Origin of the sequence: Hymenobacter psychrotolerans DSM 18569 (assembly GCF_900142395.1) — a bacterium.
Classification (GTDB): domain Bacteria; phylum Bacteroidota; class Bacteroidia; order Cytophagales; family Hymenobacteraceae; genus Hymenobacter; species Hymenobacter psychrotolerans.
This window is the reverse complement of sequence record NZ_FRAS01000015.1, coordinates 1-54,844: the sequence shown is the minus strand read 5'-3', so window position 1 is coordinate 54,844 and position 54,844 is coordinate 1. Positions and strand designations below refer to the sequence as shown.

The 54,844-nt window shown below is 61.5% G+C and carries 54 protein-coding genes (1 of these 54 cut by a window edge); 35 read left to right on the top strand and 19 right to left on the bottom strand.

The window, feature by feature from the left end; genetic code table 11:
- Positions 1–433 carry the 5' portion of a phosphatase PAP2 family protein gene (locus BUE15_RS13985; RefSeq protein WP_073286223.1) on the bottom strand. 281 nt of this gene lie to the left of the window's left edge, so only the first 433 of its 714 coding nucleotides appear in the window; its start codon is at positions 431–433; its stop codon lies beyond the left edge, outside the window.
- Positions 434–575: 142 nt separating this feature from the next.
- On the opposite strand from BUE15_RS13985, the gene BUE15_RS13980 reads away from it, so the two are divergent.
- The gene (locus BUE15_RS13980) at positions 576–1,259 is read left to right on the top strand and encodes a class I SAM-dependent methyltransferase (RefSeq protein ID WP_073286220.1); all 684 of its coding nucleotides are present in this window, start codon (positions 576–578) and stop codon (positions 1,257–1,259) included.
- Positions 1,260–1,318: 59 nt separating this feature from the next.
- Complete coding sequence (locus BUE15_RS13975; RefSeq protein ID WP_073286217.1) at positions 1,319–3,148, top strand: M61 family metallopeptidase; 1,830 nt, start codon at positions 1,319–1,321, stop codon at positions 3,146–3,148.
- A gap of 73 nt (positions 3,149–3,221) precedes the next feature.
- On the opposite strand, the gene BUE15_RS13970 is transcribed toward BUE15_RS13975, so the two are convergent.
- Entirely contained in the window at positions 3,222–3,953 is a 732-nt protein-coding gene (locus BUE15_RS13970; RefSeq protein WP_073286214.1) for a Bax inhibitor-1/YccA family protein, read from the bottom strand.
- A 107-nt stretch (positions 3,954–4,060) separates the two neighbouring features.
- On the opposite strand from BUE15_RS13970, the gene BUE15_RS13965 reads away from it, so the two are divergent.
- The gene (locus BUE15_RS13965) at positions 4,061–5,305 is read left to right on the top strand and encodes an MFS transporter (protein ID WP_073286212.1); all 1,245 of its coding nucleotides are present in this window, start codon (positions 4,061–4,063) and stop codon (positions 5,303–5,305) included.
- Here BUE15_RS13965 and BUE15_RS13960 read toward each other — a convergent pair.
- Entirely contained in the window at positions 5,302–5,955 is a 654-nt protein-coding gene (locus BUE15_RS13960) for a hypothetical protein (protein ID WP_073286209.1), read from the bottom strand. The two genes, BUE15_RS13965 and BUE15_RS13960, sit on opposite strands and share 4 nt — an antisense overlap.
- A gap of 142 nt (positions 5,956–6,097) precedes the next feature.
- Between BUE15_RS13960 and BUE15_RS13955 the strand changes: the two genes are divergently transcribed.
- The 8 genes from BUE15_RS13955 to BUE15_RS13920 all read left to right on the top strand — a co-directional run bounded on the left by BUE15_RS13955 (position 6,098) and on the right by BUE15_RS13920 (position 14,644).
- Entirely contained in the window at positions 6,098–6,688 is a 591-nt protein-coding gene (locus BUE15_RS13955; protein WP_073286206.1) for a hypothetical protein, read from the top strand.
- A gap of 90 nt (positions 6,689–6,778) precedes the next feature.
- Complete coding sequence (locus BUE15_RS13950) at positions 6,779–7,795, top strand: MBL fold metallo-hydrolase (RefSeq protein ID WP_073286203.1); 1,017 nt, start codon at positions 6,779–6,781, stop codon at positions 7,793–7,795.
- A 157-nt stretch (positions 7,796–7,952) separates the two neighbouring features.
- The gene (locus BUE15_RS13945; protein ID WP_073286200.1) at positions 7,953–9,434 is read left to right on the top strand and encodes a sodium:solute symporter; all 1,482 of its coding nucleotides are present in this window, start codon (positions 7,953–7,955) and stop codon (positions 9,432–9,434) included.
- Positions 9,435–9,517: 83 nt separating this feature from the next.
- Positions 9,518–9,997: an energy transducer TonB gene (locus tag BUE15_RS13940; RefSeq protein WP_073286197.1), complete on the top strand. Its 480-nt coding sequence runs from the start codon at positions 9,518–9,520 to the stop codon at positions 9,995–9,997.
- Positions 9,998–10,111: 114 nt separating this feature from the next.
- Complete coding sequence (locus BUE15_RS13935; protein ID WP_073286194.1) at positions 10,112–11,947, top strand: ABC transporter ATP-binding protein; 1,836 nt, start codon at positions 10,112–10,114, stop codon at positions 11,945–11,947.
- Between the two features lie 114 nt (positions 11,948–12,061).
- The gene (locus BUE15_RS13930) at positions 12,062–13,057 is read left to right on the top strand and encodes a cation diffusion facilitator family transporter (protein WP_073286191.1); all 996 of its coding nucleotides are present in this window, start codon (positions 12,062–12,064) and stop codon (positions 13,055–13,057) included.
- A gap of 48 nt (positions 13,058–13,105) precedes the next feature.
- The gene (locus tag BUE15_RS13925) at positions 13,106–13,636 is read left to right on the top strand and encodes a hypothetical protein (RefSeq protein ID WP_139252308.1); all 531 of its coding nucleotides are present in this window, start codon (positions 13,106–13,108) and stop codon (positions 13,634–13,636) included.
- 123 nt (positions 13,637–13,759) lie between these two features.
- Positions 13,760–14,644, top strand: coding sequence for a DUF2911 domain-containing protein (locus BUE15_RS13920; protein ID WP_073286186.1), 885 nt, complete (start codon positions 13,760–13,762; stop codon positions 14,642–14,644).
- Between the two features lie 94 nt (positions 14,645–14,738).
- Here the strand turns inward: BUE15_RS13920 and BUE15_RS13915 are convergent, their stop codons facing one another.
- The 3 genes from BUE15_RS13915 to BUE15_RS13910 form a co-directional block, all read right to left on the bottom strand.
- Entirely contained in the window at positions 14,739–16,469 is a 1,731-nt protein-coding gene (locus BUE15_RS13915) for a sodium:solute symporter family protein (RefSeq protein ID WP_073286183.1), read from the bottom strand.
- On the bottom strand, positions 16,466–16,597 hold the full coding sequence (locus tag BUE15_RS22505) for a hypothetical protein (protein WP_262987464.1): 132 nt from the start codon (positions 16,595–16,597) through the stop codon (positions 16,466–16,468). The genes BUE15_RS13915 and BUE15_RS22505 overlap by 4 nt, the downstream gene beginning before the upstream one ends.
- 186 nt (positions 16,598–16,783) lie before the next feature.
- Entirely contained in the window at positions 16,784–19,402 is a 2,619-nt protein-coding gene (locus tag BUE15_RS13910) for a PIG-L family deacetylase (protein WP_073286180.1), read from the bottom strand.
- A 428-nt stretch (positions 19,403–19,830) separates the two neighbouring features.
- Here BUE15_RS13910 and BUE15_RS13905 point away from each other — a divergent pair, with 428 nt between their 5' ends.
- Positions 19,831–20,235: a winged helix-turn-helix domain-containing protein gene (locus tag BUE15_RS13905; protein ID WP_073286177.1), complete on the top strand. Its 405-nt coding sequence runs from the start codon at positions 19,831–19,833 to the stop codon at positions 20,233–20,235.
- A gap of 109 nt (positions 20,236–20,344) precedes the next feature.
- Positions 20,345–21,979: a S8 family peptidase gene (locus BUE15_RS13900; RefSeq protein WP_084549057.1), complete on the top strand. Its 1,635-nt coding sequence runs from the start codon at positions 20,345–20,347 to the stop codon at positions 21,977–21,979.
- A 79-nt stretch (positions 21,980–22,058) separates the two neighbouring features.
- Here the strand turns inward: BUE15_RS13900 and BUE15_RS13895 are convergent, their stop codons facing one another.
- Entirely contained in the window at positions 22,059–22,415 is a 357-nt protein-coding gene (locus BUE15_RS13895) for a DUF805 domain-containing protein (RefSeq protein WP_073286174.1), read from the bottom strand.
- A 140-nt stretch (positions 22,416–22,555) separates the two neighbouring features.
- Between BUE15_RS13895 and BUE15_RS13890 the strand changes: the two genes are divergently transcribed.
- From BUE15_RS13890 to BUE15_RS13880, 3 genes are all read left to right on the top strand, one after another.
- Positions 22,556–23,488 carry a YitT family protein gene (locus BUE15_RS13890; RefSeq protein ID WP_084549055.1) on the top strand — a complete coding sequence of 311 codons (933 nt, stop codon included), beginning with the start codon at positions 22,556–22,558 and terminating at the stop codon, positions 23,486–23,488.
- 166 nt (positions 23,489–23,654) lie between these two features.
- A complete protein-coding gene (locus BUE15_RS13885; protein WP_073286171.1) occupies positions 23,655–24,479 on the top strand; it encodes an MOSC domain-containing protein in 825 nt (274 codons plus the stop codon).
- Between the two features lie 236 nt (positions 24,480–24,715).
- Positions 24,716–25,381, top strand: coding sequence for a DUF2461 domain-containing protein (locus BUE15_RS13880; protein WP_073286168.1), 666 nt, complete (start codon positions 24,716–24,718; stop codon positions 25,379–25,381).
- Between the two features lie 87 nt (positions 25,382–25,468).
- Here BUE15_RS13880 and BUE15_RS13875 read toward each other — a convergent pair whose 3' ends face one another.
- The gene (locus BUE15_RS13875; RefSeq protein WP_073286165.1) at positions 25,469–26,092 is read right to left on the bottom strand and encodes a deoxynucleoside kinase; all 624 of its coding nucleotides are present in this window, start codon (positions 26,090–26,092) and stop codon (positions 25,469–25,471) included.
- 157 nt (positions 26,093–26,249) lie between these two features.
- Here BUE15_RS13875 and BUE15_RS13870 point away from each other — a divergent pair, with 157 nt between their 5' ends.
- Complete coding sequence (locus tag BUE15_RS13870) at positions 26,250–26,726, top strand: hypothetical protein (RefSeq protein ID WP_139252307.1); 477 nt, start codon at positions 26,250–26,252, stop codon at positions 26,724–26,726.
- A gap of 74 nt (positions 26,727–26,800) precedes the next feature.
- On the opposite strand, the gene BUE15_RS13865 is transcribed toward BUE15_RS13870, so the two are convergent.
- Entirely contained in the window at positions 26,801–27,457 is a 657-nt protein-coding gene (locus BUE15_RS13865; RefSeq protein WP_139252306.1) for a hypothetical protein, read from the bottom strand.
- 142 nt (positions 27,458–27,599) lie between these two features.
- On the opposite strand from BUE15_RS13865, the gene BUE15_RS13860 reads away from it, so the two are divergent.
- Positions 27,600–28,127: a GNAT family N-acetyltransferase gene (locus BUE15_RS13860; protein WP_073286383.1), complete on the top strand. Its 528-nt coding sequence runs from the start codon at positions 27,600–27,602 to the stop codon at positions 28,125–28,127.
- 80 nt (positions 28,128–28,207) lie between these two features.
- Entirely contained in the window at positions 28,208–28,432 is a 225-nt protein-coding gene (locus BUE15_RS13855) for a CDGSH iron-sulfur domain-containing protein (RefSeq protein WP_073286158.1), read from the top strand.
- 122 nt (positions 28,433–28,554) lie between these two features.
- Here the strand turns inward: BUE15_RS13855 and BUE15_RS13850 are convergent, their stop codons facing one another.
- Complete coding sequence (locus BUE15_RS13850) at positions 28,555–28,806, bottom strand: acyl-CoA-binding protein (RefSeq protein WP_073286155.1); 252 nt, start codon at positions 28,804–28,806, stop codon at positions 28,555–28,557.
- 212 nt (positions 28,807–29,018) lie between these two features.
- Here BUE15_RS13850 and BUE15_RS13845 point away from each other — a divergent pair, with 212 nt between their 5' ends.
- Positions 29,019–29,546 (top strand): CinA family protein, encoded by a 528-nt coding sequence (locus BUE15_RS13845; RefSeq protein WP_073286152.1) that lies wholly within the window; start codon positions 29,019–29,021, stop codon positions 29,544–29,546.
- A gap of 15 nt (positions 29,547–29,561) precedes the next feature.
- On the opposite strand, the gene BUE15_RS13840 is transcribed toward BUE15_RS13845, so the two are convergent.
- Positions 29,562–30,596: a hypothetical protein gene (locus BUE15_RS13840; RefSeq protein WP_073286149.1), complete on the bottom strand. Its 1,035-nt coding sequence runs from the start codon at positions 30,594–30,596 to the stop codon at positions 29,562–29,564.
- 149 nt (positions 30,597–30,745) lie between these two features.
- Here BUE15_RS13840 and BUE15_RS13835 point away from each other — a divergent pair, with 149 nt between their 5' ends.
- The 3 genes from BUE15_RS13835 to BUE15_RS13825 all read left to right on the top strand — a co-directional run bounded on the left by BUE15_RS13835 (position 30,746) and on the right by BUE15_RS13825 (position 33,897).
- Positions 30,746–31,984, top strand: a complete 1,239-nt coding sequence (locus BUE15_RS13835; protein ID WP_073286146.1) for a zinc dependent phospholipase C family protein — start codon at positions 30,746–30,748, stop codon at positions 31,982–31,984.
- 114 nt (positions 31,985–32,098) lie between these two features.
- Positions 32,099–33,004: a manganese catalase family protein gene (locus BUE15_RS13830; RefSeq protein WP_073286143.1), complete on the top strand. Its 906-nt coding sequence runs from the start codon at positions 32,099–32,101 to the stop codon at positions 33,002–33,004.
- A gap of 116 nt (positions 33,005–33,120) precedes the next feature.
- On the top strand, positions 33,121–33,897 hold the full coding sequence (locus BUE15_RS13825) for a peptidylprolyl isomerase (RefSeq protein ID WP_084549053.1): 777 nt from the start codon (positions 33,121–33,123) through the stop codon (positions 33,895–33,897).
- A gap of 22 nt (positions 33,898–33,919) precedes the next feature.
- Here the strand turns inward: BUE15_RS13825 and BUE15_RS13820 are convergent, their stop codons facing one another.
- The 3 genes from BUE15_RS13820 to BUE15_RS13810 form a co-directional block, all read right to left on the bottom strand.
- Complete coding sequence (locus tag BUE15_RS13820) at positions 33,920–34,282, bottom strand: hypothetical protein (protein ID WP_073286140.1); 363 nt, start codon at positions 34,280–34,282, stop codon at positions 33,920–33,922.
- A 120-nt stretch (positions 34,283–34,402) separates the two neighbouring features.
- The gene (locus BUE15_RS13815) at positions 34,403–36,511 is read right to left on the bottom strand and encodes a M13 family metallopeptidase (protein ID WP_073286137.1); all 2,109 of its coding nucleotides are present in this window, start codon (positions 36,509–36,511) and stop codon (positions 34,403–34,405) included.
- Positions 36,512–36,665: 154 nt separating this feature from the next.
- Positions 36,666–38,342, bottom strand: a complete 1,677-nt coding sequence (locus BUE15_RS13810) for an ArnT family glycosyltransferase (protein WP_073286135.1) — start codon at positions 38,340–38,342, stop codon at positions 36,666–36,668.
- 165 nt (positions 38,343–38,507) lie between these two features.
- On the opposite strand from BUE15_RS13810, the gene BUE15_RS13805 reads away from it, so the two are divergent.
- A complete protein-coding gene (locus tag BUE15_RS13805) occupies positions 38,508–39,533 on the top strand; it encodes a GDP-mannose 4,6-dehydratase (protein ID WP_073286132.1) in 1,026 nt (341 codons plus the stop codon).
- Entirely contained in the window at positions 39,530–41,224 is a 1,695-nt protein-coding gene (locus tag BUE15_RS13800) for an ArnT family glycosyltransferase (protein ID WP_073286129.1), read from the top strand. Before BUE15_RS13805 ends, BUE15_RS13800 begins: the two co-directional genes overlap by 4 nt.
- Positions 41,225–41,258: 34 nt before the next feature.
- Here the strand turns inward: BUE15_RS13800 and BUE15_RS21625 are convergent, their stop codons facing one another.
- The 3 genes from BUE15_RS21625 to BUE15_RS13790 form a co-directional block, all read right to left on the bottom strand.
- On the bottom strand, positions 41,259–41,693 hold the full coding sequence (locus BUE15_RS21625) for a carboxypeptidase-like regulatory domain-containing protein (RefSeq protein WP_139252305.1): 435 nt from the start codon (positions 41,691–41,693) through the stop codon (positions 41,259–41,261).
- A 110-nt stretch (positions 41,694–41,803) separates the two neighbouring features.
- Positions 41,804–42,454: a lipid-A-disaccharide synthase N-terminal domain-containing protein gene (locus tag BUE15_RS13795; RefSeq protein WP_073286126.1), complete on the bottom strand. Its 651-nt coding sequence runs from the start codon at positions 42,452–42,454 to the stop codon at positions 41,804–41,806.
- Positions 42,447–43,208, bottom strand: a complete 762-nt coding sequence (locus BUE15_RS13790; RefSeq protein ID WP_073286123.1) for a glycosyltransferase — start codon at positions 43,206–43,208, stop codon at positions 42,447–42,449. Before BUE15_RS13790 ends, BUE15_RS13795 begins: the two co-directional genes overlap by 8 nt.
- A 170-nt stretch (positions 43,209–43,378) precedes the next feature.
- On the opposite strand from BUE15_RS13790, the gene xseA reads away from it, so the two are divergent.
- From xseA to BUE15_RS13750, 8 genes are all read left to right on the top strand, one after another.
- Positions 43,379–44,743 (top strand): exodeoxyribonuclease VII large subunit, encoded by a 1,365-nt coding sequence (gene xseA / locus BUE15_RS13785; RefSeq protein ID WP_170865269.1) that lies wholly within the window; start codon positions 43,379–43,381, stop codon positions 44,741–44,743.
- An 81-nt stretch (positions 44,744–44,824) separates the two neighbouring features.
- The gene (gene xseB / locus BUE15_RS13780; RefSeq protein WP_084549051.1) at positions 44,825–45,112 is read left to right on the top strand and encodes an exodeoxyribonuclease VII small subunit; all 288 of its coding nucleotides are present in this window, start codon (positions 44,825–44,827) and stop codon (positions 45,110–45,112) included.
- Between the two features lie 129 nt (positions 45,113–45,241).
- On the top strand, positions 45,242–45,580 hold the full coding sequence (locus tag BUE15_RS13775; RefSeq protein ID WP_073286118.1) for a hypothetical protein: 339 nt from the start codon (positions 45,242–45,244) through the stop codon (positions 45,578–45,580).
- Positions 45,581–45,739: 159 nt separating this feature from the next.
- Positions 45,740–46,318, top strand: coding sequence for a hypothetical protein (locus BUE15_RS13770; protein WP_139252304.1), 579 nt, complete (start codon positions 45,740–45,742; stop codon positions 46,316–46,318).
- A 241-nt stretch (positions 46,319–46,559) separates the two neighbouring features.
- A complete protein-coding gene (locus BUE15_RS13765) occupies positions 46,560–47,303 on the top strand; it encodes a hypothetical protein (RefSeq protein ID WP_139252303.1) in 744 nt (247 codons plus the stop codon).
- Between the two features lie 137 nt (positions 47,304–47,440).
- Complete coding sequence (locus tag BUE15_RS13760) at positions 47,441–48,160, top strand: hypothetical protein (RefSeq protein WP_139252302.1); 720 nt, start codon at positions 47,441–47,443, stop codon at positions 48,158–48,160.
- Positions 48,161–48,436: 276 nt separating this feature from the next.
- Positions 48,437–49,252, top strand: a complete 816-nt coding sequence (locus BUE15_RS13755) for a sensor histidine kinase (protein ID WP_073286108.1) — start codon at positions 48,437–48,439, stop codon at positions 49,250–49,252.
- Complete coding sequence (locus tag BUE15_RS13750) at positions 49,249–49,662, top strand: response regulator (protein ID WP_073286105.1); 414 nt, start codon at positions 49,249–49,251, stop codon at positions 49,660–49,662. Before BUE15_RS13755 ends, BUE15_RS13750 begins: the two co-directional genes overlap by 4 nt.
- Positions 49,663–49,754: 92 nt before the next feature.
- On the opposite strand, the gene BUE15_RS13745 is transcribed toward BUE15_RS13750, so the two are convergent.
- A complete protein-coding gene (locus tag BUE15_RS13745; RefSeq protein ID WP_073286102.1) occupies positions 49,755–52,484 on the bottom strand; it encodes a TonB-dependent receptor in 2,730 nt (909 codons plus the stop codon).
- Positions 52,485–52,649: 165 nt separating this feature from the next.
- On the opposite strand from BUE15_RS13745, the gene BUE15_RS13740 reads away from it, so the two are divergent.
- Positions 52,650–53,972, top strand: coding sequence for a hypothetical protein (locus BUE15_RS13740; protein WP_139252301.1), 1,323 nt, complete (start codon positions 52,650–52,652; stop codon positions 53,970–53,972).
- 39 nt (positions 53,973–54,011) lie between these two features.
- On the opposite strand, the gene BUE15_RS13735 is transcribed toward BUE15_RS13740, so the two are convergent.
- A complete protein-coding gene (locus BUE15_RS13735; protein WP_073286377.1) occupies positions 54,012–54,374 on the bottom strand; it encodes an MGMT family protein in 363 nt (120 codons plus the stop codon).
- A 229-nt stretch (positions 54,375–54,603) separates the two neighbouring features.
- On the opposite strand from BUE15_RS13735, the gene BUE15_RS13730 reads away from it, so the two are divergent.
- On the top strand, positions 54,604–54,844 hold a 241-nt coding region (locus BUE15_RS13730; protein ID WP_170865268.1), incomplete at its 3' end, for a transposase.

The following is a 54,844-nucleotide window of genomic DNA, read 5'->3' as shown; positions in this document are numbered from 1 at the left end:
TCATGGCGTGGCCGCTGGGAAAGCTCAGGCCCGAGGCCGACACCAGCGGCAGCAGCGGCCGGGGCCGGTTGTAGAAGCTTTTCAGCACCAGATTGAGCGTGATGCTGCCCAGCGCCACCACCGGAATCAGCAGAGAGTACCAGCGGTGCCGGCGCACCACCAGAAACCACCCAATGAGCAGCAGCCCCGCCACCGTGATGAAATTGCGGGAGGCAAAGAACGTGACGGCCTCTACCCACTGCTGCCTGGGCCCCAACAGCCGACGCGCCCACTGAAAAGCGGCGGCATCAAACGTGGCCGCGTCCTGGTCGAACACTTCACGACCCAGCGCCAGAAACCCTACCACCCCGGCAATTCCAAGAAACAAGGCCAGGGCAAACTCGGTCAGTAAGAGAGTGAAGCCGGCCAGCAGGCGGCGCAAATGGTTGGTCATACAATCAAACAAACGTAGGCAGTAGCTTGCGCCCGGCGACCTGGTGTGCGGCCAGTGCGGAGCAACTGCACGTACGGCCAAACCGCCTCGCCGGTCGGAACGCCCCGGTTGTCAGCTCTTCGGCCGATTCCTTTTTCTCCTGATGCCCCTTTTCTTGCCCGACTCCGGCTTCGACCGGGTAGCTGCTTTCTACGACCCGCTGGCCCGCCTGGTATTTGGCGGAGCTTTGCAGCAGGCCCAGCTGGCGGCGCTGGAGGCCGGGCTGCCGGAAGGTGCACCGGTCGTGCTTCTCATTGGCGGAGGCACGGGCTGGGTATTGCCGCAGGTGCTGCGCCGCCGCCCCCAGGCCCGGGTAGTGTATCTGGAGGCTTCCCCGGAAATGCTGGCCCGCTCGCAGGCGTTGCTGGCTCAGGTGCTGCCGGCAGCTATGGCTCAGGTGGAGTTCCGGCTAGGCACAGAAGCCGCACTTGCCCGCGGCGAAGCATTCGACGCAGTACTTACCTTCTTTTTTCTTGACCTGTTTGAGCCACAACGCCTGCGCCAGCTGATGGCCCGGCTGGATGCGGTCCGCCGCCCCGAAGCGCCCTGGCTGCTGGCCGATTTTGCGGCTCCCCGGCGCTGGTGGCACCGGGGGCTGCTGGCAGCCATGTACGGCTTCTTCCGGCTCACTACCGGCATCAGTGGCCGGCACCGCCCGCCGATTCAGGATGAGCTGGCACGCCTGCAGCTGCGCCGGAGCAACCACACGGCATTCTTCGGTGGTATGGTGGAGGCCGAAGTATGGCAGCCCGCGGTGCGGCAGCAGGCCACAGAAAACGCCGCCTGAAACGCCGCCGCCTCTTACATTTACGGCCAGTCCTTCCCTCCTACTTTGCTCCTGACTTTATGCGGAAATCAGCCGCTCTGCTTTTTCTGGCCCTTCCTCTGGCCCTCAGCCAGCCGGCAGCGGCGCAGGCTCCGACTCGTTATAATGTGGCTTTCCCCAACGCCGTGCACCACGAGGCGCGCATCAGCGTGACGTTTGCGGAGGTGCCGGCCGCGCCGCTGCAGGTGCGTATGGCCCGCTCTTCGCCCGGCCGCTACGCGCTTCACGAATTCGCCAAGAACGTGTATGATGTGCAGGCCACCGACTCGAAAGGCAAGCCGCTGACCGTAACCAAACCCGACCCCTACGGCTGGGACGTGGCCGGCCACGATGGCACGGTGGTATTCACCTACACCCTCTTCGGCGACCGGACCGACGGCACATATGCCGGTATCGACAGCCGCCACGCCCACCTGAACGCGCCGGCTGCCCTGGCTTTTGCGCGGGGGCTGGAGCAGCGGCCGGCTGAGGTGAAGTTTGACGTGCCACCGGGCTGGACAGTAGCCACGCAGCTGCGGCCCGATGCCGCGACGGGCACCTACTACGCCCCCAACACGCAGTACCTCATGGACTCGCCCACGTCGCTGGGGCCGCACAAGCTGCGTACGTGGCAGGAACGCGGCAAAACCATTGAGCTACAGGTGCTGCACGACGGCACCGATGCCGAGCTGGACACCTACACGGAGCAAACCAAGAAGATAGTGAAGGAGGCAGGAGCTGTTTTCGGGGGCCTACCCGACTACGACTTCGGGCGCTATACGTTCATTGCCAACTACATGCCGCAAACCAGCAGCGACGGAATGGAGCACCGCAACTCTACGTCGCTGACCAGCAGCCGGCCCCTACGCGGCCCCGGCGCGCTGGACAATCTGGGCACCGTGTCGCATGAGTTTTTCCACGGCTGGAACGTGGAGCGCATCCGGCCGCAGGACCTGGAGCCGTTTGACTTTTCTAAGGCCAACATGAGCAGCAACCTCTGGTTTGCGGAAGGCTTCACGCAGTACTACGGCGAGCTGCTGCTGCGCCGCGCCGGCATATACACCGATGCTGAGTACTGCCAGGAAGCCGTGGGGCCGCTGGTGAATGCTATGCTGAACTCGCCGGGCGCGGCCCGCTACTCGCCGGTGTATATGAGCCAGCAGGCTCCCTTCGTGGATGCCGCCGCCGCCATCGACCCGAACAACCGCGCCAATACCTACCTGAGCTACTACTACATCGGGGGCGCGAATGCGCTGGCCCTGGACCTGCTGCTGCGCCAGAACCACAAAACCGACCTCGATACTTACATGCGGGCCGTGTGGGAGCAGCACGGCAAAGCCCAGCGCGACTTTGCGCCCGTGCGGCCTTACACACTGCCGGACCTGCAGCGCATTCTGGGCGAAGTGTCGAAGGATACGGCTTTTGCCGGCACGTTCTTCCGCCGCCACATCTACGGCCACGAGCTGCCCAAATTCGACGAGTTGCTGGCCCCGGCCGGCCTGCAGGTGCGCCGCGCCCGCGCCGGACAAGCCAGCCTGGGCAGCCGCACCACGTTCAACCCCGCCGACAGCTCCGCCACGCTCGGCACCACGCTTCTGGGCAGCGCCCTCTACCAGGCCGGCCTCGACCGGGAAGATGTGCTGCTGAAAGTAGACGGCCAGCGCCTGCCCACCAGCCAGGCCCTCACCAAAATCATGGCCGCGCACAAGCCCGGCGACACGGTGCCGCTGGAAGTGCGCACCCGCGACGGAGTCCGCACGGTGCAGGTGACGCTGCAGGAAGACCCCGCGCTGGAGGTAGTACCGCTGCCCAACGCCACCCGCAAGCAGCTGGCTTTCCGCAAAGCCTGGCTGGCCGGCAAGGCTAAGTAAGCCGCACGAGCTACCACTAAAAAAGCCTCTTTTCCACGGAACAGAGGCTTTTTTAGTGGCGGAAACTAATCTGTTAGCGCCGACGCCCGAAGATGCGCAGCAGGAACAGGAAGAGGTTCACGAAATCCAGATACAGCGTGAGGGCACCCAGCACGGCGGCTTTGCGGTCGGTAGCGTCGTCTTGGTAGCCCAGGAAAGCCAGCATTTTCACTTTCTGGGTGTCGTAGGCCGTGAGGGCCGTGAACAGCAGCACGCCCACGAAGCTGGAAATCCAGTAGAGGGCCGGGCTGTTGAGGAAAATATTCACGACCGACGCAATGATGAGGCCGATAAGCCCCATGAACAGCAGATTTCCCCACCGGGAAAGGTCGGTGCGGGTGAAGTAGCCGTACAGGCTCATCACGCCGAACGTGCCGGCCGTAATGAAGAAGGTGGAGGAAATCGACTCCATAGTGTACACCATGAAGATGATGCCCAACGTAAGGCCATTGAGCACCGAATAGCCCATAAATGCGGCCGTAGTCGTGCCGGCCGACCACTCAAACGCCTTGCGCGACAGGAAGCCAACCACCACAATTTCGGCCAGCAGCAAGCCCAGGAATACGAACCGGTTGCCGAATACCAGCTCCTGCAATACCGGCATTGAGGCAACGGCCATTGCCACAGCCCCGCTGACGGCCAAGGCCCCGGCCATCCAGCCGTATACCTGCACCATAAAGCGCGACATCACCTGCGACGCTTCCTCCGGTGACAAGGTGATTTGTGCCTGCGGCTCCTGATAGTCTTCAGAAGTAAAGTCTTCCATGAAAATAGAAATGGGAGTGAGAGATAGAGACGAGGCAAATTAGGAGTTTGCCAGGCACAAACCTACCCCCACCCCGGCAGGCAACGTCCTACGGCTACCTTTGCATTATGCCCACTCCGGACCGCCGCCTGCCCCACATCTACCTCATCATCCTCATCGACGTGATTGTGGGGGCGGCTATCGGGCCGGTGATGCCGGAGTTTGTGCGCGGGCTGCCGGAGCCGCAGCTGTGGCTTTCCGTCGGGACGGGGCTGTTTCTGGGGGTGCAGCTGTTTTCGGCACCGGTGCTCGGGCGGCTCAGCGACGGGTACGGGCGGCGGCCCATCTTTATTCTGTCGGCGGTGGGCACGCTGCTGGCCAATGCGCTGCTGCTGCCGGTACGAGCGGGGCTGTTTTTCGTGAACCGCGCCTCCGACGGCCTCACCAACGGCATGTACGCCACCGTACGCTCGGCCATCACCGACATTTCCGACCCCGACAAGCTGTTCAAAAATCTGGGCGTGGAAGGCGCCATCATCTCGCTGGGCTTTGTGCTGGGCCCCATGGTGTCGGGGGCGCTGCTGACGGTGCTGGAGGTGCCAACCGGCCAGGAAGCTGCCTACGTGGTGCGGCTGGGACTGGTGCTGGCGGCCCTGAACGTGCTGCTGAGCGTGTTCCTGCGCGAAACGCACACCCGCCGCAACGGCGTGCGGGGCGCTGAGCTGCGCAGTGAGCTGGCCCTGGCCCTCAACCCGCTCACGCTCTGGGCGCGGCTGCGCGACAAAGAAGCGGCCACGCCCGGCCTTCGCCGCATTGTGCTCACGCAGGTGGCTCTCACGCTCAGCACGGGCTACTATTTCTATATGGTGCCGTTCATGAGCCTGGGCGAACTGCAGATGGACGCGCGCTCCATCTCCTACTTTTTCATGTGCTTCGGCGCGCTCAGCATCGTGCTCAACTACGTGTTTTACACTTACTTCGCCGACCGGATCAACCAGCGCCGGGCCATTGTGTGGCTGGCGGCCCTGGGTGCGCCCGTGCTGGCCGCCTACGGGCTGGTGGGCACGTCGGTGGTGGCGCTGTACGTGGTCGTCGTCATCGACTGCCTGACGCTGTCCTTGATTCAGGGGCTGCTGGAAGGCCTGCTCGCCCAGCGCACCACCGATGCTGACCGGGGCGAAATTTTCGGCTTGAACCAGGCGTTTCAGGGGCTGGCCAGCTTTGTCACTACGCTGGTGTTCGGGGGCCTTTCGGTGCTGGATCTGCGGCTGCCGTGGGCCTGGTTTACGCTGTGCCTGGTGGCAGTGGCGGTGCTGGCCGCGTGGCGCATGCCCAGCCGGCCGGTAGCTAGCCCCGCGCCCGAAGCCCGCTAATCACCTAAGTTGCGTGCTGCTATGCTGATGATGAGGCCCAGGGCACTCAGCCACAGAATCCGGCGGCCGTGGGCGCGGTCGGCTTCGGAGTAAGCAAGTAGCTGGCGGCCATCGGGCAGCGTTTTGCGGTGCGACGACAGGTGCCAGCCAATCAGAAGGCCCAACAAGCCGCCCAGCAGCGCAAACAGGTAGCCCGCCACAATCCAGGTTTTCTGGCTTTCCTCGGGCTGGGCCAGCGCCGCCAGCCGGTTTTGGCGCAGCAGCAGCACCGTATCTTCCGACACGTCGCGGCCGCGCTGCTGCAGAATCCGGCGGGCCAGCGTTACATCGAAGTTGCTCCACTCGTCGGGCTTGGCCAGGATGTCGAACAGCTCGTCGTCGGTGAAGCCAAACAGGTAGTGGTCGGCATCCACCTCGGTGGTGCGCTGCTCATTGATGGCCGCTTCCAGGCCGCGGGCCGTCAGGAAGTCCTGTTGCCGCAGTTTCACGGTAAACTGGGCGCGGGCGTTGTTGTAAGCGAAAGCGGGGTCGAAGCTGTGCTGGTCGGAGTTGGTTTCGAAGGGAATTTCCTGCTGGCTGAGCAGCATAAGCAGCGGCTGAGCGGCCTCGGCTGTCAGGAAGGTCTGGTACTGGATAAACTCAGCGGGCATAGTGCAACAGGAATAATTCGGCGCTAGATACCAACTTTTTAGCGGGCTGGCGGTACCTTTTCAGGAGCCGCGCCCGCCTCGTGCCACTTTCCGGGGTCGTTTCGCGTCTATTGAGTATCCGCCGTCCTATTTTTGCCGTGCTATGCTTCGTCTTTCCCCTTTCGCCGCCTGCCTGCTGCTTACCGGCAGCGCCTTCGCCCAAGCCGACTTCACGCCGGCCGCTACCGCCGGCCTGGGTGCGCCGCTGCTGCCGGGTTTGCGCGGGCCGCGCCAGAATGTGCAGTTCAGCGCAGGCATGATGACGGCGGGCCGGCTGGGCACGGCGGCTTATCTGAGCCCGATTGCCAGCTACCGCCTCACGCCGCGCCTCACGGTGTTCGGGGGCCTCACCTACCTGCGCGTAACGCCCGGCCCCGCCTTCTATCCCACGGCCGCCCCCGACCACCAGCTGCGCCCCTGGGCCGGCTACAACCAGTTTCTGCTGCAGGGCGGCGCGCAATATGCAGTGTCGCCGCGGCTGGCTCTCACGGGCACGGCCTGGAAGGAGATTCCGAACGGCCAGCCCCGCATCAATCCGTACGCCGGTTTTGGCAGCATGGGCTCGGGCATGAGCCTGCGCGCCGACTACCTGATTACCGAAAACTTCTCCATTTCGGGTGGGCTGCGCATGAGCAACGGGCAGGGCACGGCGTTTCCGGGCTACGTACCGGGCTTGTCGGGCGGCTTCTGGTAGCCCGTAGGTGAACTCTCTTCGGCTTCAAGGCCCCGGCAGGTTCCGGGGCTTTGCTGTTTCTTTGCTATTCCTACTGCATTCCTTCCCGTTATGGCCTCCGCCCCGCGCTACGTCAGCAATCCGCAGCTACGCACCATCAAACCTCACTACCCCGGCAACAAGATGATAGGCCGCGAGTACTGCAACGGCGAGGAGCTCTACGAGCCTACGTTCGGGACGGTGCTGAAGTGGCAGCTGAGCGAGAATCCGCAGAAGCAGGAGAAAAAGGCCGATACCTGGGTGCCGGAGGTAGTAGACTGCACGCCGTTTCTGCAGAGCCGGGAAGACGGGCTGGTGTGGCTGGGGCACGCCTCGTTTCTGCTGCGCGTGGGCGGCAAGCTGCTGGCCTTCGACCCGCTCCTGTTTTCGTCGCTGGGACTGCGCCGCCGCCATGCGCTGCCGTGCCGCCCCGAAGACCTGTCGGGCCTCGACTACCTGCTGCTCAGCCACGGCCACCGCGACCATCTGGACGAGAAATCGGTGCGGCTGCTGGCCCGCCAGAACCCCGGCCTGCAGGTGCTGACGTCGCTGAGCATGACTCCGCTGCTGCGCGGCATGGCGCCCGGCCTGCCGGTGCAGGAGGCCGGCTGGTGGCAGCAGTACGACCTGGGCCCGGAAGCGCCATTCGAGCTGTTCTACCTGCCCGCCTCCCACTGGCACCGCCGCGGCCTTGCTGATTTGAACCGGGTACTGTGGGGCTCCTTTCTGCTGCGCCTGCCCGATGGCCTGACCCTCTACTTCGCCGGCGACACCTCGCTGGCGAGCCATTTCGAGGAAATTGAGAAGCAGTTTGGCCCGCTGGATATTGTGCTGATGCCGATTGGCGCCTATAAGCCGGCCTACATGATGCAGCTCAGCCACGTAAATCCGCACGAGGCGGCCAAAGCGGCCAACCTGCTGCGGGCGGGCCACGTGGTACCCATGCATTACGGCACCTTCGACCTGAGCGACGAACCGGCCTCCGAGCCACTGCGCGAGTTGCAGCAGGTAGCGCACGGCGGCATGCTGCGCGGCGAGCTGCACGTACCGGCCGTGGGCGAAGTGCTACGCTGGCAGGACTGGGAATAAGAGCCGGGCTGGTGGTGGGCCGTTACGGGCCGGTTGCCGATTGTTGGCGGGGAGTTGGTAGCTTTGGTACCGTTTTATTGATTGGTCGGGCCCGTGGCTGAACTGGAGTCTGCCAACCGACCAGCGGCAACTGACCTCTACCCCTCACGCCTAGCGCATGTCTCCCACCCTTATTCTGAGCCTGATTGCGGGCTATTTCGTCGTTCTCATCATCATTGCCTACCTCACTTCCCGGAAGGCCACGAGTGAGTCGTTCTTCATTGCCAACCGCAACGCGCCCTGGTACATGGTGGCCTTTGCCATGATTGGCACCTCACTTTCCGGGGTCACGTTCATTTCCATTCCGGGCATGGTGGCCACTCAGAGCTGGAGCTACATGGCCGTGGTGCTGGGCTATATCGTGGGCTATCTGGTGATTGGAACCGTGCTCATGCCGCTCTACTACCGCATGCAGCTGGTGAGCATCTACACCTACCTGGAGCAGCGGTTCGGGTTCTGGAGCTACAAGACCGGGGCCCTGTTCTTCCTGATTTCGCGGGCCGTGGGCGCGGCGTTCCGGCTGTTTCTGGTGGCAGGCGTGCTGCAGTTTGCCGTGTTCGACGGGCTGGGCGTACCGTTTGCCGTTACCGTAACGGTCAGCATCTTCCTGATTTACCTCTACACGTTCAAGGGCGGCCTCAAAACCATCCTCTGGACCGATACTTTCCAGACGCTGGCCATGCTGGTGTGTGTGGCCGTGAGCATCTACCTGATGGCCGACGAGCTGAACCTGGGCTTTGCCGGGCTGGTGAAGACGGTGAAGGAAAGCGCCATGTCGCAGATTTACTTCTCCGACCCCAAAGACGACAAATTCTTCTGGAAGCAGTTTGCCTCGGGCGCGTTCATCACCATCGTTATGACCGGCCTCGACCAGGACATGATGCAGAAGAACCTAAGCTGCCGCTCGCTGCCCGACGCGCAGAAAAACATGTTCTGGTTTACGCTGGCCATTGTGCTCGTAAACGTGTTTTTCCTGTCGCTGGGGGTGTTGCTGTACCAGTTTGCCGCAGCCAAAGGCATTGCGCTGCCCACCGATCCGGCCACCGGCAAGCTCATCGGCGACAACGTGTTTCCGCTGCTGGCTACCAACCACTTCTCGCTGTTTGCGGGTGTTGTGTTCATTCTGGGCATTATTGCCGTCACCTACGCTTCCGCCGACTCGGCCCTCACGGCTCTCACCACCTCGTTTTGCGTGGACATGCTCGACATCAAGCAGTATGATGAGGCTAAACAGAAGCAACTGCGCCAGGCTACGCACTTCGGCTTCTCTATTGTCCTGATTATCATCATCCTGATTTTCCGGGCCATCAACGACCAGAGCGTTATTACGTCCGTGTTTAAGGCGGCCGGCTACACTTATGGGCCGCTGCTGGGGCTGTTTTCGTTCGGCATCTTCACCAGCCGCGGCCTCCACGACAAGCTGGTGCTGCCCGTGTGCGTGGTGGCCCCACTGCTGACGTGGTTTATCAATGCCAACTCCAAGGCCTGGTGGGGCTATGAGTTTGGTTTCGAGATTCTAATGCTGAACGGACTCATCACCTTCCTGGGCCTGCTGGCAATTTCGCGCCCCCGCAACCTGGAATTGAACCCGGTTGCGTAGGGGTTGTTTAGGGGAAGTCGGCGTACCTTTGCGCTGCTGTACTACACGGCCGGGCCCTGCTCCGCCGTGCTGTTCCCTGCTCTATGAAACATCTGTTCCTCCTGCTGCTACTCGTAGCTTCGGGCTACCGGGCGCTGGCTCAGCAGCCCGCTTCGCCCACCCGGCAGCCTATTGAGCTGAAGGCGGGCCGCATGCAGGCCCAGGCCCGGCCGGCCGCCAACCGCCCCGATGTGGCCCCGCAGTATCCGGGCGGAGCGCAGGCAATGGGGGCTTTTTTTCAGGAGAACGTAAAGTATCCGGAGGCCGCGCGCGTCAAAAGCCTTACTGGCAACGTGGAAGTAACGGCCACTGTCGGCACGGATGGCCGCCTGAGCAACCCGGTGGTGGCCAAGTCGCTGTCGGCGGAGTGCGATGCGGAGGCGCTGCGGGTGCTGGCCCTGATGCCGGCCTGGAAGCCCGCCACCCGCAAGGGCGAGCCGGTACCGGTACAGGTCCGGCTGCCGGTGCCTTTCGCCAATGGCAGCATCCTGGAAGTGGAGCAGGGAAAACCGAAATTTGAATAGCAAACCGATACATAAGAAACCAGCAGCGAGAAGCAAGGCTTGTTCAGCTACCGTCTAGAACGGAACTCAACAGGCCTTGCTTCTCACTGCTATTTTCTCCCTCCTATAAAGCGAATGGCTCGAAGTGGAATGAATACCAGTGGCACCGACCTCGCGCCGGAGCCCGAAAAGAAGAAGCTCACTAAACAAAGCCTGCAGCACGGCCTGCGGATTTTCCGCTACGTGCTGCCCTACCGCACCAAGTTCATCATCGGCCTGGTGCTGCTGACCTTATCCAGCGCCACCACCATGTGCGTGCCGTGGGTGATTGGCAAGCTAACCGACGCCGCCACCGGCAAGCCATTCGTGCTGCCCAATGGCGTGGCGCTCAGCATCAGCCAGATTGCGCTGGCGCTGTTCGGCATCATTCTGCTTCAGGGCTTGTTTTCGTTCGGTCGCATCTGGTTCGTGACGCAGGTAAGCGAGTTTACGGTGCGCGACATCCGGCAGGCGCTCTACACCAAGTTCGTGAGTCTGCCGATTCCTTACTTCGAGAAGAACCGGGTTGGAGCCATCACCTCGCGCATTACGTCGGATGTAAGCCAGATTCAGGACACGTTTTCGCTGACGCTGGCCGAGCTGTTCCGGCAGGTGATGACCCTGATTGTGGGCGTCACGTTCATTATGATGGTGTCGGTGAAGCTGTCGTTGTTTATGCTGCTCACTTTCCCGCCCATCGTGCTGCTGGCTATGGTGTTCGGGCGCAAAATCCGGGTACTGTCGAAGGCAACGCAGGACGAGCTGGCCAAAACCAACGTCATTGTGGAGGAGACGCTGCAGGGCATCAACACAGTGAAAGCCTTCACCAACGAGCAGTTTGAAACCCGGCGCTACACCGCGTCGCTCACCAATACGCTGCGGGCGGCCCTGAAAAGCAACCTGTACCGCGGCGGTTTCGTGTCGTTCGTGATTATCGGGTTGTTCAGCGGCATTATTCTGGTGCTGTGGCGGGCAGCTTCCCTGGTGGCGGCGGGCCAGATGTCGACGGGTGAGCTGTTCTCGTTTGGCCTCTATACCATCTTCATTGGCGCTTCGGTGGGCGGCCTGGGCGAGCTGTACGGCAAAGTGCAGAGCACGCTGGGCGCCTCCGAGCGGATTCTGGAGATACTCGACGAGCCCACCGAGCCTACCCACCAGCCGCGCGTGGCCGGCCGGGCCCCGCTGGAAGTCCGCGGCGACATCGACTACCAGAACGTGGCCTTCCGCTACCCCACCCGCCCCGATCTGGCCGTCCTCAAGGACATCAGCTTCACAATTCAGGCTGGCGAGAAGATTGCGCTGGTAGGCCCGTCGGGCGCCGGCAAATCCACGATTGTGCAGCTGCTGATGCAGTTTTATGAGCTGAGCGGCGGCAAAATCCTGATTGACGGCCGCCCTATCAGCCAGTACGACCTGACGGAGCTGCGGGGCCACATCGGTATTGTGCCGCAGGAAACCATTCTGTTTGGGGGCAGCATCCGGGAAAATATTGCCTATGGCAAAACCGACGCTACCGACGACGAAGTGGTGCAGGCGGCTCGCAAAGCCAACGCCTGGCAGTTCATTGAGTCGTTTCCGGAGGGCCTGGATACGCTGGTCGGCGAGCGGGGCATCAAGCTGAGCGGCGGGCAGCGCCAGCGCGTGGCCATTGCCCGCGCCATCCTGAAAAACCCTGCTATCCTGATTCTCGACGAAGCCACTTCCTCCCTCGACTCGGAAAGTGAGCATCTGGTGCAGCAAGCCATGGACGAGCTGATGCAGCACCGCACCAGCATCATCATTGCCCACCGCCTGAGCACCATCCGCAAAGCCGACAAGATTCTGGTAATCGACGGCGGCCGCATTGTGGAACACGGCACCCATGACGAGCTGGCCCACAACGACAACGGCCTCTACGCCAACCTGCTTAAGCTGCAGTTTGAGTTGAGCTAGGATTAGCGTATTCCCGCTAGCTTTGTATTTCTGCGCCGCTTCGGAATCCGGAGCGGCGTATTTTTGTACTGTCCTTCCTGTCCAACGTCAAGGACGGTTCTGACCACGCCCCCTATGTCCATCGCGCGCCTCAAACAACGTCTGGCTTTGCTTTCGCTCGTGGTGAGCCTGGCGCTGGTGCTGGTGAAGTTCTATGCTTACTTCCTCACCCGCTCGCAGGCCGTTCTGACCGATGCGCTGGAATCCATCATCAACGTGGTAGCCAGCGCATTTGCCCTCTACAGCGTGTACCTGGCCAGCCGGCCCAAAGACGAAAACCACCCCTACGGCCACGGCAAAATTGAGCATTTGTCGGTAGGGTTTGAAGGCGGCCTGATCTTGATGGCGGGCGGCTTTATTTTCTACTCGGCCGTCAAGTCGTTTCTGTATCCGCACGCGCTGGAGCAGCCGGGCTGGGGCATGGCGCTGCTGGCCGCCACGGCTGTTATCAACCTGCTGGTGGGGTTTGTGCTGGTGCGCGCGGGCCGCAAGCACCACTCCCCTGCGCTGGTCGGCGACGGGCAGCACCTGTACCTGGACTCGCTCAGCACGCTGGTGTCGTGCGCGGCGCTGCTGCTGGTGCTGCTCACCGGCAACGTGCTCTTCGACTCCGGGGCGTCGGTGCTGCTGGGCATCTTTATCGTCGTGAACGGCTACCGCATGGTGCGCCGCTCGGTAGGCGGCCTCATGGACGAGTCGGACGTGACCACAGTGGCGCAGGTTATCGGGGAGCTGCAGGTGCTACGCCAGCCCGCCTGGATAGACGTGCACAACCTGCGCGTACTGCGCTACGGGGCCAATCTGCACATCGACTGCCACGTGAGCATGCCATATTATTTCAGCCTGGAAGAAGTGCACACCGAAGTCCACCGCATCGAGGATTTTATCCGGGGCCGGTTTGAGGTGGAAGTGGAAATGTTCGTGCACGCCGACCCCTGCTCATTTGCCGCCTGCTCGCACTGCCACATGCCCGACTGCCCCGTGCGTCAGCATTCCTTCACCCGCGAAATTCCCTGGACCGTGGCCAACGCCATGAAGGACGAGCGGCATTATCTGACGGAGCAGGCATAGTCGCCCACCCTGTACCCGTGCGCGCAGCCGCGCATCCTCACTCAGCCTATGCCTACTCTCCCCCTACTCGCGCCCGGCGTCCTGATGACCTCGGCCGACTTCATAGCCGTGAACTTCCGGATGTGGCAACGGCAGCGCCGCACCCGTTTCAACCACTGGCTGCTGGGTGCGGCCTTGCTGCTGCTGGCCGCCAGCGTGGCGCTGGATGTAATGCAGAACGGGCAACTCACCAACCAGGGCACCGTGGTTGTGCTGGCCGTGGGCCTGCTCTACGGCCTGCTGCGCGCGGGACTGGTGCGCTACCAGCTGCGGCGCGGCTTCGCCCGCAACCCCGTTGCGCAACAGCCTATTGATTTTGCACTGGACGCCGACCAGTTGCGGGGCAACAGCGCCTCCGGCAGCTTTGGCGTCCGCTGGAACCAGCTGCAGCGGGCCATCCGGGTGGGCGACTGGCTCCTGCTGTACCGCTCGGAAGCGGCGTGCTACTACCTCGACCTGCGCCGCCTGCAGGCCCCGGCTACCCCCGCCGACGCGCTGGCGCTGCTGCGCGAGCAGCAGGTTTCGGTAGTGGAGCTGTAGCGCTCTGCCGCCTGCTGCACCTTCGGTTTGAAGCTGTGTCTTTTGCTCATGAATCATAAACCTGCGCTCCAACGCGGGTTTTGCTACTTTTGGGCCGCTACTCATTCTCACTTTTTCCTTTTCATGAAAGCCCTTCTTTCTCTCTCCGCCGGAATAGCGCTGCTGGCCGTGGCGCCGCTCACCGCTCAGGCTCAGATCAGTACGCCGCAGCCCAGCCCCAAAAGCACCATTCAGCAGCGTGTAGGCCTCACCGACATCACCATCACGTATTCGCGGCCCAGCGCCAAGGGCCGGGTTATTTTCGGTGATTCTACCTCCAAAGCCATTGTACCCTACGCCAAGCGCTGGCGCACGGGTGCCAACAACTCCACCACCATCAAATTCTCGGATGACGTGACGGTGGAAGGCAAAAAAGTGGCGGCCGGCGAATACGCTCTGTACACGGTACCCGGCAAAACCACTTGGACCGTGGTGCTCAGCAAAGACACCAAGCAGGGCGGCAACGTGGCCAACTACAAAGCCGCCGATGACGTGGCCAGCTTCTCGGTGAAGCCCTACAAAACGACCACGAAAGCCGAAACTTTCACCATCAATTTCTCTGACCTGACCCCGGCCACCGCCAACGTGGACATGCTGTGGGAAACGACCGGCGCCAAGTTCAAGGTGGTGGCCGACGTAGACCCCAAGGTGATGGCGCAGATTGAGGAGAAAGTGGCGAAAAACGCTTCGGCCGGCCCCAACGACCTGGCCGCCGCCGCCGTCTACTACTACGACAACGACAAGGACCTGAAGCAGGCTCTGACCTGGATGCAGAAGGCCAACGAGAAAGACCCCAAGTTCTGGAACGTGCACACCGAGGCTAAAATCCGGATGAAGATGAAGGACTACAAAGGCGCCCTCACCGCCGCCGAGCAGTCGCGCACGCTGGCCCAGGCCGCCAAGAACACCGACTACGTAAAGATGAACGACGAAATCATTGCTAGCGCCAAGAAGAACGGCGCCAAGTAAACGCGGGCACTTCACTCATGCAAAAGGCCTTTCGCTTTACAGCGAAAGGCCTTTTTTGTTGGTAGCAGCTCAGCCTGCCCGCCGGCTCAATAGGCTATACTGCCGGCTGGTCGGCGGCGGTTGGTGCCTGGCTGGCTGGTTCGGCGGGCAGCAGAATGGCCAGCAGCAAGCTCAGGCCCACCACAATGACGCTGCCGATGATGTTGAACCACAGGTAGCCGATATCCGTCTTCCAGAACAGCAGCAGCACCACTACCTGGGCCACCACCGCCGACCAGAACACCGCTTTGCCGCCTACGCGCTTCAGAAAAAAAGCCACCATGAAAATACCCAGAATGGTGCCGTAGAACAACGAGCCGAGGATGTTCACGGCCTGAATCAGGTTTTCGAGGCGGGCGGCGAAGGTGGCAAAGCCGATGCCGAGCACACCCCAGCCAATGGCCGCCCAGCGCGAGGCCTGCACGTTGTGCGCCTCATCGGCGTGGGGGCGGCTGGGACGGTACAGGTCGATGACGGTGGTGGAGGCCAGCGCGTTGAGGCCCGCCGCTGCCGAGCCCATAGCCGCCGACAGCACCACCGCAATCAGCAGCCCCACCAGGCCCTGCGGCAGGTAGTTGAGCACAAACGTCAGGAATACGTAGTCGGTGTCTTTGGCTTCGGCGGAGGGCACGGCTGTCTTGAGCAGCTCCTGGGCCTGCTGGCGCAGGCCGCGGGTGGCGGCGTTGGTGGCCTGCAGATGCGTTTGGGCGGCGGCCAACTGGGCCGGGTCGTCGGAGTGCAGGGCCTCTACGAGCTGGGTAGTAGCCTGGCGGCGGGCCAGAAACAGGGTTTCGTGCTCGGCTTCCAGCGTGCGCAGCTGTGGGCCGTACTCGGCGGAGCGGGCCACCCGGTCGTGCACGGGGCGGTTGAAGGTGAGCGGCGACGGGCTGAACTGGTAGAATACGAACAGCAACACCCCGATCAGCAGAATCCCGAACTGCATAGGCACCTTCACGAGGCCGTTCATGAGCAGGCCCAAGCGGCTCTGCGTGATGCTACGGCCCGCCAGGTAGCGCTGCACTTGGCTCTGGTCGGTGCCAAAGTACGAGAGGGCCAGAAACAGGCCGCCCGTCATCCCCGACCAGAAGTTGTACCGGTCGGTGGGGTCGAACGTGAAGTCGACCAGATTGAGCTTGCCCTGATGGCCGGCCACCTGCAGCGCCTCCTTGAAGCCCACTTCGGGCGGCAGATAGTGCACCAGCAGGTAGCCGGCCACCACCATACCGGTGAAGATAACCGCCACCTGCCCCTGCTGCGTCACCATCACGGCGCGGGTGCCGCCGGCCACGGTATAGGCAATCATGATACCGCCCAGCAGCCACACAGTCAGGTTGATGTTCCAGCCCAGAATAGCCGACAGCACCAAGGCAGGTGCGTACAGCGAAAGGCCGTTGCTGAGGCCGCGCTGCACCAGAAACAGCAGCGCCGCCAGCGTGCGGGTGCGCCTATCGAAGCGGCCTTCCAGGTATTCGTAGGCCGTAAATACGCGGAGCCGGTGGTAGATGGGCACCGCAAACAGCGCAATCAGGACCATGGCCAGTGGCAGGCCAAAGTAGAACTGAATGAAGCGCATGCCGTCGTCGTAGGCCTGGCCGGGGGTGCTGAGGAAGGTGATGGCCGAAGCCTGGGTGGCAATAATGCTCAGCCCCACACCCCACCAGGAAGCGTCCCGGTCGCCGAGCAGATACGAGTCGAGCGTGGCGCCGGCCCCGCGCGTGCGCCAGGCCCCGTACCCAATGATGAAGATAAGCGTGCTGCTGAGCACCAGCCAGTCGAAGGTACTCATGCAGCGAAAGCGCGGGTCAGGTAGTAAAAGAAAGCTACTTCTGCCGTTAGGGCGGCCAGCACCAGCCAGTACCACGCGCGCCACGAAGGCAACAGCGGCGGCTTCTCAGATTCGGGGATAGTAGCCATAGAAAACGAAGGTAAAGCAAACCACAGGAATAGAAGCTGCCGCCCGCCGCTTTTGCCCCGGTCCGATGCCGCAGGCATCCGACCGGTCGTCGTTGCGGCTGCCAGCACCATCTGGGCAGCCGTCAGCACGAAGCTCGTTCCGGCGACAACCGGTTGGATGCCTGCGACATCGGACCGGGGCAGGGCCTATTTCTTGCCCAACGACACCATATTGGTCAGCAGGCGGTAGGCGCCGGGCACGCCGGCGGGCAGCTCCCGAAACAGCGAAAGACCGGTGTAGATGTAGTGGCCCTTGCCGTAGTTGGCCACCAGAATGGCGCTTTCCTTGGCTTTCTCGCCGGGGTCGGAGGAGCTGAGTACGGTCTGGTATTTCGGGTCCCACTGCGAAGGGTAGTAGAGGCCCTGCTCCTGCACCCAGCCTTCAAAATCCCTGCTCGTGATTTTGTTGGGCGTGTTGAGCAGCGGCTGGCTGGGGTTGAGGAAGGTAACGGGCGCGTTTTCGACGGTCACCCGGTCGGAGGAGAGCGTGAGCGGGTACGGGCCAATCTGCGGCATGACGGTGCCCCGGCTCACCACGTACTGCACCACCAGGTTACCGCCCTGCTCCACGTACTTCAGCAGGTTGGGCTGCAGGGTTTTGAGGCGGTCCACAGTGTTGTAGGCGCGCACACCCAGCACCACGGCATCGAAGCGGCGCAGGTTCTGCTCGGTGAGGTCTTCGGGCTTGAGCAGCGTGACGGTGTACCCAATCTGGCGCAGCGCGTCGGGCACTTCGTCGCCGGCACCCATCAGGTAGCCGATTTCCTGGCCTTTGCGCTTGAGGTCCAGCTTCACGAGTGGGGCCACGGATTCCGGAAACAGGATTTGGGTAGGAATGTGGTTGTACTCGATGGGCTGGTAGCCGCGTGAATACGTCTGCCCGTCCACGGTAGCCACGGCCCGCAACTCCGATTTGCCCTCCGCGGCACCCGCGCCGGGCTGCACCCGGAACTGCACGGTCTGCTCGGCGTCTTTGGTGGCAAGGTCAAAAGAAATGCTGGCCGGCTCCGACTTCCAGCCTTGCGGCAACGTCAGTGCCACGGAACCTTTCACGCCCGCTTTGCCGGCCCGCAGCGTCACGGGCACCGTTTTAGGCTGGTTATCGGCAAACACGTAAGCCCGCCCGCCGATGTTCACGGCCACCGGCGGCACCACCGTCAGCGGGCGGTACTTCTCCCCTTCCACCGGGTCGGTGCTTTTGTATTGGATGGGAACCCGCATAACCAATCCATACCCCATAGGTATCTGGACATATACATAAGCAGGGGAAGGGTTTTCGGGTAATCCAACTAAGTCCCTTGCTTGCACAACGGTATGGTCATTAGCCCTGTAACCTCTGAATTTGGGCTGCTCCTGGTCATAAACTACAGGCAGCTTATACATGCCAGTAGTTCCCTGCTCCAATAGCCAATAGGGCTGGGATACCAGCTGCTTCGCTGGCACATCTACTTCGACACTTTTACTATATAGCTGGTTAAGGCCCACCTTCACATCCATGTCTGGTGGCCCATCAAAGGTACCGGTATTGGCCGGTGAAGGCTTGCGGTAAAGGGTCGAGTCTTTCACAAACCAATTGAAGTACAGGCCTTGCACATTAAAGGGTTGGTTAGCTACGGCGTCCACCTTCAGACTTAACACGCTTCCAGGTGTTACGGTAGGCTCAGCGGCCACCGCTTCAACCCGCAGGCCCAGACACGCCTGCATCAAGTCAGCAACTTCATTGCCTTTCTCCTCACTCCAGAAAGGACTTACTTCCTTCACTTTAAGCAAAGCATAAAGTACTTTGTTCAGCCCCGCCACACTCGCACTGGGGTTGCTGGGGTCGTACTTGCGGATTACCTCGTCAATCAGCTTGCCCACGGCTGCGCCGCCGGGCACCCGGTTCCAGGTCAGGTCCACGCCGTCGAACAGGTCAGTTTTGGCGGGCTCGCCTTTCAGCAGCTGGAAATACTCCGGGGCCTCGCCGCGCTGGGCACTGCTGCCGAAGCCCTGGCTGCGGTGCTGAGAGCGGCTGCGGGCGGCAATTTCGCCGTAGCTCTGGCCCAGCAGCGGGTTGAAGCCGCCGGCATCCAGCTTGAAGTACTGGCTCATGTCCTCGCCGGGCTTCACGAAGAAGGAGCCGGTATTCCAGAGCAGGCGCTTGGCCTGCCAGGGCTGCACGTATTGCAGCTGCTCGGGGAAGCGCTTGGGGTCGGCGGCGGCCGAGAAGGCCTCAATGGCCAGCATGGCCGAGGCCGTGTGGTGGCCGTGGCCGGCCCGGGCGTCGGGCGGGAAGCGGGTAATCATGACGTCGGGCCGGCGCTGGCGGATTACCCACACCATATCGGCCAGCACTTGCTCCTTATCCCAGATGGTGAAGGTTTCCTCGGGCGTTTTGGAGAAGCCGAAGTCGTTGGCGCGGGTGAAGAACTGCCGGCCCCCATCAATGCGGCGGGCCGCCAGCAGCTCCTGCGTCCGAATCACGCCCAGCCCCTCGCGCAGCTCCGGCCCGATGAGGTTCTGGCCGCCGTCGCCGCGGGTGCAGCTCAGGTAGCCGGTTTCCAGCAGGCGGCCATTGGCCATGTAGGCGATGAGGCGGGTGTTTTCGTCGTCGGGGTGGGCGGCCACGTAGAGCGCCGAGCCGAGCACGTTCAGCTTCCTGAGTCCCAGCAGAATCTCCGACGACGACCAGGTTTTGGGCGCCTGCGCCTGGGTGGTGGATGAGTGGATGAGTGACTGAGTGAGTATCACCGCCGACAAAGCGGCGCGGAAAAGACGTGTACGCATACGGTAGGGCAGCTTGAGGGCGTGAAGATAACCCGCCTGCGTTGTCTCTGTTCGGGGCGGCAGCCGGTAGTTTCGCACGCTGCCGGCCCTCCCGCCAGCCTGACCACCCTAAGCGGTCCTGCCGGTCGCCGCTACCCCGATGTCGTCTGCCCCGCTCCCACCCTTGCCTGACCAAACCCTAGCCCCCAGTATAGTTCCTTCCCTATTTCTCACACAACCTATCGTATCACTTCTACTATAGGCAGTATTTATCCAACAACATTCGGTATTAAACGCTCAACTACCTATATTACTGATACAATAGCACAGATACAGCGCACAACTACTCGTTTCGAAGCATCAAAGTATAGCATCGGTCAAGCAATGAGTAGCATTAGCTTCACTTCTTCCCGCATTACTCCCACTACCTACCCTATCACCTGTACTATATGCCGGATCAACTCCCCGACCCGCTGGTTGCTGACTTCGCGCGCCGCGTAGCGACCCGCGACGAGCCGCCACCCTACGTACCGCCCCGCCAGGACCGGGCCGCCATTGAGGAGCGGCTAGACCACGCCCTGCTGCGCGACGTAGGCGTGCGCCTGCGCAACCGCCGCCATACTACCGTGCAGCTGTTGCTGGCACTGCTACCCCACGAGCAGCAAACCGGCGTGCAGCTGGCCGATGCCATCGGCGTAGCCCGCCCCACGGCCGTGCAGGCGCTGCAGAAACTGGTGGCCGCCGGCCTGCTGGACTACCCCAAAACGGGCCGCCACCGGCATTTCCGCATCACCCGCGCCGGCCAGGACTGGCTGCTGCCGCTGCTCACCGGCGAAACCGGCCCGGCCGCCTGATGCGTCCTGCCCGATGGAACCGTGTCTGTGCAACTGGAGTTTGCCGCGTGGTGGCCAGAGGGGCCATGCCTGCGTATAGGCCGTTTTATCTTTCGCCTGTTATTTCCTGATGTCGTTTCCTGTTTCCTCCTGGCTGCGTCTTTCGGCGCTGGCCCTGCTGCTGCCTGTAGTGGGCGCGGCCCAGAATGCCGCTCCGGCACTGCCGGCCGTACCAGCCCAGCAATGGTACCTGCTCGACCCCAAAGCCGATGGCGTGATGGGCGTGAGCGTACGCAAAACCTACGACGAGCTGCTGCGCAACCGCCCGTCGGCCCCGGTGGTGGTGGCCATCATTGATGCGGGCATTGATACCGCGCACGCCGACCTGAAACGCCTGCTCTGGACCAACCCGAAGGAAGTAGCCGGCAACGGCCTCGACGACGACCAGAACGGCTACGCCGACGATGTGCACGGCTGGAACTTCCTGGGCGGGGCCGATGGCCGCAACGTAGATGTGGAAACCTACGAAGACACGCGCCTCATAGCCCGCCTCAAGCCGCTGTATGAGGGCAAAGCCCGCACCGCCGTGCCCGCCGCCAAGCGCGCCGAGTACGACCTGTATCAGAAGGTGAAAAAGACCCAGGCCGATAAAGTAGCCGAAAACACCGAGCGGGCCGAGTCGCTGGGCAAGGCCTACCTGCTCAACAAAGAGGGTGCCGACAACCTGAAGCTGGCCCTGAACCTGCCGCGGCTGGATACGGCCAGCCTGCGCCGCGTGTCGCCGGCTGACCCCAACCTGTACCGCGCCGCGCTGGGCCTCTACGGCAACCTGCGCGAAGCCGGCTACGCCGACATGGAGTCGGTGCTGGCCGACATGAAAGAGGGCCTCGACCAAAGCAAAAGCCTGCTCGATTTCAGCCTGAATCCGGCCTTCAATCCGCGGGCCAGCATCATCGGCGACAATCCCGAGGACACCAAGGACCGCCGCTACGGCAACCGCGACAACCACGGCCCCGACCCCTCGCACGGCACGCACGTGGCCGGCATCATCGGGGCCGACCGCACCAACAACCAAGGTATTTTGGGCATTGCCGACAACGTGCGCCTGATGGCCATTCGGGCCGTGCCCAACGGCGACGAGCGGGACAAGGACATTGCCAACGCCATTCGCTACGCCGTGGATAACGGGGCCAGCATCATCAACATGAGCTTCGGCAAATACTACTCGCCGCAGCGCGAAGCCGTGGAAGAGGCCATGAAGTATGCGGCCTCCAAGGGCGTGCTGCTGGTGCACTCGGCCGGCAACGAAAGCCAGGACATCGACGTGCAGGTGCAGTACCCATCGCCGCTGTACCTGAGCGGCCAGCGCATCCCGAACCTGATTACGGTAGGCGCGGCCGCCCGCACCAACGACCGGAACATGGTGGCCGACTTCTCGAACTATGGCAAGAAGAACGTGGACGTGTTTGCGCCCGGCCACCAGATTTACTCGACGCTGCCCGGCCAGCAGTACGGCAACAAAAGCGGCACCAGCATGGCCTCGCCGGTGGTAGCCGGCATGGCCGCCGTCCTGAAATCGTACTTCCCCAGCCTTAGCGCCACCGACCTGAAGCGCCTCATTCTGGCCTCAGTAGACGTGTACCATACCAAAGTGCTGAAGCCCGGCACCCAGAAAGAAGTGGATTTCGCGGAGCTTTCCAATACCGGGGGCCTCGTGAACCTGTACCGCGCCGTGCAGATGGCCAGCGCCGAAGCTGCAAAGTAGCCGTAGGCACAGAACAGCAGAAAGCCGTTGCTCCGTACGTGGGGCAACGGCTTTCTGCGTTTAGCAGGCCAGGCCGGGGCTAGCGGCCGGTTCGTGCCAGGCGGGGCTCCGTACCCGGCACCGGCCCCCAGGGGTTGGCGGCCGGCGTGCCGGGCAGCAGCACCAGCAGCACATACGCGGGCAGATTGATGACCGGAACCAGCAGCGCCAGCGCATACCAGCCACTCAGGTACAGGTCGTGGAGGCGGCGCACGGCCACCGCCGCGGCCAGGGCCGTGCACACGGCCAGCACCAGCCCGGCCAGCAGCACATGCAGCCAGTTGTGGGGCGGGGCCGGCAGATAGTAGGCCGGCAGCAGCGGCGAAAAGCACAGCAACAGGCGCACCACTAAGTCGACACGATTTATTCTACCTTGAAAAAGCGCAAATTGTCTCATATTCCTGCGGGCTAACGTATCTACTGCAGGCAGCCGGCGGCTACCGCAGACGGCGGTTTCCAAAATCCGGGCCAGTCTGCACCGCTCACGCTCGTTTCGGGGGTGCCAGCGCATGCCTCCTCACTGCTTTCCTTTGCCTTATGTCGGACTTCCCGCTAGACCAGCTTCCCGCCAACCGGCCGCTTTCCGTGTCGCCCGAACAGCGCTCCAAGGCCCACTGGCTGCGCCACAACATCTCCAGCGGCCTGCTGCTGCTGGCCGGCGTTTTCTCGGCGGCCTTCGGCCTGAAGGCCTTTTTGCTGCCCAATGACTTCATCGACGGCGGCGTTACGGGCATCTCGCTGCTGGTGCGCCAGCTCACCGACTGGCCCCTATCGGTGCTGATTGTGGTCATCAACATCCCGTTCATCATCATGGCGTATTTCCAGATGGACCGGGTGCTGGCGTTTAAGTCGTTGGCCGCCATTATTGGGCTGGCCATTGCCCTGCTACTGGTCACGTTTCCCAATCTGACGCAGGATAAGCTGCTGATTTCCGTTTTTGGAGGCTTTTTCCTGGGCGCCGGCATCGGGTTGGCTATGCGGGGCGGCGGGGTGCTCGATGGCACCGAAATTCTGGCCGTGTACCTGAGCAAGAAAACCAGCCTCACAGTCGGCGACATTATCCTGCTCTTCAACATCTGCATCTTCGCCGTGGCGGCCTGGATTCTGTCGGTCGAAACTGCGCTGTATTCCATCCTGGCCTACCTGTCGGCCGCCAAAACCATCGACTTCATTATTGATGGCATTGAGGAGTATATCGGGGTGACCATCGTTTCGGGCCGCTCCGATGCAGTTCGCCGCATGATTACCGAGAAGCTGGGCCGCGGGGCGACCGTCTACAACGGCAAAGGCGGCTTCGGCACCCACGGCGACCAGCCCAACGCAGTGGATATCGTCTTCACGGTGATTACGCGACTGGAGCTTTCCCGCCTCAAAGCCGAGGTAGAACACATTGACGTGCAGGCCTTCATGGTGATGCACAGCGTGAAAGACACCAAAGGCGGCATGATTAAGAAACGCCCCCTGCACTAAAGCAGCAACGCGTAAAAGTGGGCGGCATATGCGCTATGCCGCCCAGAAAACGTACCAGTGGAAGGCCAGATAGTTTAGTCCTACGCTGACAGCCGCAAGTAACTGACTTTTATGCAGGTGTCAATACTGGTTTCTTCGTCCGGGACGTACCGCGTACCTTCGCTGCATGGCCTCTCCTCTCCTGCTGCAAGACCTGTACATCTACCCTGTCAAGTCGCTGGGCGGCATCCGGGTAGCACACGCCGAAATAGAGCCGCGCGGCTTGCGCCACGACCGGCGCTGGCTGCTGGTAGACGAGCAAAACCGCTTCATGACCCAACGGCAGATTCCGGAAATGGCGCTGCTCCGCGTGGCGCCGGCCCACAACGGGTTCCTGCTCACGCATGCCCAGCGCCCCGATCTGCTGCCGCTCTACATTCCGTTTGAAGCCACGCCCGAACGCACCCTGTTCGTGACTATCTGGGACGACATGGTGTTTGCCTGGCGTGGAGCCCGCACCGCCGACGAATGGCTGAGCGAGGCGTTGGGTCGCGCCTGCAAGCTGGTGTACATGTCGGATATGGTGCGCCGCGACGTAGAGCCGGAGCTAAACCCCGAGGGCCAGTTGGTGAGCTTCGCCGACGGCTACCCGTTCCTGCTTATTGGGCAAAGCTCCCTGGATGAACTTAATGGCCGCCTTGCGGAGCCTGTCCTGATGGACCGCTTCCGCCCTAACCTAGTGTTCAGCGGCGGCGAGGCGTTTGCGGAAGATACCTGGGAGCATTTTCAGGTAGGCGAATTGCCGTTCCGGGCCGTGCGGGCTTGCGGGCGCTGCGTCATGACCACCGTAGACCAGCGCACAGCAGAAAAAAACGCCACTGGCGAGCCGCTGCGCACCCTGGCCACCTACCGCAGCCAGGGCAGCAAGGTCATGTTCGGGCAGAACGTAACCGGCCCCGGCCGCGGCCTGCTCCGCACCGGCGACCCGGTGCTGGTACAGAGTACCCGATAGAGCAAGCAGCCGCTTTGCTTCCCAGGTTTTATCAGGAAGCAGCCGGCCAAGGCCTGACGAAACAGGAAGCCGGTAGCAGCAGCTTTTCCCAAGCCTTGGTGCTGGTCACGGCTGCGGAAAGCAGCAAAGCCCCCCGAAGAAAGCCGGCCAGCGGCTTCCGGGGGCTTTGTTGCGTAGAAAGGCGTGGCCGGGCCGCTGTGGCGCCCCGGCTTTCCTTTTCGTCATCTTTTACCGCTATGGACCGAGCGTTTATACTGGAATTTCTTCGACAGCTGGCTGCCCACAACCACAAAGCCTGGATGGATGAGCACCGTGCTGACTACCAACGGGCCCGCGCCGAGTTTACGGCCTTCATCAGCCAGATGCTCAAGGAGCTGCAGGACATGGAACCCGGCCTGCGCGGCCTTACTCCGGCCGATGTAATGTACCGGTTGCACAAAAACGACCGTTCGCAGCGCGACCCCGAAACCTATAAGCGCCACATGAGCGCCGGGCTGAAACAAGGCGGGCGCCTGAGTCCGTGGGCGGGCTACTTTGTGGCGCTGGAGCCGGGCGGCGAGTCGTATGTGGGAGCCGGACGCTGGGAACCCGAGCCGCAGCAACTGGCCCGCATTCGGCAGGAAATCCACTACAATGCGCCCGCCTTCCACGCCGTGCGCGAAGCACCGGACTTCCTGCAGCACTTTCCGGCCAGCCTCGACCGCAGCGACGCCCTCAAAACCGCCCCCAAAGGCTACAACCGCCACGACCCGGACATCGAATGGCTGCGGCTGAAACGCTTTTTCGTGTGGCAGCCTTTCTCCGACGCGGAAGTGCTCCGCCCCGACTTTGCGAGGCGCGTGCTTACAGCCTGGCGGGCGGCGCAGCCTTTCGTGCATTTCCTGAACGAAGCCGTGAAATAGTCAACATCAACCACCTTGCCTGAAAAGCCAGGCCCTCTGTACTACGCGCGGTACAGAGGGCCTGGCTTTTTAAGAACGACTGCGTGGCTAAAACAGCCCAAACAGGGTGCTGTTGATGCGCTCAATCACAACGCTCAGATCTTCGGGGTTGCTCACGTAATCGAGGTTGTTTACATCCACGATGAGCAGCTTGCCGTGCTTATAGCCGGAAATCCACTCCTCGTAGTGCTCGTTGAGGTGGCGCAGGTATTCTATCTTGATGTTGTTTTCGTAGTCGCGGTTGCGGCGCTCAATCTGCTGCACCAGTTTGGGCAGGTCGGCGCGCAGGTACAGCAGCAGATCCGGCGGGTCTACCATGCTGATCATGGATTCGAACAGGCCCATATAGTTCTGGTAGTCGCGCTCCGTCATCAGGCGCGACTGGTGCAGGTTGGCCGCAAAGATGTGGGCGTCCTCGTAGATAGTGCGGTCCTGAATTACGCCTTTGCTGGCTTCCTGCAGCTTCTTGATGTGCTGGGTCTGGCGGAAGCGGCTGTTGAGGAAATACACCTGCAGATGAAACGCCCAGCGGGGCATATCGTCATAGAAATCCTTCAGATACGGGTTGTGGTCCACATCTTCCAGAAACACTTCCCAGTTGAAATGATGAGCCAGCTTGTTGGCCAGCGTGGTTTTGCCGGCCCCAATGTTGCCGACGATGGCAATGTGCATAAGTCAGAATAAAAGCGCGGCCGCCGCCGTGGTCTGGCCCGAACCACAAAAGTACATAACCCGCCCGAAGCGGCCGCCAAATCTGTGGTGAACACCGGCACCCTTTTTTATATTATGACGTTGCAATATTTCACCCTGGCTCTGTGCTGTCCGCAACATGTCCGTTCCCGCTTCCATTCTCTCTCCCGAGCCCGAACCGGGGTATACGCCGCCACCAAGAGCAGAGCACCTGGGTTTGCTGCGCGATGAGCACGGCGCGCCCCTGCTGCGCCTGTTATACTACACTGCCGAAAGCCTGCTCTATGCGCAATGGTTTGGCAATCTTACGGCCGAATCGGTGGTGGCAGGGGCGCGGGCGGCGCTGGTAGCGCAGCAGCAACTGCAGCCGGCTTTGCTGCTCAACGACAAAAGCGTGGCCACCGGCGACTGGACTGAAAGCATGGACTGGCTGGAGGTTGAGTGGCTGCCGCTCACGCTCCGGCATGGCCTGCGGGCGTTTGCCTACGTATTTGCCCCCGATATGCTCAACCAGCCTTCTGCCCTCGATTTTGCGGCCCGCGTCAGCCGGCAGCTGTCCATTCAGCTGTTCTATGACCTGGACACGGCCCTTACGTGGCTGCGCCGGCAAGCGTAGCTTACATTCACAAAAAAGCCGGCTCTGCTATGCGCAAAGCCGGCTTTTTCTTTGATACGAATACTAGCCGCCGGTTATTCGGCCATCACGCCTTTCACGTCGCGGGCTTTTTCCAGGGTCCGGAACTCGCCCTGCCAGGACCGGATCCGGACCCGCTCTTCGAGCGGCAACTGCTCGCGCACCTGCTCGTAGCGGGCGTTCAGGCGGCCCAGCACGGCCGAGGCATTGCTCCAGTCGGCGGAAGACCATTGGCGGCGCTGGGCGCGGGTGGTTTCAATGAAGCGGGCGTACAGGTCGGGCAGCTCGGTGGCACGGGCCTGGTTGAGCACCACTTTCTCGCCCAGCAGCCGGTCCTGCGCCTGTTGGGCGGTCTGGGGTTGGCGGGCCGCCCGGTCCAGGCTGTCGCGCCGGGCCGACCAGTCGCCGTAGCGTTTCTTCTGGATGGAGTATTCGCGCTTGCCTTCCACTGTCAGGCTGTCCACTGCTTTGTCGATGCGCTTGCTCTGCCGGTTGAATTCTTCCGTTACGCGGGGCGTTTCGCGGGCAATTTCGTCGGCAGTCTTGCTGACTTTCTCACTCACCCAATCGGCAAAAATGCGCAAGTCACGCTCCACGGCGGTGGCAGTGCTGCTGGTAGAAGGGCGCGAAGTGGTAGTTGAGGGGCTTTGCTGCGCCACGGCAGCCGAAACAGAGAACAAGCTGGCGGCCAAAAAAAGCGGGAATGATTTCATAGGTCTGGGAAAGGAGGCAATGAAGGCACAACGCCACGCGGCGCCGGCCCGGTATGCCGGAGCAGGCAATTTCTGGCCCAAAAACGAGGAAGCGCCGGGTTTGGGTTCGGATTTCAGGCAAATAATGCCGTTTTTGCAGCCTATGTCACCTGCTTCCGCTGCTTCTGCTACCATCCGGCCCGCCTCCTTACCCGATATTCCAATCATCATTTCGCTGGCCGAAGCGACCTGGGAGCCTACCTACCGGTTCATCATCTCGAAGGAGCAGATTGACTACATGTACCGCGTGATTTACACGCCGGCTTCGCTGCAGCGCCAGATTACCGAGCAGGGCCATCAGTTTCTGCTCCTCTTCGACGACGAGGAGCAGGCCGGCGGTTTCGCCTCCTACTCGGCCAAAGAAGAGGCGGGCACTTATCACCTCAACAAAATCTACATCCTGCCTTCGCACCAGGGGCGCGGCTTTGGGCAGCTACTGCTGCGCGCCGTAGAGCAGGCAGTGCGGCAGGCGGGTGGCCATCGGCTGGAACTGAACGTAAACCGGCATAATCCGGCGCTGGCGTTCTACGAGCACGAAGGCTTCCAGCTGCACCGCGAGGAGGATATTGCCATCGGCCCGTACTGGATGAACGACTACGTCCTGCGCAAGGACCTGCCGGAGCGCCAGTAGTCTGCCGGAGTCGTTTTCAGCCACAACACCTGCATCTTTCATCCGGCCGCGTCTGTTTCGCGGCTACATCTTCTTTTCTTATGGCCACTAAAATCACCGTACTAAGCAATGGCTCCCTCCGCGTGGAAGGTCCCGATTTCGAACTCGTAGACGCCCAGGGCCAGCCCTACGGCCTCGCTGGCCGGGAGCGAATCAGCATCTGCCGCTGCGGCCTTTCCGCTAACAAGCCCTTCTGCGACGGCTCGCACAAAGGCCACTTCGAGCACGACGCCAAAGCCTTCGATCTGCCGGCTCCCAAGGTATAGGTGCCGCGCCTATTCCAGGTACACAAGCCGGCCCTGCCTACCACATGGTAAGCAGGGCCGGTTTGCGTGTTATGCCGGCCGCTCTGGCTGAAAAGCAGACATAAGGAGCGGAAGGCGGCAGGCTAGAACAGCGAGTTCACCAGGTCCACGTACTCCTGGCGGGCCTCGTCCTGCGATTTGCCCCGCAGGCCGGCCCAGGCATCGTATTTGGCAATGGCTTTGAAATCGAATCCGCCGGGCCGGTCGCCGGTTACGTCGCCTTCGCTGGCCTGCTTGTAGAGCGAATACAGCTGCAGCAGGACCGTGTTGGAGGGCTTGCCGGGCAGCTCTTTGCTGCGAGCGGCGGCGGCTTCAAATTCTTCGGGAGTGGCCATAAGTGGGAAGTAGAAGGTTGGTGAGAGAACACAAAACGGCCGTGGCCGGCCGCCGGTAAGGTACGGAAGCACGCGGAATTTTATGCTGCAAGCAGCATTTTTGTTAGTCAGCTTCTGCGCTGTAGCGGCTTGGCGGGCACTTTTCGCAACCTGAGCTATAACATTTGGGCGGGCTCGCACCGTAGACGTAGCACTCTGTTCTCCCTCCTGCTATGAAACCAGCTGACCTCAACAAACTCGTCAAGAAATTCCTGCAATACAAGCTTACCCTGGCTTTGGCGGAAAGCTGCACGGCCGGGCTGCTGGCCTCCGAGTTTGCGAAAGGCGACGGTAGCAGTGAGGTGCTGCTTGGCTCGGTCGTGACGTACCACCCGATTGCGAAAAACCGCCTGCTGGGCGTGAAAAAGGATACGCTGGCTCTATACACCGCCGAAAGCCAGCAGGTGACCAACGAAATGGTAATGGGCCTGCACAAGCACCTGCCCACCGCCGATGTGTGCGTGGCCGTAACCGGGCTGTGCGCAGCCGGGGCCTCAGAATCGGAGGAGAAGCCGGTGGGCACGATGTACTTCACAATTTTGCACCAGAACCGCGCCCACGAGCTGCGCCAGGAGTTTGAAGGCGACTGTGACAAAGTGAAACTCCTGGCCGTTGATTTTATTCTGCAGCACCTGAGCGAGCTGCTGGACACCTACACCGAGCAGCACGCCGGCGAGGCCGTAGCGGCGAAAGCGGAATAGCAGGCTGCCCCTCTCCTATTCCGGGCGGGGCCGGGCCAGCATCAGCTTCAGGTTGAGGCGCACCACGTCGCCCATGGAGCGGCAGCGGTTAAACTGTTCAGTCTGGTGGTGCAGGCCAAGCTGCGCCTTGAGTAGCTCCACTTTCTCCGGTGGCGAAATGGTGTCACGGCGCATACAGTCGATGAGGTCTTTGAGGCGGTAGCGCTCCGAGCGCGCCCGGCGCGCCATCAGGGTGCGCTCCTCGGCCTGATACTGCCGGATGGTTTCGTCCTTGAGCAGCTGGCTGCACAGCATCACCACGGCGCGGTTGTCCTTGAAATACTGGGGCAGATACATGGTTTTCTTGCCTTCGTAGCTCTGCTGGTCGAAGTCGATGGCCCGCACCCGGTACTGCTCGTCCTCGAAGTCGGGCGTCACGTCGATGACGTAGTTGTAGGCCCGCATATCGCCGAGCAGACGGGCAAAGCACCGCTCATTAAACTTGACGAACTCCTTGGCAATGCGCACCTGGTTCAGATGCGGCCCCTTCAGCCGGTCCCGGATGAAGTCGTCGCCCGGAATGCCTACAATGTGCTCCTCAATCAGCGTTTCGCCCGATACCAGATAATTGAGGCTGTTGGGGGAAAGCAGATGCTCCAGCTCCAAGCCATACACCCGCGAGGCATCCGCCTTTTTCACGTAGAAATAGTCGTAGTTGTCGTTGAGCTGATTGACGATGCGCACCCGAAACGGGTTGGAATTGCCGAAGCGGCAGTAGTCTACCCGGTCGGCGAGCAGGTGCTCCATAAACGACAGGTCGCCGTCGGTTTTCAGAATGGCGTACACCTGAGCCAGTCCGTCGCTCAGCTCGCGCAGGGCCTGCGGCTCGTAAAACACAGTTTCCCACATGGTGTCACGGCCCTGGCGGTCGGCCAGCGGGTAGGCGCCGCTCATGCGCGTCAGGTCCTGGTAGGTGACGGGCAGCGTGGTTTCCCGGTCGTACTGCTGCAGGTAGGTGCGCAGCGGCGGCTGAATGGCGTAGGTTGTCTTCTTGCTGGTGATGAGCGTCATGGGAAGCGGCTAAGGCAGGCAAGGTATTGTGTTTTGGGGCGGCCCACTGTGCTTATACGCAGATTCAGAGCGAATACGGGCTGGCTTTAGTTGGGCAATCCGGCAATCCGCTAACTTCGCGGAGGCCACTATACGAGCTTGCTCTTGCTATGAAAAAACATTTCCTCTTCTTGCTGTGCCTGGCGCTGCTGGTGCCCATAACGTCGCCGGGCTGGGGCATTTTCGCGCACCGTACCATTGCCCAGATTTCGGTGTATACGCTGCCGGCGGCCATGCAGGGTTTCTACTTCCGCCACATGCAGGACCTGGTGCGCCTTTCTTCCGTGCCCGACGAGCGGCGCGACGTGTCGCCCAAGGAAGCCAGCAAGCACTACATCGACATGGACCACTTCGGCGATAACCCGTTCGGGGCCATGCCTAAGGCCTGGGACAAAGCGGAGGCCAAGTACACGGCCGACACCCTGCGCAAGTACGGTACCGTGCCCTGGACCATTATGGAGGTGAAAGACAACCTCACGGAAGCCTTCAAGCAGCGCGACACCCTGGCTATTATCCGGCTGTCGGCGGAGCTCTGCCACTACGTGGCCGATGCCTACGTGCCGCTGCACACCACCGAAAACTACGATGGCCAGCTCACGAACCAGACCGGCCTGCACGCGCTGTGGGAAGGCAAGCTGCCGGAGCGCCACATTGCCGAGTATAAGCTGGACGCCGAGCCTGCCAAATACGTGAAAGACCCGCTCGCCGACATCTGGAAGGTGCTGCAGGAGTCGTATGGCTTTCTGGGCGAAACCTATGACCGCGAGGAAAAAGTAACACGCCAGTTTACGCCCGAAACCAAGTACAACTTCTCGCATAAGTACGGCAAGACCCGCCGCTTCTACTCCGATGCCTTTGCCGACGCCTACCACAAGGAAGTGGGCGGCATGGTAGCCTTCCGCATGAAACAGGCGCCCACGTTCATCTCGTCGTTGTGGATGACGGCCTGGAAGGACGGCGGCAGCCCCAACCTCAACGAACTGATGACCAAGAAGCCCGGCAAAATCGAGAAGGACTCGTTGGACAATCAGCTGAAAATCTGGAAGAAGAATGGCCTGGCGGAGCAGCAGTTGCTCCTGGCCATGCAGAAGCAGGCCGCTACCGTGCAGGCCGACCAGATAAATGCCGCCACCGACATGGCCCCGCCGGTGCTCGAAACCACCTCGCCAGCCGAACCCGCGCCTGCTCCCGCCGCGCCGGCCAGCAACCCCAAGGCGCCGGAAAAAGTGAAGGCCAAAGTCAAAACCGAAGCCGGCAGCACGAAAGCAAAGGAGAAGGAAGCCCCTAAAAAGAAGCAGCCCGCCAAGAAAGATGACGGCTGGGGCGCGCCGGCGGGTTCCGGCTGGTAGAAGCTCGACCTAAAATGTTGTACAGCCGGCTAGTTAGCCACTGCCGTTAAGAATACGGCACCTGTTGCGCACCGCGCACCGGTGCCGTATTCTTTTCACATAACCCCCTGTACGATGATTTTGCGATACGACCGGCTAGCTGTAGAGCTGCCCAAGCCCAAAAATCCTTCGCCCAACGATGCTGCTGCCATTCAGGAGCTGCTAGGCGGCAAATACGGGGAGATGTCGACCCTGATGAACTACACGTTTCAGTCGTTCAACTTCCGGGGGCGCGACCGGCTGCGGCCATTCTATGATCTGACGTGTAGTATCGCGGCGGAAGAGTACAGCCACATTGAGGCCGTCAGCTACGCCATCAATCTGCTGCTGACCGGCCAGACCGTGCGCGGCAAAGACCCGGTGCCGGCGCCGCTGGCCGATGCCAAGGATGCCCGCAACAGCTACCATTTCCTCAGCAGCGCCCAGGCCGCCCTTCCCTACGACTCGATGGGCAACCCCTGGACCGGCCAGTACGTGCACAACAGCGGCAACCTCAAGCTGGACCTGCTGCACAACTTCTTTATGGAATGCGGCGCCCGCGCCAACAAGATGCGGGTCTATGAAATGGTATCGGACCCGTGTGCCCGCACCATGGTGGGCTACCTGCTGGTACGGGGCGGCCTGCACGTGGTGGCGTATGCCAAAGCGCTGGAACTGCTGACGGGCGTGGAAGTATCGAAGCTGGTGCCGGTGCCCGACCTGAGCAACGACGCCTTCCCCGAAGCCAAGAAGCTGCAGGACCAGCAGAAACTGCACCTCAAGCTCTACACCTTCAGCCCCGACGACTACAAACAGGCGGGCATCATCTGGAACGGCACGCACCCCGAAGATGGCCAGCCGCTGGAAGTAATTCAGGGCGGGTTTGAGGGTGTGCCTTACCCGGTGCTCGAAGAAGAGCCCCAACTAAACTCGCCCGGCGCCGACGACTACGACCCCGAAATGTTCAAGGACATTGCCAAAAAGCTGGGTATCAAACTGTGAACAACTAATACCGAAGCTACCGGTCTTTTTTGCGGTAGCTGCTACCTTTGGGCGGTGGTCCGGCTCTGTGCGAGTCGGGCCACCGCCTTCGTTTTTCGTGTATAGTTCCTCCCGCTATGCTGCCTACTTCTTCTGCTGCGCCACCGCTGCGCACTCTGTTCCGGACGATGACCCTGACTGCCGCCTGGACGCTGGCAGCCTGCAACCGCCAGCAGCCCGTGGAAGAAACCGCCGCGCCGGTGGCGTCGGCGGAGAAGCCGGTGCCCGGCCCCGCTCTGCTGGCCCTCGCCGACAGCAATGCGGCTGAGTTGCTGCTGCCCTACGGCCGCCAGTACCCGGCTTCGGGCGTGGTGCTGCACACCCGCCTCGGCGACATCACCGTGAAGCTCTACGACGACACACCCATCCACAAAGCCAACTTCCTGCTGCTGGCCCGCCGGGGCGTGTTCGATGAAACGGTGTTTAACCGCGTGGTAAAGGGCTTTGCGGTGCAGGGCGGCGCCTCCGACCACCGTACCATCCGGATGAACCGCTACCGGCTGCCGCCCGAAATCAAGCCGCACCATTTGCACCGGCGCGGGGCCCTGGGCATGGCCCGCTACGACGACGAGCAGAACCCCGGCCAGCTGTCCTCCAGCACCGACTTCTACTTTGTGCTGGGCGAGAAGCTGTCGGCGGACCAAAGCAAAGCCATGGCCGGCCGCCCGCTCACGGCAGCGCAGCAGCGCGTGTATGCTACCGTAGGCGGCGTGCCCTCCCTGGACGGCAAATACACGGTTTTTGGGGAAGTAACCGACGGCCTCGACGTCATTGAGCGCATCGGCAACGAGCCCGTCGATGCCTACAAATGGCCTTTGGCCGACGTCAGCATCAAGGTAGAAATCCTGCCCTGACGCAACATGAACAAGCTGTGCGCTACGGCCGCCGCACCCGAATCAGCTGGCTCTTCGTGGCGTCGCCGGGCTGCTGCTGCAGTAGCTCCCGCAGCTCGGCGCGGGTATAGGCAATGGTGGTCGGTGTAGGCTCGAAAGACAGCTGGCGCAGGTCGGCGTCAGGCGTGGGCGAGTCGGTGCGGGCCGGGTGCAGGTACACGCTGTCGGGAGCTACGCGGTAGAGGTGGTAGAAGAAATAGCGCGTAGCGGCCGTGCCCGCAGGCTGAAACTGCACCACGTACACATCCCCCACTTCAGGGTCGGCAATCTGCTCTTCCACTGACTTGGAATCGAAACAGGCGGCCAGCAATGGCGCCAAAGCCAGCAGGCGGAAAATCTTTTGCATGGCGCAAGATACGGCACCGGCCCCGCGCCCACGCAGCTTCGCCGGACTGCACCGAAAGCAGAAAGGGGAGCCGCGCGGTGCGGCTCCCCTTTCTGTTGTGGCTGATGCAGCGCAGCGGGCTTACCAGATTTTGGCGCGCTCGGTCTGCACCCGTACCATCTTGGCGTCCTCTTTGCAGCCGAAGGCTTCGTAGAACTGCGGCATGTTCTGCAGCGGGCCGTTGGTCCGGAACTCGGCTGGGGAGTGCGGGTCGGTCATCACCTGCTGGCGCAGGTACTCGGGGCGGGCGTTGGTGCGCCACACCTGCGCCCAGCTCAGGAAGAAGCGCTGGTCGGGCGTGAGGCCGTCGTATTTGGGGTACTTGCCATCCGGATACTGCTTCTTCAGCTCCTTGTGCAGGGCAGTGTAGGCAATGTTGAGGCCGCCGAGGTCGGCGAGGTTTTCGCCCATGGTCAGCTTGCCGTTCACATACACCGAGTCCAGCGGCGAGAAGGCCGAGTACTGCTTGCCCACCATTTCGGCGCGGGCATCAAACTTCTGAGCATCTTCCTTGGTCCACCAGTCGCGCAGGTTGCCTTCGGCATCGTACTGGCGGCCCTGGTCGTCGAAACCGTGCGTGATTTCGTGGCCGATAACGGCGCCCATTCCGCCGTAGTTTACCGCGTCGTCGGCTTTGGGGTCGAAGAACGGCGGCTGCATGATACCGGCCGGGAATACAATTTCGTTCATCGGCGGGTTGTAGTAGGCATTCACAGTGGGCGGCGTCATTCCCCACTCTTGACGGTCAATCGGCTTGCCGAACTTGCTCAGGTTATCCATCGAAGCCCAGCGGCGGGCTGCCAGCACGTTCTTCAGGTACGACTCGCGCGAGATGCTCATGGCCGAATAGTCCTTCCACTTGTCGGGGTAGCCGATTTTCACGGTGAAGGCATTCAGCTTCTTCATGGCTTCGGCCTTGGTGGCGGCGCTCATCCAGTCCAGCTGCTGAATATGCTCGCCCATAGCCTCCTTGATGTTGGCTACCATAGCCAGGGCCTTGGCTTTGGTCTCGGGCGTGAAGGCCTTGTCTACGTAGAGCTGGCCGAAAGCTTCGCCGAGTGCGCCGTCGGTGGCGCGGTTCATGCGCTTCCAGCGGGGCTGCTGCTGCTTGGCACCGGTCAGGGCCTGCGTGAAGCGGAAGGCCTCGTCGCCGTAGGACTTGGGCAGCGCCGCCGTCAGCGACGTTACCTTATGCCAGCGCAGGTAGGTTTTCAGGTCAGCCAGCGGCTCGCTCTTGAGCATGGCATTTTCTTCCTTGAAGAAGGCTGGCTGCCCTACAATCACCTCTTTGGCGGGCAGCTTCATTTCTTTCAGGGCGGTGGGCAGCGCCAGGTTCGGATACTGCTTGTTGAGCTCCGCCAGCGTCATTTTGTTGTAGTTGGCGTATGGGTCGCGCAGGTCTACGCGGCTCTTGCTGGCTTTGGCCAGGCGCGTTTCCAGGCGCACCACGGTAGCCGCGTTTTTGGCGGCGGCAGCCTCGTTGTCGCCGAGCATCTTAAACGTATTCACGAGGTAGGTCGTGTAGGCGTTGCGGATGGCTTTGGAGCGGGCGTCGTCCTTGAGGTAGTAGTCCCGGTCGGGCAGGCCCAGGCCGCCCTGGCTCAGGTAAAACGCGTACTCGGTGCTTTTCTTCTCGTCCTGGCCTACGCCGCTGCTGAAGAAGGCGCCGGTGCCTTCCATCTGCTGCCGCATGATTTCGGCCTGCAGCCCTTTCAGGTCTTTGATGGCGGCAATACGGTCCAGCTCGGGCTTCAGGAATTTCAGGCCGGCTTTCTCGATGGCCATCGTGTCCATGGCCGTAGCGTAGAAGTCGCCTACTTTCTGGGCGTTGGTGCCTTTGGCGGCCGATGTGTTGGCCGCGGCTTCTTCCAGAATCTGCCGCATCACGGCGTTGTTCTTGTCGGCCAGCTCGTTGAAAGCGCCCCAGCGGACTTCAGAAGCCGGAACGGGGTTATTTTTGTACCAGTTGCCGGACGCGTACTCGTTGAAGTTGTCGCAGGGCGAAACCGACAGGTTGCGGTTGGCAATGTTCAGCCCAACGCCGGGCACTACCGGTTCTTCGGCGGGAGTAGCGGAAGTGGTGGCGGCAGGAGTAGTGGAAGCGGTAGGCGTGCTGCTGGCGGCACAGCCGGCCAGCGCCAGACCTGTGGCAGCCACTGCGGCCAGCGTCAGGCTGTTGCGGTTTTTCATAGGGGGAGTTGGATTGGTGAAAATGCGGGTTGGGGAAAGCAAGGTAAGCGGATTTGGCAAAACCGGAGCGCCCGCCCGCCCGCCCGCGCCGGGCCGCAGCAGTGCGGCGCCGCCGAAAAAAGACGCCGATGCTCCCTGGCCGTTGCACCGGGGCCTACCAGTCGTAGTAGAGGCGCCACGGCCCCACTTCCAGCTGGTGCGAAAACGGCTGAATAAGCCATTCCTGCCCGGCATTCACCTCCCCTTTCACCAGCAACACCGGCCGCTGCTGCCGCAGCGAATCGAGCGTATGGGGCGTGAAGGCAAACGAGTTGAGCCAAGTGCGGTGCCAGGCCGCGGTGGGCTCAAACTGCGTTTCGCGCAGCAGATAGGTATTGCCGGCATACAGCGACACCGGCAGGCGCCCCTGCCCGAAAGCCATCGACGACAATAGTTCATTGTACACCAGCACCGGCCGGTCGGCCAGGCCTTCGCGCTGCATCAGCTCCAGCACTGGCCTTACGCCGTTCAGTGCCAGCTCATTTTGCCGCAACAGGGGCTTGGCGGCCAGCAGCAGCGTAGCCGTAAAGAGGGTAGCAGCCAGCAGCAGCCGCGCCGTGGCCGGGAGCCGATGCCGGGTTTGCCAGCTGCTCAGCAGCAGAACTACCAGCCCGCCGGCCGGCAGCAGCGCCGCCATCGGAGTGAGCGTGAGGTGAAGCGGCACGGCCAGCCACGGCAGCGCCGCCAGTACCAGCAGCAGCAGCCCCCAACACGCCAGGCAGCCCAGGTACCAGCGGCGGCGCGCCGTTTCGGGCATTTCGTGCAGGTGGTAGGCCGTGAGCAGCGCTACGCCCGGGAAGATGGGCAACACATATAGCACCAGCTTCGACTGCGAGAGTGAAAAAAACAGCAGCGGCACCAGTATCCAGAACACCAGCACGTTGCGCCACAGCTGCGGCAGCGCCTTCCAGCCGGTGCGGAGTGCCCGCCCGGCCAGCACCACCGACCAGGGCAGGCCGCTGGCCGGCGCCAGCACCAGATAGAACCACCACGGCTTGGCTCGTCCGAAAGCCTCGGCGCTGACAAACCGCTCTACAGTGTGGCCCACCAGGAAATAACGCAGAAAGGCTTGGTTTTCCGCAATCAGAAACCCGTACCAGCTCAGGCCAACTACGGCAAACAGCGCCACCCCCAGCACGTGGTGCCCGCTGAAGGGCCGCCGGGCCTGCCCACGCCGGAAATAAAACCCAACCACAGCCATCAGCGGCAGCACGAACCCGACCGGGCCTTTGGTCAGGAAAGCCAGTCCCAGCGCCAGCCAGCACAGATACAGGCCCCACCAGCGGCCTGTGTGGTAGTAGCGCAGCAGTCCGAAAGTGGCGGCCAGCTCCAGCGTGGTCAGGTAGGCATCGGTGGTTACATTGAGGGCTGAAATCAGGACGACGGGGAGCGTGCCGTAGAGGACAGCGGCCGTGAGGGCACGGCGGCGGTTGCCGGCAAACAGCACCTTGCCTATTCCGTACACCAGCCATACCTGTGCCAGCACTGCCAGCACCGGCAGCAGCCGCACGCCCAGCGCCGTGGGGCCGGCCAGCGCCAGGCCGGCGGCCGTCAGCCAGTAGGTGAGCGGGGGCTTATGAAAATGCTCGATGCCCAGCAGCCTCGGATACAGCCAGTCGCGGCTCACGAGCATTTCGCGCGCTATTTCGGCGTAGCGGGCCTCGCTGCTTTCCAGCACGCCCCAGCTGCCCAGCCCCAGCAAAAACGCGGCTCCCAGCACAACAGTAAACAGCCCCAGCAAGCGGCGGCCGGCAACTGGCTGCTCAGGATCAGAATCTAATTTCAACGGCATCAAAACAAAAATAAAGCAAACCGGGTATCGTTGCGTCTTGCTTTTCCAACGAAAGACAGGGAATTTCTGCCCGCTGCAGTTGCTATAACTCAGACAAGGTGCTGGCCGTTATGTTGTCTGCGGGCCGTACACTCATGGTGGGATGTGGCCTTTTTTTCTCTCCGTATGCGCACACTATTGGTTACCGGCTGCGCCGGTTTTATCGGTTCCCACCTGAGCGAGCGGCTGCTGGCCGATGGCTGCCGCGTTATCGGCCTCGACAACTTTGACCCTTTCTACGACCGCCAACTGAAGGAGCAAAACCTGGCGGCGTTGCGGCGGCACTCACACTTCACCTTCTGCCCCGCCGACCTGCGCCACGGCCCGGAAGCCATAGCGGCGGCGCTGCCACCCGTTACCTACGACGCGGTAATTCATCTGGCGGCCAAAGCCGGCGTCGGGCCCTCGCTGCGGGAGCCGGCTGCTTACATGGAAAACAACGTGCTCGGCACTACGCATCTGCTGGAGTGGATGCGGCAGCACGATATCAAAACGCTGCTATTTGCTTCTTCCTCTTCCGTGTACGGCAACACGCCGGCCACACCGTTTCGGGAAGATGAGCCACTGCTGGCGCGCTGCATCTCGCCGTATGCCGCCACCAAGCTCGCCGGCGAGGAACTGACCTTTACGTATCACCATCTCTACCAGATGAGCGTGCTCAACGCGCGCTTCTTCACGGTGTACGGCCCGCGCCAGCGCCCCGATCTGGCTATTCACAAGTTTGCGCGCTTGCTGCGCGATGGGCAGCGGATTCCGGTGTACGGCGACGGCAGCACCTCCCGCGACTACACGTTCGTGGCCGACACGGTGGAAGGCATTGTACGCGGCCTCAATTACCTGCTGAACAACCCCGGTACCTACGAAACCGTGAATCTGGGCAACAGCCAGCCCGTGCCGCTGCTGGACCTGATAGCCGCGGTAGGTGAAGCCGTGGGGGTCACGCCGTTTCTGGAGTTTCTGCCCGACCAGCCCGGCGACGTGGCCATCACCTATGCCGATAATACCAAGGCCAACCGCCTGCTCGGCTATGAGCCTCGCACCCCGCTGGCAGAAGGCCTGCGGCAGTTTGTGGCTTGGCTCAACGAAAAGCCGCTTGTGGTTGCCGATGCAGCCGCGCTGCCGGCAGTAGCTCCTATTGCCGCTACTCTATGACCAAAGCGTCCTCTCCCGGGCCGGGTGCCCGCTGGCGTCTGGCCAGTGTGCTGCTGGTATGCTTTTTCTCGTTTTTCCTGCATCTGGGCTCGGCCGAAGTCAACCTGATGGAGTCGCGCAACTTTGTGGCGGCCCGCGAAATGGCGGCCGGCGGCTCCTGGCTTATCCCGACCATGAACGGGGCGCTGCGGCTGGCCAAACCGCCCCTGCCTACCTGGACCGTAGCTTCCGTCATCTGCCTCACCGGCCAACCCGACAACCCGACGCTGCTGCGGCTGCCGGCGGCGGGCATGTCGGTGCTGCTGGTGCTGTTTTTCTGGGGGCTGGCCCGCGAGCTTACGCGCCACCTCCCGGCCGATGCCGAGGCTCCCGGCCGCACGGCATGGCTGGCCGCGCTGGTGCTGGCCAGTAGCCTGCTGCTTATTACGGTGGGCCGCGAAGGGCACTGGGACGTTTTCACGCACAGCTTTCTGATGGGCGCGCTCTGGGCGCTGGCTCGCGGCTGGTATGCTCCGGCTGGCGGCTGGCGGTGGTTTTTGCTGGCCGGCGTGCTGGTGGGAGGCTCCATCCTGAGCAAAGGCCCCGTGGCGCTGTACGCTATGCTGCTGCCGTTTCTGCTGGCGTTTGGGATTCCGCGCCTGTTCCCGGACCGGGGCTTGCTTACACCCGCCCGCCGCAATGGCCTTCTGCTGATGACCGTGGCCGGGCTGGCGCTAGGGCTGGCCTGGCCGCTGTATCTGGCAGTGCAGCATACCGTAGCGCCGGCGGCGCTGGCCGTTGCCCGGCTGGAAGCTACTTCCTGGGTAGAGCGCCACGCCCGCCCCTTCTGGGACTACCTCAATTTCCCGGTCTTCACGGGCATCTGGACTCCGCTGGCCCTGTTGGCGCTGGTGGTGCCTTTCGCCCGGCCCCGTGCGGGCCGCTTCGTGCCGTATCTGGCGGTGCTGGGCTGGGTGCTGCTGGCCTGGCTGCTGCTGAGCGTCGTTCCGGAGAAGAAGGAGCGCTATATGCTGCCCCTGATGCCACCGCTGGCATTGCTCATGGCCGGCCTGCTGCGCCACTTCGAAACGGCCCTGCGCCAGCAACCCGCGCCGCACCCGGAAAACCGGCTGCTGCGCATCTGGGCCGGCCTGCTGGCGCTGATATTCGCGTTGCTGCCCGTGGCGCTGCTGCTCGTGAAACTGCCGGGCTTCGGACCAGGCTCGTTGCCGTTTGCCCTGACTGCGGCCATCTTCGGCATGCTGGCACTGGGCATGATCTGGCTGCTGCGGCAGCCGCCGCGCCCCATGGTACTGGCGGGCATTTCGCTCACGGCAATGGCCGTGCTGCTGGCGGTGCTGCTCCCGGCTCACGCAGCCTGGGTTAACCGCAAGGGCGACCCGGGACTACGCCGGGCCGAGGCGCTCCGCCACAATCCCGCTATTGCCCGCCTACCCTGGTACACGCTCGAAGAAATGCACATCAAGGAAGTATGGCGGGCCGGCCGCGCCGCGCCTTCCTGGCCGCGCACGCCCGATTCGGTGCTGGTGCGCCCCGCTGGCCCCATTGCCGTGCTCACCGGTTCTGATGTAAAAGCCCAGCTGCCCGCGGCGTGGCGCGAGCAGGTCAGCGTGCGGGCCGTAGACAGCTTCTACATCGACCGGACCCGCGAGGCCGGCTACTGGCGCGTGCTGGTAGTGGAGCCGCGCTAAAAGCCTCAGCCCTGCCTATAATTCCTCTTTAATATCACTTTCGTTCTTTAGTATACAAGGGCTTAAAAATTTGTGTATAACAAGCCTTATCTTCTTTGAATATACCTTTCTCAAATGCTTCTTTATGTACCCCTAGAATTTTCTTAAATTTTCTAATTCTAAGTCTATCTATCTTCTTAGCAGAGCTAAAACAATAAGTGCCTCTCGACAGCATTACAAGCTCTACTTCCTCACAATCATCAGCTAATTCTGTGTATGCCTCTTCTATTCCGATAGCACTAAACGATATTTTTTTCACAGAAACAGGAATATTTATTTCGAAAAAACCTTCTAAATCTGACTTACCTATTTCAACTGTCTTATCAATTCTAATTACAACTCCCGGCAAAGGCATAAAATCATCAGTAATTACTCTTCCTCTAATTGTTTTGCTTTGGGCATAACTGCTGCTTGCTGAAGAAAGAAGCATAAGGCAAAGGGCAAATAAATTCTTCATAACAGCGTCATTTTTTGATTTCTATTTATAAGAACAATCGTACTCTACTTGTCCTTGCCTGCAGCATAATCAGGTCGGAGTGCTTAAAAGCTGGCCACTCGCTTCTGCTCGCGGCGCAGCAGCACGATATTGCGGGCGTACACCACCGTCCCAAAGATATTTCCCACAATCAGCACCACATCTACCGGGCGGCGCAGCACGGCGTAAGTCAGAATCAGGACGGAGCCCACGAAGCTGACCACCCAGAACCCCAGCGGCAGCACCGACTCGCCCTTGCGCTCCGAATACAGCCACTGATACACGAAGCGTAGCAGGAAAATGGCCTGCCCGATGGTGCCCAGGGCCAGCACGCCGGCCGGAATGCCGTGGCTCAGCATGCCGCGCAGACTGAAATGCTGGTTGCCAACCACAAACCACGCCAGTATGGCCAGCGGAAACACGTAGGCCCCCACCCGGAATGCGCTGCTGAGCTTGCGCCACTCGCCCAGCAATTGCAGGTTGCGGATGTAGATGCCGTAGCTGATGATCTGCGCCGCCAGAATCACGGGGTCGTGGCGCAGCATGCCGTACAGAATCATCAGAAACGACGAAATCAGGCTGATTTTCCAGAACAGCGTGGGCACCAGCACCCGCCGCGCCCGCTCGCTCTGCACCCACTGCAGCACAATGCGGCTGCTGAACAGCAGCTGCGACGTCAGCCCAATCCCTAACGCAACCTGCTCGGTACTAAGCATGGGCCTCCGGACGGTGCTGCTCCCCTATTTCGTAGTTTTTCCAGCGGCTCCGGATCCAGCGGAACCCGAACGTATCCACGAGCGGCTTCCAGGCGCGGTTCCAGAGGTTGTACTTGGCCGTGCCCGCAAAGCGCGGAAAGTGCCGCACCGGCAGTTGCTTCACGCGCCCGCCCTGCAGCTGCACCAGTGCCCCCAAAAAGCGGTGCATCCCATGAAACAGCGGAATCCGGCGCGCATACTCCATCTTGATAATCTTCAGCGGGCAGCCCGTGTCCTCTATGCCGTCGTTGATGAGGGTGCGGCGCACCGTATTGGCAATCTTCGAGGACAGCTTTTTCACCACCGTGTCCTGCCGCTTGGCCCGGATACCGTTCACCATATCGTACTCGGGCAGGAACTCGAAAAACTGCAGAAAATCCAGCGGCGTGGTCTGAATATCGGAGTCGATGTAGCCGATAAGCGTGCTGCGGCAGTGGTCGATGCCCGCTTTGATGGCCGTGCTCAGGCCCCGGTTTTCGCTCAGACTGATAAACTCGTAGTGCGGATTGCGGCGGCAAATGTCGCGCAGCAAGGCCAGCGACCCGTCCCGGGAGCCGTCGTTCACGAACAACACAGTAGTAGGTACCGGGGTCTGGGCCAGAAACTTATCCATCTCCACCACAAACTGCGGCAGGCTTTCTTCTTCGTCGTATACCGGCACCAGCACCGTGAGAGTTTGCTGGGCCAGATAGGAGGTGGCAGGCGTTGGGAGCATACAGGGCAGTTCGGGGCCGGAGAGTGAGGCCAAGATATGGAAGCCATACCACGAAACCCGCGCTTAGGTTATAGCCTGCGGCCGGGCACTTGGCCGGGAAGCAGCGGTGCCGGGGGCCTTGCCTCATTTTTCGTGGTATGCTGGCAGCACACCTGCTACCTTTACAGCAGATGCCACCTCTCTACAACCGCCGTCCTGAGCCGGGTTTGCCCGCTTCGTCGCCGCCGCCCGTGGCCCTGCCGCTGGCCGAGCTGCTGCTGCGCGTCAAGCAGAGCCTGTCCGAGCGGTTTGCCGATTCGTACTGGGTAGTAGCCGAAATTGCCGACTTCACGCCGCCCCGCTTCGATGGCGCGCATTGCTACCTCACCCTCACCGACCAGCACCAGACCGGCCGCGGGGCCCAGCTGAAGGCTCAGGCCCGCGCCACCATCTGGAGCCAGCGCTACCAGCAGCTGGCGCCGCAGTTTGAGGAGCATACCGGCCAGGAGCTGCGGCCGGGCCTGAAAATCATGCTGCGGGTGCAGGTCAAGTTTCACGAGCAGTACGGCCTGAGCCTCGATGTGCTGGCCCTCGACCCGACCTATACGGTAGGTGAGCTGGCCCGCCAGCGCCTCGAAACGCTGCGCAAGCTGCAGGACAAAGGTCTTTTGGATCGGCAGCGCGCCTTGCCGCTGGCCCTGGCACCGCAGCGGCTGGCCATTATTTCTTCGCCTACGGCCGCCGGCTTTCAGGATTTTGTGCGGCAGCTGGAGGAGGCGCCCTACGCTTTTTCGCTGGCCCTGTTCCCGGCCACCATGCAGGGCACCGATGCGCCGGCCAGCATCCGGACCGCGCTGGATGCCATTCGGCCGCACCGCCAGCAGGTTGATGCCGTAGTGCTGATTCGGGGCGGGGGCTCCAAAACCGATTTGCTGGCCTTCGATGATTATGGGCTGGCGGCAGCAGTTGGGGCGTTTCCGGTGCCGGTTCTCACCGGAATCGGGCACGAGCGGGACGAAGCCGTAGTAGACCTGGCCGCTCACCTTGCGCTGAAAACCCCGACTGCCGTAGCAGCCTTTCTGGCCGAGCGGCTGGCCCGCCTCGATGCCGTATTCGATGGCTATGCGGGCCGTATCCGGGAACTGGCGCTGGACGCCGTGCAGCTTTCCGCCAACCAGCTCGACCGGCTGGGGCGCCGCAGCCACCTGGCGGCGCACAGCCGGCTGCAGGAACACCATAGCGCCCTGCGCCAGCGCGTGCGGGCGGCGGCCCCGCTGGCCCGGCTGCGGCTGCGCCAGCAGGAGCAGCAGCTCGGGCAGCAGCGCCAGGCTCTGCAACGAGCGGCACACCAGGCGGCCGAAGCGCAGCACCGCCAGCTGCGGCGGCTGGGCCACACCCTGAGCCGCCGCTTCCGGCACTTGCACCGCCGCCGCCGCGAGCAGCTGCTGGCGCGCCGCTTCCAGTTGCAGCTGGCCGCCGAGCGCCTGCTGCACCGCGCCGAAATCAGGCTGCTGGCTCTGCAGCTTCCCACCGCTCCCGCCGCAGAAACTTCATGAGTTGTCTGCGGCTGAGCCTGGTTGCAACTGGCTCAGGGCTTCGCAGCTATCTTTGTTGACTATTATTTCCCTTGCTTTCCCATGGAAACCACCTACCGCGACGCCATAGCTGAGCTTGAAACTATTCTGCGGGCCCTCGAAACCGATACCATAGATGTTGACGAGCTGACGGCCCGTGTGCAGCGTTCTGCCACCCTTATCCGGCTTTGCAAGCAGAAGCTGCGCACCGCCGAAGATGCCATTGACCGGGTATTCGAGAACCTGGACCAGGACGAGGAACTGCCCGAACCCGAGGCGCCAGCCCCGCCACCGGCAGCGAAGCGTGCGGCCCGTACGCCACGCGAAACCGGCGGCGGGTTGCTATTCTAAGCGGCTCAGCACCGTTGGCTGCATTTGAGTGAAATAGGATAGTTGCCTTCAAATTGGATTCTCTTATATTTGAAACCGCCAATCTATTGGCGGTTTAGTCCCATTCTCTCCACACCTTTTCCTCTTTGCATGCTCCCTGACTGCGACCCAATTAAAGACACCTCTGATTCTCTCATATCTCTGGAAGATGCCGTAGCCTGGACTGGCAACTATCAAAGCCAGCATCCGAACAAACTGAGGTCGGTTTATTTTCCCAAAAATGTGTTTGAGGCGCTGCTGGAGCCCGATAGCGCTAAAGGTATCCGTATCTACCTGGCCAACAGCATCCCCACCGGCGACGCCGTTGACACGATGATACTGGTGGGTGCCACCGAGGATTCGGACCTGACCACCGAAGGCGAATACAGCCTCTACGACCACGGCACCAGCAGCCCGCCGTGCATTATCTCAAGCCCACTCAGCCATTAACGTATTGCTATGCCAGCGCCGGATTCCGATGTCATAACGCGCATAATACACGGTGTGTATTACGTAGGCCAATGCTCTATTTTGGCCCCGGTGTTCATCGGGTTTCGGCGCTGGCATTTATTAAGCAGCGGCATGCGGGCCATGCTCTATTGCTGCCTGATGTGGACTGTAATGTCCATTGTGGGGGAGTTCTGCCGGCATGCCTTCAACTACAACGTGATTGTCTGGCAACTGGTCGACGTAATGGAAATGTGGTTTATCGGAGGTGTATATTACTACACGCTGCAGTTCCGGTTTAGGCGCTATTTCCCTCTTATCGGGGTTCTGTATACCCTGTTTGCCTTAGTGGATATGTTCGTTATCAACGACGTACTGCACGGCATGCAGAATGGCCTGTTTACGGGGAATAATTATACGTTAGTAGTAAAGCATATCCTGCTGGTAACCATTATTCTGCTCTACTTTGAGCAGAGTCTGCGCCATTTGCGCAACGTTGCGCTGGAGCGCGACCCGGTTTTTGTTATAAGCGTGGCCCTGCTGGTATTCTATGCCGGAACCCTCGTGCTGTTTCTGGTTCGCAATAACGAGTCGATTACCTTGAAATCGTACGTTTTAACCATCCCGGTACTTACCGTACTGAACTTTCTGCTCAACTCTACACTGGCCTGGGCTTTCTGGCTGGTCGGCAAAAAGCAGAAGAAGGTGCTGGAGCCGGCACCGCCCTCGCACTTCGCCTGAGTTAGCCCAATCTGAGGGCAACACCCCACCTCCCCGGCGAAATACATCCAGTAGTTGCTGCCTGGCGGCCAACCAGCTGCCTTACCGCTGGTTGCGGCCAGCCTCCCACTCGTTCTGACGTGCGGCATCTGGTCATTTATTTTTATCTTACCAGCAGGCACAGGTTGCCCCAGGAAGCCAATAGGCTATCTGAGTAGTCTATCCCGTTAGTGCCCACGTATTTCTCTTAACCACCGTTTTCATGAAACACCCTCTACTTTCCATGCTGGCCGGTTGTCTGCTGGCCGTTGGTCTGTCCGGATGCCAGGAGCAGCCGACTGAGGCCGGCCCTAGCGTAGCTGTCAGCCAGAGTTCAAGCAGTACCGGGGAAGAAATCAGCCGTGACCAGGCCATTTCCTGGACGTACAATTTTCGGGCGCAGTACCCCGAGGGGTTGCGGGCGGTAGGCTTCAGCGCCGAAGGTATCCGGAGCCTACTGGAGCAGGAAGGCTGCACCGGTATCCGGATTTACCATGCCACCAACGACTCGCAGGAGAACCTGCTGCTGCTGGTAGGCTCCGATGCTGCGGGCCGCGACCAGACGGACGGCTTGTTGCTGGATGCCAGCCCGCGCTGCCCGAAATGGTGTGCCGTAAGCCCTTTTGCCGGTAACATCACCGGCTTTGCGGCTGCCTTTGCCCCCGATGCAGTGCCCGTCAGCCAGGAAGAAGCCATCCGCTGGACCGCCACCTACCAGCAAAATCATATTGGCGAGCTGCGCTCCATGTTCTATGATGAAGCCACGATAGAGTCGCTGCTGCAGCAGTCCCACAACCGTGGCATCCGGATCTATCAGGGCATCACGCACAACCGCGAGCCTACCTTTGTACTGGTCGGAATCGACGACAATCACGAGGACCAACTCAGGAACGAGGACCGGTTTTATGCTAACGGTATGCCCTGCACGCATGGCGAATGTATGTTTAGCAGCCTGCTGCTGCACTAAACCAACAGCTACCCTATAGTATCTGGCCGGCTCTCCCTTGCGGGACGAGCCGGCCTTTTAGGTTGCACAATGCTCATTTTATATGGCATTTTATTCCAACCTGTTAGTATATTACGCCTCTCCCATATTCCGCCCCTATGTTGCAACCTGTACCGTGGTTAGTAGCGCTGGCGAAGCAGCTCAATCTGCTTTCCCTGGCCACGTGTATCGTGCCTCTGCTCATAGGGTTGCGCTTCTGGTCGCGCCTGAGTGCCCCCCTGCGCGTGGTGACCATAACGGTGCTGCTACAGGGAATTCTGGGTTTGCTGAGTGAGATTGGCCGGTATGTCTGGAACTACAACATCGTTTTTCTGGACCTGCTGACGGTCAGTGATACGCTGGGTTTCGGAATCACCTATTTGCTGGTGCTGCGCCGCCTTACGCCCCGCTACGTGCTACTGGGGCTGCTCATCGTGTTTGCGGGCGTAGCTTTCTATGAAACCGTCATCCGCGGCTCCTACCACCCCGGCGGCCCGCCCAACGTAGCCACGTTTACGCTCCAGTTTATGGTGCTGCTGACGGCAGTGCTGCTGTATTTCGACCAGATTCTGCATGATCTGCACGCCATTCTGCTGGAGCGCGACCCAATGTTTTTGATTAGTGTGGGTATCACGCTGTACTATGCGGGCACTGTGTTGGTCAATATAGCAGCCGAGTACATGAAGGACAGCGCTGACCCGGGCATCATCTGGACGATGTTCATGGTGCAGTTTGTGCTGCTGATCTTCCTGAACCTGGTGCTGGCCCGGGCAATCTGGTACGCCACACGCTCCAGCCAGCAGCCTACACTGCCTCTCCCGCTTACGCAGCCGCAATAAAACCATAGTTTCGTGCCAGACCATTGGCAAAGCAGTATCTTACGGGCCCGTCTATACTAGCGAAGGTGGCGGGCCTATGTTATATGTCGGCTTCTTTGTGGCATATTTGCGCAGCAAACCAGATGAAGCGCTGCCTGCTGCCTTTACCGCTGGTATCAGCTATTCGTTACCGCTGCGCTCCGCCGCCATTGCCTGTATTTACGGCCGGGTGGCACGGCACCACTCTGTTGGCACCAGGCACCGACAGCCTTCCCCCAAGCCTTTTAGCACCGCGTCATGAATAGCTGGCTGGTTCCTGTGCTACTGGCAACGCCAGTTCTGCTGCTGCTGGCGCTAGGCATTGTAGCTTTTGTGCTGCGCTACCAGCGGCGGCTGCTGCGGCAGCAGGAACAGCTCCGGCAAGTGCGCGAAACTGCCCAGCAGCAGGCACTGGAAGCTGCCCTGCTGGCTCAGGAAGAAGAACGCCGCCGGATTGCCGCCGACCTGCACGATGGAGTAGGCACCACGCTGGCCATCGTGAAGCTGCACCTGAGCACGTTAGGCCAGCCCGACCTCACGCAGGAGGCCACCTCGCTTCTCGACCAAGCCATTACGGAGGTGCGCCGTATCTCGCGCAATTTGCTGCCAGCGGCGCTGCAAAAGTTTGGGCTGCCTTTCGCCCTGGACGCCCTGGCCCGTACTGTACCAGCCGACGGGCCGACGCGCCTTACGCTGGAACAGCGTGGCCAGCCCCGCCGCCTCGACCCCAAATATGAGCTCATCGTGTACCGGGTAGTGCAGGAGCTGCTCGGCAACGGCCTGCGCCATGCTCACGCTGAAATCATCAGCGTTGTCGTCGATTTTGGCACCGATATCCTTTCTTTGCACTACTCCGACAACGGAGTTGGCTTCGACCCGGCTTTGGTAGAAGTGGCTCCGCTACCGGGTGCCCGCACCGGCCACGGCCTCACCAACCTGCGCAGCCGGGTAGCGGTGCTGCAAGGCACGCTCCGCTACGAATCCGGCCCCGGGGCCGGGAGCCAGGTTTGGATTTCCTTCCCTATTCCGTATCTTACTGCCATTCAGGCACCTGACCTTTCTGTCTCTTTATGACATCTACCCCTGCCCTCATTCGCCTGGCTGTTACCGACGACCATATCCTGTTCCGCAAAGGTCTGCGGGCCCTGATCAGCGGGTTTCCCGGCATGGAGGTGCTCTTTGAAGCCGGCGACGGCGAAGAGCTACTGCAGCGCCTCGACCAGGGCACCCTGCCCGATGTGATTCTCATGGACCTGCAGATGCCCAACCTCGATGGCCTGCAGACCGTCCGCCTCCTGCGCGCCCAGTATCCGCGCATCCGCGTCATCATCATCTCCATGCACGACGAGCCGGAGCTGATTGACAGCCTGAAGGCAGAGGGCGCCCACGGGTATCTGCTGAAGAATGCCAGCCCCGAAGAAGTACGCGGCGCCATTCTGGCAGCACACAACAGCGAATCGAGCCCGGCGCTGGCTTCTATGTAACACTGCTTTCTTTTCAGCTTTCTAGCGCAACAAAAAGAGCCGGCCCCTTTCGGAGCCGGCTCTTTTTGTTGGTAGCTATGCGGGGCAGCCGCCTACAGACCAACTGCCATACCTACCGTGAAGGTGCGGCCGCGGTTGAAGAACGCCTCCAGCGAGTTTACGTTGGTGGGGTCAACTACGCTGCGCGTCGGCACGTCGGTGATGTAGTACTGATCAAGCACGTTCAGGATGGACGCCTTAAACGAAAGGCGGTAACGGTCCCGGATGGCTTTGGCCTCGTAGCCGAAGTGGAAGTCGAGGTTGCGGCTGGTAGGAATCCGGTACGAGTCGGTGCGGTTGGCTTCCGTCGTCAGGTTCACCGGGTCGAAGTTGGCGTAGTACTTCGAGAACATCAGGAACGAAGGGCGCACATAGAAACCGGTGAACGGCTCGTAGCGCAGGCCAATCTGGAACTGGTTTTGCGCCGCATCACCAACGTGCACCCCTTTAATATAGATAGGCTTGTCGTCGATGTATACCTCGCCGCCTTCCGTAATCTGCGTGATACGACCGGTTGAGCTCCAGCGCCAGTCGCCGATGGAAACGGCGGCGTTCAGCTGTACGCGGCGGCTGATTTCCTGCGCAATATCCAGCTCTACACCCATGTGGCGCGCATTCACGTTCCGCACGTTGTTGAACACCGGTACACCGTCTACCGTGCCAGTCGACGAGCTGCTCTTGTTGGTCCAGTTGGTGAGGTAGCCGTTCAGGTTGGCTTTCAGCGACGAGTACGAAATGCCGTAGCCCAGTTCGAACGAGGCAATGCCTTCGTTTTTGATATCCGGCAGCTTACGGCCCGAGTTCTGGTCGAACACGAAGTTGAAGAAGGGCACCTTGCTGATGTAGCCCATGTTCACGAACAGGTTGTTGTGCTCGGTCAGGTTGTAGTTGACGCCGCCTTTCACGCTGTAGCCGGTCAGACGTGCCCAGTCGGTTTCCACGTACTTGCCATCGGCGTTGGTGTATACCGTGCCATCAGCGGCGGTGTAGGTCTGGCCGAAGATGATGGGACGGCTCTGCCCGTCTACGTTCACCTCACGGGCCTTGAAGTAGTCGATGCGCTTGTAGCCGATCTGCGAGGCCGTGGCGCTCAGTACCGCCGACAACACGGGCGTCTTGTATTCCAGCTGGCCGTAGGTGCCCACCCACTGGGTTTCGCCGTCGTAGTTGAAGCTCACTTTGTCGCCTACGTACAGGCGGGTGTTATTGTCGCGGTTCAGGTCGCGGGTGCCGGCGGCGTTGGTAGCATACTCACCGCCCAGCAAATCCCGGATTTCGGAGTAGTGCTCCCCGTAATATACCCGGCCGTCTACGCCGGCGGCCAGCGTCAGCTTGTCGGTCAGCTTGTAGTCGCCGCCGGTCACGAAACCGTACCAGCGGTGGTTGTTGACGTTGTTGCGCAGGTAGTTGAGGGCGCGGCGCGTGGGGTTGGCTTGGGAGTTGTAGTTGTTATCGAACACGCGCTGGAAATCGGCCTGGCCGTTGGCGTCCAGGGCCAGCGTGCTGCTGGCGCCCGTGCCGCCGCCCGTACCCAGCGAAACGTAAGCTACGGTCGAGATGAACAGCCGGTCGGTGGCGTTCCAGTAGTGGTTGAGGTTGATCTGGGGCTTGTGGTAGTAGTTGATCCGCTCGTTGATTACTTCCGCGCCGTCGGACTCATAGACCCGCTCCGTGCCTTGCATGCGGTAGCGGCGCAGATAGCCCCAGTTGGGGTTGTAGCTGAAGCCTTTGTCGCCGCCGTTTCTGACAGCCGTAGCGCCCAGCTCGCGGGCCTTGTCGTTGCTGTAGACACCGATGCGGCTGGCAAAGCTGCGCTGACCGTGGCTCTGTGGCGAACCCATGCCGGTGAGCGACAGACGGTGCGCCCCAAACTTCTTGCTGATGTTGCCGAAATAGGTCCAGGCATCATCAAAGGCATTATCAACCCAGCCATTGGATACGCGGCGGGAACCGTAAGCCGTGAAAGCCCAGTCGCCCTTAATGGTGCCGCTGCTCATCATCAGCGACGCTTTGCGGTAGCCATTGGAGCCGCCTTCCATGCGGGCCAGCACGCTTTTCTTGTCGTCGAAGCCGCGGGTGAGGACGTTGATGGTACCGCCCACCGACGGCACCGCAATGCGCGAGGCCGACAAGCCGCGCTGCACCTGCAGGCTCTTGGTCACGTCGCCCAGGTCCCAGTTTGACCAGTACACGCTGCCGTTTTCCATGTCGTTGACGGGCACGCCGTTCACCATTACGGCTACGTTGCGCTGGTCGAAGCCACGGATGCTGATGCGCGAGTCGCCGGAGCCGCCGCCGCCCTGCGTGGCGTATACGCCGGGCGTTTCGTTGAGCACCAACGGCAGGTCGCGGTTCGAGAGGGTTTCGCGCAGCTTCACTTCGTTCACGGCCGAGTAGGCTACCGGCGTTTCGCGCTCCACGGCAATACCGAGCGAGCCTACTACCTGCACTTCGTTCAGCGTGGCATTGTCGGCGCCCAGCCGGAAAGTGGCCACGGCGTTCTGCGAGCCAATAGTTACGGTCTGCTCACTGGGTTTGTAGCCGATGAAGGAGGCCCGCACCACGTAGGTTCCCGGTTTCAGGTTGGGCACGGCATAGGAGCCGCTGGCCTCGGTGCCGGCGCCAGTGTTTACGCCGTTGCCGGTTACCTGCACGGTCGCGCCGGGCAGCTCTTCGCCGGTCAGCTTATCAAGCACGCGGCCCTTGATAGAATAAGTACCCTGCGCCGCTGCCGTCATCACGGTCAGGCAGGTCAGCAGGGAAGTCAGTACGGGTTGTTTCATACCTAAAAGCAGGAGACGCGGGATTTGCGCCCTACAAAGGTAAGGGTTTGATGGGGAGCCTAAAAGCATGACGGCGGGAGTTTATTCCCCACTTCGTGCCGGCTCTTATCTTTGGCGGCTTGGGGGCTGCGGCCCGGTTATTCTAGCTGCTTTACAGTTCGGTTGGTGAAATATATTTTTTGGTGCCTGGCCATCCTGGCCTCCGCGTTGCCGCTGCAGGCGCAGGTTCGGTCTTCTCTTTCCATTGAAATCCATCTGCAGGCCGAGCCTTTGTTGCTCACGTCTCCCACTATCTATGTGGAGCAGGTACTGGACGCCCGCCCTTACCAGGCACAAGACCTGGGCTTTGGCCGAAGGGGGCTTGGCACTGTTGTGCGGCCTATACAACTGCCGCAGAGTGCCGCCGCCGAACTGCAGAGCTTCCTGCGCAACCGGCTGACGGCCAATGCAGCCGCGCGGCCGGTGGTGCTGCGCCTGACAGGCCTGAGCGCCACCGAAGCCGACTCGAAAGGCACGGGTACGGGAGTGGCAGATGAGCTGGCAGCCGAGTACTACGCCCGCCGGCCCGACACCACCTATTTCCTGCTCTGCCGCGTGGAAGCCAACATCACTACCCTGGCTACCGACCCAACCCGCCAGCACGCGGCCAACCTGGCAGAACTGCTACGCCGGGGCCTGGAGCAGATAGAGCGGGTGGACTGGGCAGCGCAGCAGGCGGCGGGGCCATTCTACACCACTGCTCAGCTGCGGCAGCCGGCTGCCGCGGTGCCCTACCCCATCCAAACTACGGCCCTGCTCCGGCCCGGCGTCTACCGCAGCTTTCTGGAGTTTCGGCAGAACGCCCCCGGCCAGCCCGGCAACGTAACCGTGGATGCCCGCAACTACTACGGCTCCGAATGGCAGGGCCTGCGCACCGTAGCGCCTTTTTTGCTGACGCCGGAAGGCACCCGCATGGCCGTGGAAGACGCCTGGGGCTTCTGCGACGGCCAGCAGATCTATATCCGCCAGGGCAAAGACTACTACCTGCTGGAGCGCCGGGGGCCGGTATTCATGTTTTTTGCCCCCAGCCAACGCCCCAACAATAACACCCTGATATATGGAGGGCCGCCCAAGGCACCGTTTTCGCTGGGACTGGAATACGGCCTCGTCACCGATTACACGGGCGTAGCCTCGGGGCGCGGGGCAGAAGTTCCCCGCCCTACCCATCTTATGCTGTACCGCCGCCGCGGTGGAAGCCCCACGCCGCTGCCCGTGTTCCTCGATGGGAAACCCGTAGGCCAGCTGCCCGCCAACGACTACCTGTCGGTGCCCTTGCAGTACACCGGCTACCCAGTGCGGCTGTGCGTTGGTGCAGAAACCTGCCTGGAAGTGAGGCCGAGCTTCTCGGAGGCAAACTACGTGGAATACCAGCCGGCGGCGGCTACTCCGCTCCAGGTGGTGCCGGTGCGCGAAGGCGCGGCACAGGTCACGCGCATGGCCGGCCGCTAAACGGCAGCACCGGACTACAGCATACAGCCACTCCGTACGCTACTCCAGCTCCACGCTCGGGTCCCAGAACAGGGTTTTAAACTCTACTACCTGGTCGTCCTGGATGCGCACACCCTCGGCTTCCAGGGCCTCCTGCATGGCTGTGGGCGTGGCAAAGTGGTGGCGGCCCGTAAGCAGCCCGTTGCGGTTGACGACGCGCTGGGCCGGCACCCGCTCCAGCCCCAGGGCGGGCGCAGCCGCAATCAGCGCGTAGCCCACCATCCGGGCGCCATGCCGGGCCCCCAGGTAGTGCGCAATGGCTCCGTACGTCGTGACGCGGCCGGGCGGTATGAGGCGTACAACTTCCTGCACATCCTGAAAAAAATTGCGACTGGCTTCAGACGGATTTTTGGGCGAATTCATACAGATAGCACGGTTTTGAGCCATACGCTCCGGCCTAACGGCGGAGCTTGCCCCAGAAGCCCGGCAATAACACGCCATCTGGGCCGGCGTAAAGGAAGCCAAACCTTTTCATCTCTATTCTAAGAAGCTGTTTAAGTTAATCAGCTGGGATTAGCTTTGCTTGATGCAGCAGAAGCGGTATAGTTCAGACTTAACGGAGCGTCAGTGGAGGAAGTTAGCGCCCTTATTCGTGGTGCAGCGCACGAGTAAGTGGCCGCTGCGCGCGGTGGTGAATGGCATCTTCTACGTGCTCAAAAACGGTTGTGTGTGGCGCGACGTGCCGGCAGACTTTCCTCCCTGGCCTACGGTGTACTATTATTTCGGCAAGTGGACCGCCGATGGCACTTGGCAGCGCGTGAGTGGTTGTTTGACGCTGGAAGCCCGCGAGCGGGTAAAAAAAACGCCCAGCCCACGGCGGCCATCCTCGACAG

What these genes read in the sequence shown, in the direction of transcription:
- BUE15_RS13980 (WP_073286220.1), top strand. Translation starts at nt 576, where the DNA reads ATGCCCCTTTTCTTGCCCGACTCCGGCTTCGACCGGGTAGCTGCTTTC.
- BUE15_RS13975 (WP_073286217.1), top strand. Translation starts at nt 1,319, where the DNA reads ATGCGGAAATCAGCCGCTCTGCTTTTTCTGGCCCTTCCTCTGGCCCTC.
- BUE15_RS13970 (WP_073286214.1), bottom strand. Translation starts at nt 3,953, where the DNA reads ATGGAAGACTTTACTTCTGAAGACTATCAGGAGCCGCAGGCACAAATC.
- BUE15_RS13965 (WP_073286212.1), top strand. Translation starts at nt 4,061, where the DNA reads ATGCCCACTCCGGACCGCCGCCTGCCCCACATCTACCTCATCATCCTC.
- BUE15_RS13960 (WP_073286209.1), bottom strand. Translation starts at nt 5,955, where the DNA reads ATGCCCGCTGAGTTTATCCAGTACCAGACCTTCCTGACAGCCGAGGCC.
- BUE15_RS13955 (WP_073286206.1), top strand. Translation starts at nt 6,098, where the DNA reads ATGCTTCGTCTTTCCCCTTTCGCCGCCTGCCTGCTGCTTACCGGCAGC.
- BUE15_RS13950 (WP_073286203.1), top strand. Translation starts at nt 6,779, where the DNA reads ATGGCCTCCGCCCCGCGCTACGTCAGCAATCCGCAGCTACGCACCATC.
- BUE15_RS13945 (WP_073286200.1), top strand. Translation starts at nt 7,953, where the DNA reads ATGTCTCCCACCCTTATTCTGAGCCTGATTGCGGGCTATTTCGTCGTT.
- BUE15_RS13940 (WP_073286197.1), top strand. Translation starts at nt 9,518, where the DNA reads ATGAAACATCTGTTCCTCCTGCTGCTACTCGTAGCTTCGGGCTACCGG.
- BUE15_RS13935 (WP_073286194.1), top strand. Translation starts at nt 10,112, where the DNA reads ATGGCTCGAAGTGGAATGAATACCAGTGGCACCGACCTCGCGCCGGAG.
- BUE15_RS13930 (WP_073286191.1), top strand. Translation starts at nt 12,062, where the DNA reads ATGTCCATCGCGCGCCTCAAACAACGTCTGGCTTTGCTTTCGCTCGTG.
- BUE15_RS13925 (WP_139252308.1), top strand. Translation starts at nt 13,106, where the DNA reads ATGCCTACTCTCCCCCTACTCGCGCCCGGCGTCCTGATGACCTCGGCC.
- BUE15_RS13920 (WP_073286186.1), top strand. Translation starts at nt 13,760, where the DNA reads ATGAAAGCCCTTCTTTCTCTCTCCGCCGGAATAGCGCTGCTGGCCGTG.
- BUE15_RS13915 (WP_073286183.1), bottom strand. Translation starts at nt 16,469, where the DNA reads ATGAGTACCTTCGACTGGCTGGTGCTCAGCAGCACGCTTATCTTCATC.
- BUE15_RS22505 (WP_262987464.1), bottom strand. Translation starts at nt 16,597, where the DNA reads ATGGCTACTATCCCCGAATCTGAGAAGCCGCCGCTGTTGCCTTCGTGG.
- BUE15_RS13910 (WP_073286180.1), bottom strand. Translation starts at nt 19,402, where the DNA reads ATGCGTACACGTCTTTTCCGCGCCGCTTTGTCGGCGGTGATACTCACT.
- BUE15_RS13905 (WP_073286177.1), top strand. Translation starts at nt 19,831, where the DNA reads ATGCCGGATCAACTCCCCGACCCGCTGGTTGCTGACTTCGCGCGCCGC.
- BUE15_RS13900 (WP_084549057.1), top strand. Translation starts at nt 20,345, where the DNA reads ATGTCGTTTCCTGTTTCCTCCTGGCTGCGTCTTTCGGCGCTGGCCCTG.
- BUE15_RS13895 (WP_073286174.1), bottom strand. Translation starts at nt 22,415, where the DNA reads ATGAGACAATTTGCGCTTTTTCAAGGTAGAATAAATCGTGTCGACTTA.
- BUE15_RS13890 (WP_084549055.1), top strand. Translation starts at nt 22,556, where the DNA reads ATGTCGGACTTCCCGCTAGACCAGCTTCCCGCCAACCGGCCGCTTTCC.
- BUE15_RS13885 (WP_073286171.1), top strand. Translation starts at nt 23,655, where the DNA reads ATGGCCTCTCCTCTCCTGCTGCAAGACCTGTACATCTACCCTGTCAAG.
- BUE15_RS13880 (WP_073286168.1), top strand. Translation starts at nt 24,716, where the DNA reads ATGGACCGAGCGTTTATACTGGAATTTCTTCGACAGCTGGCTGCCCAC.
- BUE15_RS13875 (WP_073286165.1), bottom strand. Translation starts at nt 26,092, where the DNA reads ATGCACATTGCCATCGTCGGCAACATTGGGGCCGGCAAAACCACGCTG.
- BUE15_RS13870 (WP_139252307.1), top strand. Translation starts at nt 26,250, where the DNA reads ATGTCCGTTCCCGCTTCCATTCTCTCTCCCGAGCCCGAACCGGGGTAT.
- BUE15_RS13865 (WP_139252306.1), bottom strand. Translation starts at nt 27,457, where the DNA reads ATGAAATCATTCCCGCTTTTTTTGGCCGCCAGCTTGTTCTCTGTTTCG.
- BUE15_RS13860 (WP_073286383.1), top strand. Translation starts at nt 27,600, where the DNA reads ATGTCACCTGCTTCCGCTGCTTCTGCTACCATCCGGCCCGCCTCCTTA.
- BUE15_RS13855 (WP_073286158.1), top strand. Translation starts at nt 28,208, where the DNA reads ATGGCCACTAAAATCACCGTACTAAGCAATGGCTCCCTCCGCGTGGAA.
- BUE15_RS13850 (WP_073286155.1), bottom strand. Translation starts at nt 28,806, where the DNA reads ATGGCCACTCCCGAAGAATTTGAAGCCGCCGCCGCTCGCAGCAAAGAG.
- BUE15_RS13845 (WP_073286152.1), top strand. Translation starts at nt 29,019, where the DNA reads ATGAAACCAGCTGACCTCAACAAACTCGTCAAGAAATTCCTGCAATAC.
- BUE15_RS13840 (WP_073286149.1), bottom strand. Translation starts at nt 30,596, where the DNA reads ATGACGCTCATCACCAGCAAGAAGACAACCTACGCCATTCAGCCGCCG.
- BUE15_RS13835 (WP_073286146.1), top strand. Translation starts at nt 30,746, where the DNA reads ATGAAAAAACATTTCCTCTTCTTGCTGTGCCTGGCGCTGCTGGTGCCC.
- BUE15_RS13830 (WP_073286143.1), top strand. Translation starts at nt 32,099, where the DNA reads ATGATTTTGCGATACGACCGGCTAGCTGTAGAGCTGCCCAAGCCCAAA.
- BUE15_RS13825 (WP_084549053.1), top strand. Translation starts at nt 33,121, where the DNA reads ATGCTGCCTACTTCTTCTGCTGCGCCACCGCTGCGCACTCTGTTCCGG.
- BUE15_RS13820 (WP_073286140.1), bottom strand. Translation starts at nt 34,282, where the DNA reads ATGCAAAAGATTTTCCGCCTGCTGGCTTTGGCGCCATTGCTGGCCGCC.
- BUE15_RS13815 (WP_073286137.1), bottom strand. Translation starts at nt 36,511, where the DNA reads ATGAAAAACCGCAACAGCCTGACGCTGGCCGCAGTGGCTGCCACAGGT.
- BUE15_RS13810 (WP_073286135.1), bottom strand. Translation starts at nt 38,342, where the DNA reads ATGCCGTTGAAATTAGATTCTGATCCTGAGCAGCCAGTTGCCGGCCGC.
- BUE15_RS13805 (WP_073286132.1), top strand. Translation starts at nt 38,508, where the DNA reads ATGCGCACACTATTGGTTACCGGCTGCGCCGGTTTTATCGGTTCCCAC.
- BUE15_RS13800 (WP_073286129.1), top strand. Translation starts at nt 39,530, where the DNA reads ATGACCAAAGCGTCCTCTCCCGGGCCGGGTGCCCGCTGGCGTCTGGCC.
- BUE15_RS21625 (WP_139252305.1), bottom strand. Translation starts at nt 41,693, where the DNA reads ATGCTTCTTTCTTCAGCAAGCAGCAGTTATGCCCAAAGCAAAACAATT.
- BUE15_RS13795 (WP_073286126.1), bottom strand. Translation starts at nt 42,454, where the DNA reads ATGCTTAGTACCGAGCAGGTTGCGTTAGGGATTGGGCTGACGTCGCAG.
- BUE15_RS13790 (WP_073286123.1), bottom strand. Translation starts at nt 43,208, where the DNA reads ATGCTCCCAACGCCTGCCACCTCCTATCTGGCCCAGCAAACTCTCACG.
- xseA (WP_170865269.1), top strand. Translation starts at nt 43,379, where the DNA reads ATGCCACCTCTCTACAACCGCCGTCCTGAGCCGGGTTTGCCCGCTTCG.
- xseB (WP_084549051.1), top strand. Translation starts at nt 44,825, where the DNA reads ATGGAAACCACCTACCGCGACGCCATAGCTGAGCTTGAAACTATTCTG.
- BUE15_RS13775 (WP_073286118.1), top strand. Translation starts at nt 45,242, where the DNA reads ATGCTCCCTGACTGCGACCCAATTAAAGACACCTCTGATTCTCTCATA.
- BUE15_RS13770 (WP_139252304.1), top strand. Translation starts at nt 45,740, where the DNA reads ATGTGGACTGTAATGTCCATTGTGGGGGAGTTCTGCCGGCATGCCTTC.
- BUE15_RS13765 (WP_139252303.1), top strand. Translation starts at nt 46,560, where the DNA reads ATGAAACACCCTCTACTTTCCATGCTGGCCGGTTGTCTGCTGGCCGTT.
- BUE15_RS13760 (WP_139252302.1), top strand. Translation starts at nt 47,441, where the DNA reads ATGTTGCAACCTGTACCGTGGTTAGTAGCGCTGGCGAAGCAGCTCAAT.
- BUE15_RS13755 (WP_073286108.1), top strand. Translation starts at nt 48,437, where the DNA reads ATGAATAGCTGGCTGGTTCCTGTGCTACTGGCAACGCCAGTTCTGCTG.
- BUE15_RS13750 (WP_073286105.1), top strand. Translation starts at nt 49,249, where the DNA reads ATGACATCTACCCCTGCCCTCATTCGCCTGGCTGTTACCGACGACCAT.
- BUE15_RS13745 (WP_073286102.1), bottom strand. Translation starts at nt 52,484, where the DNA reads ATGAAACAACCCGTACTGACTTCCCTGCTGACCTGCCTGACCGTGATG.
- BUE15_RS13735 (WP_073286377.1), bottom strand. Translation starts at nt 54,374, where the DNA reads ATGAATTCGCCCAAAAATCCGTCTGAAGCCAGTCGCAATTTTTTTCAG.